At 60.8% G+C, this 57,384-nt stretch carries 48 protein-coding genes (1 of these 48 cut by a window edge); 26 read left to right on the top strand and 22 right to left on the bottom strand.

Annotated features, from left to right (window positions below; translation table 11 throughout):
* Both queF and D109_RS0112685 read right to left on the bottom strand, forming a co-directional pair.
* On the bottom strand, positions 1–671 hold the 5' portion of the coding sequence (gene queF / locus D109_RS0112690; protein ID WP_017477217.1) for an NADPH-dependent 7-cyano-7-deazaguanine reductase QueF. Its footprint begins 160 nt before the window's first position; only the first 671 of its 831 coding nucleotides appear in the window; the start codon lies at positions 669–671; its stop codon lies off the left edge, out of view.
* A gap of 57 nt (positions 672–728) precedes the next feature.
* Positions 729–1,253 (bottom strand): plastocyanin/azurin family copper-binding protein, encoded by a 525-nt coding sequence (locus D109_RS0112685; RefSeq protein WP_017477216.1) that lies wholly within the window; start codon positions 1,251–1,253, stop codon positions 729–731.
* Between the two features lie 155 nt (positions 1,254–1,408).
* Here D109_RS0112685 and D109_RS0112680 point away from each other — a divergent pair, with 155 nt between their 5' ends.
* Positions 1,409–2,089, top strand: a complete 681-nt coding sequence (locus D109_RS0112680) for a heavy metal response regulator transcription factor (RefSeq protein ID WP_017477215.1) — start codon at positions 1,409–1,411, stop codon at positions 2,087–2,089.
* A complete protein-coding gene (locus D109_RS0112675; RefSeq protein WP_017477214.1) occupies positions 2,089–3,441 on the top strand; it encodes a heavy metal sensor histidine kinase in 1,353 nt (450 codons plus the stop codon). The genes D109_RS0112680 and D109_RS0112675 overlap by 1 nt, the downstream gene beginning before the upstream one ends.
* A gap of 118 nt (positions 3,442–3,559) precedes the next feature.
* Here the strand turns inward: D109_RS0112675 and D109_RS0112670 are convergent, their stop codons facing one another.
* The 3 genes from D109_RS0112670 to D109_RS0112660 are packed head-to-tail and all read right to left on the bottom strand — an operon-like array spanning position 3,560 to position 6,804.
* Positions 3,560–4,804, bottom strand: coding sequence for a lipoprotein-releasing ABC transporter permease subunit (locus D109_RS0112670; RefSeq protein WP_010176339.1), 1,245 nt, complete (start codon positions 4,802–4,804; stop codon positions 3,560–3,562).
* A 58-nt stretch (positions 4,805–4,862) separates the two neighbouring features.
* The gene (gene lolD, locus D109_RS0112665; protein ID WP_017477213.1) at positions 4,863–5,546 is read right to left on the bottom strand and encodes a lipoprotein-releasing ABC transporter ATP-binding protein LolD; all 684 of its coding nucleotides are present in this window, start codon (positions 5,544–5,546) and stop codon (positions 4,863–4,865) included.
* A 7-nt stretch (positions 5,547–5,553) separates the two neighbouring features.
* Complete coding sequence (locus D109_RS0112660; protein ID WP_017477212.1) at positions 5,554–6,804, bottom strand: lipoprotein-releasing ABC transporter permease subunit; 1,251 nt, start codon at positions 6,802–6,804, stop codon at positions 5,554–5,556.
* A 94-nt stretch (positions 6,805–6,898) separates the two neighbouring features.
* On the opposite strand from D109_RS0112660, the gene D109_RS0112655 reads away from it, so the two are divergent.
* Entirely contained in the window at positions 6,899–7,483 is a 585-nt protein-coding gene (locus D109_RS0112655) for a PilZ domain-containing protein (RefSeq protein WP_003218944.1), read from the top strand.
* 66 nt (positions 7,484–7,549) lie between these two features.
* Positions 7,550–8,272, top strand: a complete 723-nt coding sequence (locus tag D109_RS0112650; RefSeq protein WP_017477211.1) for a glycerophosphodiester phosphodiesterase family protein — start codon at positions 7,550–7,552, stop codon at positions 8,270–8,272.
* 42 nt (positions 8,273–8,314) lie between these two features.
* Here D109_RS0112650 and sthA read toward each other — a convergent pair whose 3' ends face one another.
* Complete coding sequence (sthA, locus tag D109_RS0112645) at positions 8,315–9,709, bottom strand: Si-specific NAD(P)(+) transhydrogenase (RefSeq protein WP_017477210.1); 1,395 nt, start codon at positions 9,707–9,709, stop codon at positions 8,315–8,317.
* Between the two features lie 235 nt (positions 9,710–9,944).
* Here sthA and D109_RS0112640 point away from each other — a divergent pair, with 235 nt between their 5' ends.
* The gene (locus D109_RS0112640; protein ID WP_017477209.1) at positions 9,945–10,487 is read left to right on the top strand and encodes a chalcone isomerase family protein; all 543 of its coding nucleotides are present in this window, start codon (positions 9,945–9,947) and stop codon (positions 10,485–10,487) included.
* Between the two features lie 286 nt (positions 10,488–10,773).
* A complete protein-coding gene (locus D109_RS0112635; protein WP_017477208.1) occupies positions 10,774–12,072 on the top strand; it encodes an MFS transporter in 1,299 nt (432 codons plus the stop codon).
* Positions 12,073–12,260: 188 nt separating this feature from the next.
* Here D109_RS0112635 and D109_RS0112630 read toward each other — a convergent pair whose 3' ends face one another.
* Positions 12,261–13,724, bottom strand: a complete 1,464-nt coding sequence (locus D109_RS0112630; RefSeq protein WP_026077920.1) for a glyceraldehyde-3-phosphate dehydrogenase — start codon at positions 13,722–13,724, stop codon at positions 12,261–12,263.
* Between the two features lie 339 nt (positions 13,725–14,063).
* On the opposite strand from D109_RS0112630, the gene mfd reads away from it, so the two are divergent.
* From mfd to D109_RS0112615, 3 genes are read left to right on the top strand one after another with little or no spacing between them, the layout of a single operon-like run.
* A complete protein-coding gene (mfd, locus tag D109_RS0112625; RefSeq protein WP_017477206.1) occupies positions 14,064–17,513 on the top strand; it encodes a transcription-repair coupling factor in 3,450 nt (1,149 codons plus the stop codon).
* An 11-nt stretch (positions 17,514–17,524) separates the two neighbouring features.
* On the top strand, positions 17,525–18,094 hold the full coding sequence (locus D109_RS0112620; RefSeq protein ID WP_017477205.1) for a CsiV family protein: 570 nt from the start codon (positions 17,525–17,527) through the stop codon (positions 18,092–18,094).
* Positions 18,095–18,103: 9 nt separating this feature from the next.
* Positions 18,104–20,794, top strand: coding sequence for a DEAD/DEAH box helicase (locus D109_RS0112615; protein WP_017477204.1), 2,691 nt, complete (start codon positions 18,104–18,106; stop codon positions 20,792–20,794).
* 112 nt (positions 20,795–20,906) lie between these two features.
* Here the strand turns inward: D109_RS0112615 and nagZ are convergent, their stop codons facing one another.
* Together nagZ and psrA are read right to left on the bottom strand one after the other, a co-directional pair.
* Positions 20,907–21,917 (bottom strand): beta-N-acetylhexosaminidase, encoded by a 1,011-nt coding sequence (nagZ, locus tag D109_RS0112610; RefSeq protein ID WP_010176353.1) that lies wholly within the window; start codon positions 21,915–21,917, stop codon positions 20,907–20,909.
* A 170-nt stretch (positions 21,918–22,087) separates the two neighbouring features.
* Positions 22,088–22,795, bottom strand: coding sequence for a transcriptional regulator PsrA (gene psrA, locus D109_RS0112605; RefSeq protein WP_017477203.1), 708 nt, complete (start codon positions 22,793–22,795; stop codon positions 22,088–22,090).
* Positions 22,796–23,057: 262 nt separating this feature from the next.
* On the opposite strand from psrA, the gene lexA reads away from it, so the two are divergent.
* The gene (lexA, locus tag D109_RS0112600) at positions 23,058–23,666 is read left to right on the top strand and encodes a transcriptional repressor LexA (protein WP_003172575.1); all 609 of its coding nucleotides are present in this window, start codon (positions 23,058–23,060) and stop codon (positions 23,664–23,666) included.
* 10 nt (positions 23,667–23,676) lie between these two features.
* Positions 23,677–24,150, top strand: a complete 474-nt coding sequence (gene sulA / locus D109_RS0112595) for an SOS-induced cell division inhibitor SulA (protein WP_017477202.1) — start codon at positions 23,677–23,679, stop codon at positions 24,148–24,150.
* Positions 24,151–24,261: 111 nt separating this feature from the next.
* Here the strand turns inward: sulA and D109_RS0112590 are convergent, their stop codons facing one another.
* From D109_RS0112590 to D109_RS0112560, 7 genes are all read right to left on the bottom strand, one after another.
* Positions 24,262–24,495 (bottom strand): hypothetical protein, encoded by a 234-nt coding sequence (locus tag D109_RS0112590; RefSeq protein ID WP_003218969.1) that lies wholly within the window; start codon positions 24,493–24,495, stop codon positions 24,262–24,264.
* Between the two features lie 188 nt (positions 24,496–24,683).
* On the bottom strand, positions 24,684–25,205 hold the full coding sequence (locus D109_RS0112585; RefSeq protein WP_017477201.1) for a DUF6586 family protein: 522 nt from the start codon (positions 25,203–25,205) through the stop codon (positions 24,684–24,686).
* Positions 25,206–25,331: 126 nt separating this feature from the next.
* A complete protein-coding gene (topA, locus tag D109_RS0112580; RefSeq protein WP_017477200.1) occupies positions 25,332–27,953 on the bottom strand; it encodes a type I DNA topoisomerase in 2,622 nt (873 codons plus the stop codon).
* 114 nt (positions 27,954–28,067) lie between these two features.
* On the bottom strand, positions 28,068–28,304 hold the full coding sequence (locus tag D109_RS0112575) for a DUF1653 domain-containing protein (RefSeq protein WP_010176359.1): 237 nt from the start codon (positions 28,302–28,304) through the stop codon (positions 28,068–28,070).
* 96 nt (positions 28,305–28,400) lie between these two features.
* Positions 28,401–29,576 carry an acetyl-CoA C-acyltransferase FadA gene (gene fadA, locus D109_RS0112570; RefSeq protein ID WP_003218978.1) on the bottom strand — a complete coding sequence of 392 codons (1,176 nt, stop codon included), beginning with the start codon at positions 29,574–29,576 and terminating at the stop codon, positions 28,401–28,403.
* A 29-nt stretch (positions 29,577–29,605) separates the two neighbouring features.
* Complete coding sequence (fadB, locus tag D109_RS0112565) at positions 29,606–31,753, bottom strand: fatty acid oxidation complex subunit alpha FadB (protein WP_017477198.1); 2,148 nt, start codon at positions 31,751–31,753, stop codon at positions 29,606–29,608.
* 452 nt (positions 31,754–32,205) lie between these two features.
* A complete protein-coding gene (locus tag D109_RS0112560) occupies positions 32,206–32,643 on the bottom strand; it encodes a hypothetical protein (RefSeq protein ID WP_017477197.1) in 438 nt (145 codons plus the stop codon).
* A gap of 105 nt (positions 32,644–32,748) precedes the next feature.
* Here D109_RS0112560 and D109_RS0112555 point away from each other — a divergent pair, with 105 nt between their 5' ends.
* A complete protein-coding gene (locus tag D109_RS0112555; RefSeq protein ID WP_003218985.1) occupies positions 32,749–33,186 on the top strand; it encodes a universal stress protein in 438 nt (145 codons plus the stop codon).
* 198 nt (positions 33,187–33,384) lie between these two features.
* On the opposite strand, the gene D109_RS0112550 is transcribed toward D109_RS0112555, so the two are convergent.
* Positions 33,385–35,304 (bottom strand): ATP-binding cassette domain-containing protein, encoded by a 1,920-nt coding sequence (locus D109_RS0112550; RefSeq protein WP_017477196.1) that lies wholly within the window; start codon positions 35,302–35,304, stop codon positions 33,385–33,387.
* Between the two features lie 212 nt (positions 35,305–35,516).
* Between D109_RS0112550 and D109_RS0112545 the strand changes: the two genes are divergently transcribed.
* On the top strand, positions 35,517–37,445 hold the full coding sequence (locus D109_RS0112545) for a transglycosylase SLT domain-containing protein (RefSeq protein ID WP_017477195.1): 1,929 nt from the start codon (positions 35,517–35,519) through the stop codon (positions 37,443–37,445).
* Positions 37,446–37,508: 63 nt separating this feature from the next.
* Here the strand turns inward: D109_RS0112545 and D109_RS0112540 are convergent, their stop codons facing one another.
* Positions 37,509–39,278 carry an ABC transporter transmembrane domain-containing protein gene (locus D109_RS0112540; protein WP_017477194.1) on the bottom strand — a complete coding sequence of 590 codons (1,770 nt, stop codon included), beginning with the start codon at positions 39,276–39,278 and terminating at the stop codon, positions 37,509–37,511.
* A 255-nt stretch (positions 39,279–39,533) separates the two neighbouring features.
* Here D109_RS0112540 and D109_RS1000000134600 point away from each other — a divergent pair, with 255 nt between their 5' ends.
* Positions 39,534–39,707, top strand: coding sequence for a PA1571 family protein (locus D109_RS1000000134600; RefSeq protein ID WP_010176367.1), 174 nt, complete (start codon positions 39,534–39,536; stop codon positions 39,705–39,707).
* A 51-nt stretch (positions 39,708–39,758) separates the two neighbouring features.
* Here D109_RS1000000134600 and pdxB read toward each other — a convergent pair whose 3' ends face one another.
* Positions 39,759–40,901, bottom strand: a complete 1,143-nt coding sequence (gene pdxB, locus D109_RS0112530; RefSeq protein WP_017477193.1) for a 4-phosphoerythronate dehydrogenase PdxB — start codon at positions 40,899–40,901, stop codon at positions 39,759–39,761.
* A gap of 189 nt (positions 40,902–41,090) precedes the next feature.
* Between pdxB and D109_RS0112525 the strand changes: the two genes are divergently transcribed.
* Positions 41,091–42,479 (top strand): MATE family efflux transporter, encoded by a 1,389-nt coding sequence (locus D109_RS0112525; protein ID WP_017477192.1) that lies wholly within the window; start codon positions 41,091–41,093, stop codon positions 42,477–42,479.
* Here D109_RS0112525 and tusA read toward each other — a convergent pair.
* Entirely contained in the window at positions 42,476–42,727 is a 252-nt protein-coding gene (tusA, locus tag D109_RS0112520) for a sulfurtransferase TusA (protein WP_017477191.1), read from the bottom strand. The genes D109_RS0112525 and tusA overlap by 4 nt on opposite strands.
* A 106-nt stretch (positions 42,728–42,833) precedes the next feature.
* Entirely contained in the window at positions 42,834–43,907 is a 1,074-nt protein-coding gene (gene rlmM / locus D109_RS0112515; protein WP_017477190.1) for a 23S rRNA (cytidine(2498)-2'-O)-methyltransferase RlmM, read from the bottom strand.
* Between the two features lie 191 nt (positions 43,908–44,098).
* Between rlmM and acnA the strand changes: the two genes are divergently transcribed.
* The 3 genes from acnA (at position 44,099) to D109_RS0112500 (ending at position 49,393) form a co-directional block, all read left to right on the top strand.
* Positions 44,099–46,840 carry an aconitate hydratase AcnA gene (gene acnA, locus D109_RS0112510; protein WP_017477189.1) on the top strand — a complete coding sequence of 914 codons (2,742 nt, stop codon included), beginning with the start codon at positions 44,099–44,101 and terminating at the stop codon, positions 46,838–46,840.
* A 111-nt stretch (positions 46,841–46,951) separates the two neighbouring features.
* The gene (locus tag D109_RS0112505) at positions 46,952–47,743 is read left to right on the top strand and encodes a CPBP family intramembrane glutamic endopeptidase (protein ID WP_017477188.1); all 792 of its coding nucleotides are present in this window, start codon (positions 46,952–46,954) and stop codon (positions 47,741–47,743) included.
* Between the two features lie 84 nt (positions 47,744–47,827).
* Positions 47,828–49,393 (top strand): PAS domain-containing methyl-accepting chemotaxis protein, encoded by a 1,566-nt coding sequence (locus D109_RS0112500; RefSeq protein WP_017477187.1) that lies wholly within the window; start codon positions 47,828–47,830, stop codon positions 49,391–49,393.
* Positions 49,394–49,501: 108 nt separating this feature from the next.
* On the opposite strand, the gene D109_RS0112495 is transcribed toward D109_RS0112500, so the two are convergent.
* Positions 49,502–50,197, bottom strand: coding sequence for an alpha/beta family hydrolase (locus tag D109_RS0112495; protein ID WP_017477186.1), 696 nt, complete (start codon positions 50,195–50,197; stop codon positions 49,502–49,504).
* Between the two features lie 79 nt (positions 50,198–50,276).
* Here D109_RS0112495 and ccoN (D109_RS0112490) point away from each other — a divergent pair, with 79 nt between their 5' ends.
* The 8 genes from ccoN (D109_RS0112490) to ccoP (D109_RS0112455) all read left to right on the top strand — a co-directional run bounded on the left by ccoN (D109_RS0112490) (position 50,277) and on the right by ccoP (D109_RS0112455) (position 57,163).
* Positions 50,277–51,701, top strand: coding sequence for a cytochrome-c oxidase, cbb3-type subunit I (ccoN, locus tag D109_RS0112490; RefSeq protein WP_017477185.1), 1,425 nt, complete (start codon positions 50,277–50,279; stop codon positions 51,699–51,701).
* Between the two features lie 10 nt (positions 51,702–51,711).
* The gene (ccoO, locus tag D109_RS0112485; protein WP_010176375.1) at positions 51,712–52,320 is read left to right on the top strand and encodes a cytochrome-c oxidase, cbb3-type subunit II; all 609 of its coding nucleotides are present in this window, start codon (positions 51,712–51,714) and stop codon (positions 52,318–52,320) included.
* A 3-nt stretch (positions 52,321–52,323) separates the two neighbouring features.
* On the top strand, positions 52,324–52,530 hold the full coding sequence (locus tag D109_RS0112480) for a cbb3-type cytochrome c oxidase subunit 3 (protein WP_003219012.1): 207 nt from the start codon (positions 52,324–52,326) through the stop codon (positions 52,528–52,530).
* Positions 52,527–53,474, top strand: a complete 948-nt coding sequence (gene ccoP, locus D109_RS0112475) for a cytochrome-c oxidase, cbb3-type subunit III (protein WP_017477184.1) — start codon at positions 52,527–52,529, stop codon at positions 53,472–53,474. Before D109_RS0112480 ends, ccoP (D109_RS0112475) begins: the two co-directional genes overlap by 4 nt.
* Before the next feature lie 473 nt (positions 53,475–53,947).
* Positions 53,948–55,390 (top strand): cytochrome-c oxidase, cbb3-type subunit I, encoded by a 1,443-nt coding sequence (gene ccoN, locus D109_RS0112470; RefSeq protein ID WP_017477183.1) that lies wholly within the window; start codon positions 53,948–53,950, stop codon positions 55,388–55,390.
* Positions 55,390–55,998, top strand: coding sequence for a cytochrome-c oxidase, cbb3-type subunit II (gene ccoO / locus D109_RS0112465; protein WP_003193167.1), 609 nt, complete (start codon positions 55,390–55,392; stop codon positions 55,996–55,998). The genes ccoN (D109_RS0112470) and ccoO (D109_RS0112465) overlap by 1 nt, the downstream gene beginning before the upstream one ends.
* Positions 55,999–56,003: 5 nt before the next feature.
* On the top strand, positions 56,004–56,189 hold the full coding sequence (locus D109_RS0112460; protein WP_008437575.1) for a CcoQ/FixQ family Cbb3-type cytochrome c oxidase assembly chaperone: 186 nt from the start codon (positions 56,004–56,006) through the stop codon (positions 56,187–56,189).
* Positions 56,186–57,163 (top strand): cytochrome-c oxidase, cbb3-type subunit III, encoded by a 978-nt coding sequence (gene ccoP / locus D109_RS0112455; RefSeq protein WP_017477182.1) that lies wholly within the window; start codon positions 56,186–56,188, stop codon positions 57,161–57,163. Before D109_RS0112460 ends, ccoP (D109_RS0112455) begins: the two co-directional genes overlap by 4 nt.
* The last annotated feature ends 221 nt before the right edge of the window (positions 57,164–57,384 follow it).

Below are 57,384 nucleotides of genomic sequence, written 5' to 3'. Positions count from 1 at the left end.
TCATGGAAGTCCGAGTGCTGGCGGAAGCTCACCAGGTATTCCAGCAGGCTGGCGTGATCCAGCGCCGCGCCGCGGTACTCCACCGCCACGCTGCCCCAGTCAGGCTGGCTGGTCACCGGGCAGTTGGACTTGAGCAGATGGCTGTGGACGCTCTCCTCCACCACGCGCGAATCGTCGCAACGCAGCAGCTCCGGACGCGGGTGCTCATAGTTGCTGACGGTAATGTCCAGGTCATCAATGCACACACCCGGCAACGCGACCACGCCTTCGGCTTCAACCTCGCCCAGGCTGCGGATGCGCACGCCAACCGGCTTGCCGGCAGCGGCACTCAGGTCGGTGCGCAAGGTGGCCTCAAGGCTCTGCGCATCGACAAACGCGGTCTGGTTCAGCGAGTTGAGGTACAGCTTGAAGGACTTCGACTCAATGATGTTCGGCGAGTCGGCCGGGATGCTGAATTCACCGATGGCCACCACGGGCTTGCCGGAGGGCAACAGCCAGGACAGTTCGAAGCAGTTCCAGAAATCCACGCCTTTATAAGGCAGGGTCTCGGCGCTCAGGCCCAGCTCGGCCCACTTGGCGGCGCGGGGAATCGGGAACAGCAACGACGGGGTGTAGGTGGAGATGTATTCACTGGACTTGCCCAGCGGCGAATGTTCGGCTGCGGGATGCATGGCGGAAACCTGGCTAAATAAACGCGACTATTCTACCCGCCTTTGCATCCCAGTTGCTTACTGGCTGACCGTCAGCTTGCCCACCATGCCCGCCTGATAGTGGCCGGGGATGTTGCAGGCAAACTCCAGGCCGGTGGCTTTTGTGAAGGTCCAGGTCAGTTCGGCAGTCTTGCCCGGTTCTACCAACACACTGTTGGGGTCATCGTGTTTCATGCCGCCCATGTCGCCGTGGCCCATCGCACTGTGATCCATTTTGCCCATGCCGGTAGCCGTCAGCATGCCGCTGGCCTGCGTCTTGAGCATTTCTTGCTGATGCGCGGCGTGCATCGCAGCGTCACCGAGGTTGAACTCGTGGAGCAGTTGGCCTTTATTGATCAATACGAAGCGCACAGTCTCACCGGCTTTTACATCGATGGCCTTGGGCGAAAAGGAAATGTCCTGCAGTACCACTTCCACGGTGCGCGTGGCCTTGGCAGCGGGTGCAGCCTCACCGAAAGCGAAGGTTTCAGCCGGAGATGCCAGTACCGGAAAACTCAGCGCCATCAGGCAGCCCGCCAACAGCCAGGATTTACGCAATAACATGGTCACACTCCAAAGGTTCGGAATCAGTCTGTGGGACACTTTACGAACGCGCCGCTGCCAGCCAGCTGACGGCCAGATTACAACTTTGTCAGCTTGAGCCTGCCGCGGGACCTGCGATGTATAAAGCCTGTGTTCCCGTAAACCATGAGCCGCCCATGAAACTGCTGATCGTCGAAGACCAACCGAAAACCGGCCACTACCTGCGCCAGGGCCTGGCCGAGGCCGGGTTCAATACCGAACTGGTGGCCGACGGCACCACCGGCCAGCACCTGGCGCTGACCGGTGACTACGACCTGTTGATCCTCGATGTGATGCTGCCGGGTCGCGATGGCTGGCAGATCCTCCAGGCCGTCCGCAACGCCGGGCTCGACATCCCGGTACTGTTTCTTACCGCGCGAGACGCGGTGGAAGACCGGGTGCATGGCCTGGAACTGGGCGCCGACGATTACCTGGTCAAGCCCTTCGCCTTCTCCGAACTGCTGGCCCGTGTGCGCAGCCTGTTGCGCCGTGGCAGCAGCCCGCCTCAGGAAACCAACCTGCAACTGGCCGACCTGCGCATGGACCTGATCCGGCGCCGGGTAGAACGCGACGGCCAGCGCATTGACCTCACGGCCAAGGAGTTTTCCCTGCTGGAACTGCTGCTGCGCCGTCAGGGCGAAGTACTGCCCAAGTCGCTGATTGCCTCTCAGGTGTGGGACATGAACTTCGACAGCGACACCAACATCATCGAAGTCGCGATCCGCCGCCTGCGTCTGAAGGTCGACGATAACTTCCCCAACAAGTTGATCCATACCGTGCGCGGCATGGGCTACGTGCTTGAGGAGCGGTTCGCTTGATGAAACGGATTTCCCTGACCAGCCGCCTGGCGCTGCTGTTTGCTGGCTGTACCGCCGTGGTTTCATTGCTGGCAGGCGTGCTGTTCAACCATGCCAGCGAGGCGCACTTTATCGAGCTGGACCAACAACTGCTCGACGGCAAGCTGATCGCGCTGCGCAGCACATTGCAAGGTGCCGACACGCCCGAACGATTTGCCTTACGAGAAACGAAGCTGCGGGAGGAACTCAATCGCCAGCCCGACCTGGCCCTGCGCATCACCGCCGGCGATCAGCGCTGGTTCGACGGCGCTCCCGGCATCACCCTGCCCCAGGCGCCTGGCCTGTACAGCGTGCAGAACGCCGGAACCGATTACCGCGTGTACAACGCGCCGCTGACGCCTGGTAACGCTGACTCTCCACGACTGACGCTGATGCTCGACATCACCCACCACCAACATTTCCTGCAACGCATGCAGCATCTGATCTGGCTGACCGTCGGTCTCTCCGCCCTGGCCACTGCCCTGCTCGGTGCCTGGGCCGCCCGCAGCGGGTTGCGGCCACTGCGGCGTATGAGCGAAGTCGCCAGCGGCGTGTCTGCCCACTCCCTGACCCAGCGCCTGCCCCAGGAACAAATGCCCGTCGAACTGGCGGAACTGGCCCAGTCCTTCAACGCGATGCTGGGTCGACTGGACGATGCCTTCCAGCGGCTCTCGGCATTTTCTGCCGACATCGCCCACGAACTGCGCACGCCACTGTCGAATTTGCTGACACAGACCCAAGTCATCCTCACGCAACCACGGGCGCTGGAGGACTACCGCGAGGCCCTGCACAGCAACCTCGAGGAACTGCAATGGATGGCACAGTTGGTCAACGACATGTTGTACCTGGCCAAGGCCGACCATGGCCTGCTGGCGCCCAAGCGCGAAACCCTGGTGCTGGCGAACGAAGTGGATGCATTGCTGGAGTTTTTCGCGCCGCTGGCGGAGGACGTCCAGGTGCGGTTGGTCCGGGAAGGTGGCGCCAACACTTCAGGTGACCGCAGCATGTTGCGCCGGGCGATTTCCAATCTGCTGGATAACGCGTTGCGGTTCACGCCACCGGGTGGTGACGTCAGCGTGAGGATTATCGAAGGTATACAAGGCGTGACGTTGAGTGTGGAAAACACCGGGGAAGGCATTCCAGAGGCGTTGCTGCCCAGATTGTTTGACCGGTTTTACCGGGCAGATACGGCGCGTCATGAAGGGAGCAGCGAGCATGCGGGCCTGGGGTTGGCGATTACCCAGTCGATTGTGCGAGCCCATGGAGGGCGGATTTTCTGTGAGTCGGGGCCGGGGTGGACGCGGTTTGTGATGGCGTTGCCGCAAAGGCATTGATGCAAGCTCTACCGGCCCTTTCGCGAGCAAGCCCGCTCCCACATTTTGACCGAGTGCATTCAGGAAGAACGCGATCTGAATGTGGGAGCGGGCTTGCTCGCGAAGGCGGTCTTAAGAATTACGAATACCTGAGGGCATGCGCCGGCTCAATCTTCGCCGCGCGATACGCCGGATAGATCGTCGCCAAAAAGCTCAACACAAACCCTGCCGAGCAGATCAGCAACACATCCCCACCCTGCAGCTCAGAAGGCAGGTTGCTGACGAAATACACGTCCGAACTGAAGATATGCTGCCCGGTCACCCGCTCCAGCCAACCCACCAGTTCACTGACGTTCAGCGCGGCGATCACGCCCAGGATGCCGCCGATCAAGGTACCGACGATCCCGATCACCGTGCCCTGCACCATGAAGATCGCCATGATCTGCCGGGGCGTGGCGCCGATAGTGCGCAGGATCGCAATGTCGGCGCCCTTGTCGTTCACCACCATGATCAAGGTCGCGATGATGTTGAACGCTGCCACGGCAACGATCATCAGCAACAGCAGGCCAATCATGGTTTTTTCCATCTTCATCGCGCTGAACAGGCTGCCCTGGGTGTGGGTCCAGTCGTCGGCCTTATAGTCGGCGCCGAGGCTGGCGGCGATATCCGCCGAGACCTTGGGTGCGGCATACAAGTCTTTCACCGCCAGGCGCACGCTTTGCACCTGGTTCGGTTCCCAATGCTGAATCTCGGCGGCGTCGGCCATGTGGATCAAGGCCATGGAGCCATCCAGCTCAGCGCCTACCTTGAACACACCGACCACGTTCAAGCGCTGCATGCGCGGGGTGATGCCACCCGGCGCGCTGCTGATTTCCGGCACGATCAGGGTCAGCTTGTCGCCAACGTTCAGGCGGAAACGCCGGGCCGTAATCTCACCGATCACCACACCGAACTCGCCCGGTTTCAGGTCTTCAAGATGACCCTGGACGATATGCTGGGCCACAATCGACACCTTGCCTTCCTGGGCCGGATCAACACCACTGATCTCGATCGGCTGCATCGCGCCCTTGTAGGAGAGCATCCCGTCCATCTGTGTGAACGGTACGGCAGCGGTGACTTCCGGATTCTTCATCGCCGCATCCGCCACTGGCTGCCAGTCGCTGATGGGCTTCACACCAACGATGGTCGCGTGGGGCACCATGCCGAGGATGCGTGAGCTCATTTCCCGCTGGAAACCGTTCATTACCGACAACACCACGATCATCGCCAGCACGCCCAGGGCGAGGCCGATCATCGAGGTCATCGAGATAAACGAAACAAAACGGTTGCGGCGCTTGGCGCGGGTATAGCGCGTGCCGATGAAAATCGATAACGGTCTGAACATTCGCGGGCACCGTTGAAAAAATAGAAAACCCGGCGCCGGGCGCCGGGCTTGAAACAGGTCAGATGGCGACCAGATGACCTTCCTGCAGGTGCAGCACACGGTCCATCTGGCGGGCCATGCTCATGTCATGGGTCACCACCAGGAACGCGGTGCGCATCTGGGTGCTCAGCTCCAGCATCAAGTCCTTGATGCCCTGGGCGGTGTGGGAGTCGAGGTTGCCGGTGGGCTCGTCGAGCATCACCAGGCCCGGGTTGTTGACCAGGGCACGGGCAATTGCCACACGCTGGCGCTCGCCGCCGGACAATTCAGCCGGTTTGTGCTCCAGGCGATGGCCCAGGCCGACCCGCTCCAGCAACGCCTTGGCACGCTGACGCGCCTCGGGAATCGCGGTCTTGCCGATCAACAGCGGCATGCAGACGTTTTCCAGGGCGGTGAACTCAGGCAGCAAGTGGTGGAACTGGTACACGAAACCCAGAGAACGGTTACGCAACTGGCCACGGGCCTTCTCGCCCAGGGCCGACAGTTCTTCGCCGGCCAGCCAGACGCTGCCCTGGGACGGCGTATCAAGGCCGCCCAACAGGTTCAGCAAGGTACTTTTACCGGAACCGGAACTGCCGACGATCGCCACGCGCTCGCCCGGGTGCAGTTCCAGTTGCAGGTTGGACAGCACCACCACGGATTCCGGGCCTTCCTCGTAGGATTTGCCCAGGTTGCGGCAGCTCAGGATTGCTTTTTCACTCATGCCCGATTCACTCATAACGTAAAGCCTGCGCCGGCTGGGTACGTGCCGCGCGCCAGGCTGGATACAGGGTGGCAAGGAAACTCAGGACCAACGCGGCGGCGCCGACCATCAACACGTCCTGGCTCTGCACCTGGGACGGCAAGTAGTCGATGAAGTAGACGTCGGAGTTCAAGAATTTGTGGCCGATCAACACTTCCAGCCCGGCGATGGCGGCGCTCACGTTCAACGCGGCGAGAATCCCCACCACAGTGCCGATCAAGGTACCGACCACGCCGATCACCGTGCCCTGGACCATGAAGATCGCCATGATCTGCCCCGGCGTGGCGCCAAGGGTGCGCAGGATCGCGATATCGCCCTTCTTGTCATTCACCACCATTACCAGGGTGGAAATGATGTTGAAGGCGGCGACGGCGACGATCAGCAGCAACAACAGGCCGATCATGGCTTTTTCCATGCGGATGGCCTGGTACAGGTTGCCGTGGGTGCGGGTCCAGTCGCGAGCGTAGTACTGGTTTTCACCCAGGTGCTGGGCGATTTCCCACGAGGTACGCGGCGCGTCGAACAGGTCGTTGAACTTGAGGCGCAGGCCCTGCACTTGATCCGGCTTCCAGCGATGCAGGCGGGCCAGGTCGGTCAGGTTGGTGAGGCCCAGGTAGCCGTCGATCTCACCGGCGCCGACATGGAAGATGCCGACCACGGTGAAACGCTTCATACGCGGGAACATGCCGGCCGGGGTCACGGTGACTTCCGGCGCGACGAAGGTCAGCTTGTCGCCGATGCCCACGCCGAGCTTGGCCGCGGCCTTGTCGCCGATAGCGATGCCAAAGCTGCCGGGCGACAAGTCGTCCAGTTTGCCCTGTTGCATGAAGTTATCGATGATCGAGACGTTGCGTTCCTGCGCCGGGTCGATGGCATTGAGCAGGACTTTCTGCACCTTGCCGTCGTTGGTCAACAGGCCCTGCATCTGGGTGAAGGGCGCAACCGCCAGCACTTTGGGGTTCTGCTTGACCTTGGCGGCCAGGCTTTGCCAGTCGCTGATGGGCTCACCCGACTCGATGGTCGCGTGGGGCACCATGCCCAGCACGCGGGTGCGCATCTCATGATCGAAGCCGTTCATCACCGACAGCACCACGATCATCACGACAACGCCAAGGGCGAGCCCGATCATCGAGGTCAAGGAAATGAACGACACAAAATGATTGCGACGTTTTGCACGGGTATAACGCGTGCCAATAAATACGAAGAGAGGTCTGAACATGTCGGGGCTTGTTCGGAGGAAAAGAAGACGTCCTTGTGGCGGGGTCAGGTAAGCAGCTTTACACTCAGACCATCACCGCTGCCTTGGGTTCGCCATGTCGACATTAGATGAAGAAGATCGCCGCGAATACTACCGTATCGAGGACATGATCGCACTGGAAATTACCCCGCTGTCGGGCCCGGAAGCGCTGAGCAAGGAAGTGTTGCTGGATGATTCGCCGCTGTTCAATCTGCTCAGCGAGTTGCACCTGAGTGAATTTGAATCCCAGCACCTGCTGCGCCAGATCGGCGAGCGGGACCGCACCCTGGCCGCCTTCCTCAAAGTGCAGAACAAACGCATGGATTTGCTCAGCCAGATCATGGCGCAAAGCCTGCTGGGCGAGATCGGTACGCCGCAGCCCGTGGTCATTTCCGAAGGCGGCATCGAATTCCTGAACCCCACGGCGATCCAGCCCGACAGCCACCTGGCGGTCAAGCTGGTGCTGATGCCACAAGCTTTAGGCCTGTTGCTGCGGGCCAAGGTCACCCATTGCGACGCCAAGACCGGCGGCTTTGAGATCGGCACGGAATTCGAAGCCATGACCGATGCCCAACGCCAGTTGCTGGCGCGCTATATCCTGCAGAAACAGGCCCAGGAACGGCGCCTGGCGCGGGAAAAAAGCGACGAGTCCGACACCTGAATACGAACATTGAATGGCGCGTCGCGTCATCCATCCAGCCAGCAATCCTGGCGTAAAGGAGCAACTGTGACCCTGATTTATGGCCACCGCGGTGCCAAAGGCGAAGCACCGGAAAACACCCTGACCAGCTTCCAGGAATGCCTCAAGCACGGCGTGCGCCGTTGCGAACTGGATTTGCACCTGTCCATGGACGGCGAGCTGATGGTCATTCACGACCCTACGCTCAAGCGCACCACCGACCGGCGCGGCAAGGTCGTCGAGTATTCAGCCGCCGACCTGGTGAAGATGGACGCGCGCAAAGGCGGCCCGGGCTGGGTCAATCCTTGCCCGATCCCACGCCTGGAAGAGTTGTTCGAAAAATGCGACTTCGATCACTGGCAACTGGAAGTCAAAAGCGCATCGCGCACCCGCGCTGCAACCACCGTGCTGGCGATCCGTGAAATGGCTCAGCGTTTCGGGCTGATGGACAAGGTCACCGTGACCTCAAGCTCGCGTGAAGTGTTGAAAGCCGCCCTGGACCTCACCCCGGACCTGTCCCGCGGACTGGTAGCCGAATACGCCTGGCTCGACCCGTTGAAGGTCGCGGCCAACTATGGCTGTGAGATTCTGGCGTTGAACTGGACGTTGTGCACCCCTGAGCGCCTGGAAAAAGCCCAGCGCCAGGGTTTGCACGTGTCCGTGTGGACGGTCAACGAACCCGCGCTGATGCGCAGGCTCGCCGACTTCGGCGTAGATAGCCTGATTACAGACTTTCCCGGTTTGGCCACTGCCACCCTCGGGAATTACTGAAATCGGTCTCCCCGGCCGGCTCAGGCCACCGGCCGGAGCCGCTCAAAAAAGCCGGTTGAGGCCGTCGTAGGCCGCTACCCGATAGGCTTCAGCCATGGTCGGGTAGTTGAACGTGGTGTTGACGAAATACTTGAGGGTATTTTGCTCACCCGGCTGGCTCATGATCGCCTGGCCGATGTGCACGATCTCCGACGCTTGATAGCCGAAGCAATGCACGCCGAGCACTTCCAGGGTCTCGCGGTGGAACAGGATCTTCAGCATGCCCTGGGGCTCACCGGCGATCTGCGCCCGCGCCATGCTCTTGAAGAAGGCCTTGCCGACTTCATAAGGCACCTTGGCCTTGGTCAGTTCATGCTCGTTCTTGCCGATCGAGCTGATCTCGGGAATCGTGTAGATCCCGGTCGGCACGTCGTTGACGTAGCGCCAGCTGCCGTTGTCGACAATGCTGCCAGCGGCCGAGCGGCCCTGGTCATGGGCGGCACTGGCCAGGCTTGGCCAGCCGATCACGTCACCGGCACCGTAGATGTTCGGTACGCAGGTGCGGTAGTTCTCGTCGACTTCGATCTGGCCACGGCTGTTGACCTTGACCCCGATGTTTTCCATGCCCAGCTTGTCGGTGTTGCCGGTACGGCCGTTGCACCACAGCAAGGCGTCGGCCTTGATCTTCTTGCCGGACTTGAGGTGCAGGATCACACCGTTGTCCAGGCCTTCGACCCGCTCGTACTCTTCGTTGTGGCGCACGGTGATGTTGTTGTTGCTGAAGTGGTAACTCAACGCCTGGGAAATTTCCGAGTCGAGGAAACTCAGCAACTGGTCGCGGTTATCCACCAGCTCGACCAATACACCCAGGCCACTGAAGATCGAGGCGTATTCACAGCCGATCACGCCGGCGCCATAGATGATCAATTTGCGCGGGGTGTGACCCAGGCTGAGGATGGTGTCGCTATCGTAGATACGCGGGTGGTGGAAATCGATATCCGCCGGGCGATACGGACGCGAGCCGGTAGCAATGATGATGTGCTTGGCTACCAGCTTCTCGACCACGCCGTTGGCGCAGACCACTTCGACGGTTTGCTCGTCGGCGAAGCTGCCGGTGCCGAAGAACAGGTCGACGCGGTTACGGGCATAAAAGCCGGTACGCGAGGCCACCTGCTTGGAAATGACTTTTTCAGCGCTCTTGAGCACGTCCGGGAACGAGAACCAGCGCGGCTCACCAATGGCCCGGAACATCGGGTTGGTGTTGAACTGCATGATCTGGCGCACCGAGTGACGCAAGGCCTTGGACGGGATGGTACCCAGGTGGGTGCAGTTACCGCCGACCTGGCGACGGCTATCGACCATCGCCACCTTGCGCCCTGCTTTGGCGGCGTTCATCGCCGCACCTTCTCCAGCTGGGCCGGAACCCAGTACCACCACGTCGTAGTTGTAGACAGCCATGCGTACTCCTCAGAACAGGCCAGGGCGCACGGTTGGACGCCTGGCTAAATCATGCCGCGGCCAGCGGTCATGAAGGATCAATGTGGCTCAAGTGTGTGAGCCGGGGCACAGTCTATAGAACGCTCAACGTCGCGCACATTAACCCTTGGTCGCGTCGTAGGCCAGTTTTGCCTTTACTACAGAGTGTTCTTAATTGAATTAACCTCTAGGCAAGCACATTTCAGGACGGGCCATTATGCGACATGTGATTGTTTGTTTATTGCTGATGTTGTCGGTCCCGGCTCTGGCGAGTGAGGCTGATCGCCTCAAACAAGCCGATTTTCCGGCGCAATCTCATCAACTGGTGCTGAAAAACCAGGCCGTCCTGACCTATCTCTGGGCAGATGTGTACGCAGCCGCACTGTTCGCCCAAGCTGACCTGAGCGCCAAACAGGCGCTGGACCGGCAAAAAGACCTGCGCCTGGAGCTGTATTACTTTCGCGATATCGATCGCAACGATGTCATCAAAGCCGCCACCGCCACCCTTGAACGCCAGCAAACACCCGCCGCCCTCGCCCGCCTGAAACCTGAACTGGATCAATTGCACAAAAGCTTTCGCGACATCCGCAGCGGCGACCGTTATGCGCTGGACTTCCAGCCTCAGCGCGGCCTGAACCTGGAAATCAACGGCACGGTGGTGTTCAGCAGTCGCAATGACGAATTGGCCAAGGCTTACCTGGGAATCTGGCTGGCACCAAAAGGCTTGTCCGACAGCCTGCGTAATACCCTCCTCAACTGATCGCAAAAACCCTGTGGGAGCGGGCTTGCTCGCGAATGCGGTGTATCAGTGACTCATAAGCTGACTGACACACCGTTTTCGCGAGCAAGCCCGCTGCCACATTGGATTTTCATCACCCGGCGGCCTGCGGCAATTTGCCAGCTTGCCATCGGTTTTTTGTTGCCTGTGGTGGCTTATACACATATCGTTACAAAACTGTTCAGCGCCAGCCTCGTGCCAAAGCTTTAACAGCAAGGACGGTTGCGACCAGGGATTACTAATAAGATAGCCAAAATGAGTGCATGACATGTCCACTACAACGGGCAAGGGCAAGGCGATCTTTCGCGTTGTCAGCGGTAACTTCCTCGAGATGTTCGACTTCATGGTCTATGGCTTCTACGCCACGGCCATTGCCAAGACATTTTTCCCCACCGACAGCGCTTTCGCGTCCCTGATGCTGTCCCTGGCGACCTTTGGTGCCGGGTTCCTGATGCGTCCGCTGGGCGCGATTTTCCTCGGTGCCTATATCGACCGTCACGGCCGTAAAAAGGGCCTGGTGATCACCCTGGCACTGATGGCCGCCGGCACCATCCTGATTGCCTGCGTGCCCGGGTACGCCACCCTGGGCGTCGCGGCGCCACTGATCGTGCTGTTCGGTCGCCTGCTGCAAGGCTTCTCCGCCGGTGTCGAACTGGGCGGCGTGTCGGTGTACCTGGCGGAAATCGCCACCCCGGGCCGCAAAGGCTTCTTCGTCAGCTGGCAGTCCGCCAGCCAGCAAGCCGCCGTGGTATTCGCCGGCCTGCTGGGTGTAGGCCTGAACCACTGGCTCAGCCCGGAAGAAATGGGTGACTGGGGCTGGCGCGTGCCGTTCCTGATCGGCTGCCTCATCGTGCCGGTGATCTTCGTGATTCGTCGCTCCCTGGAAGAAACCCCGGAATTCCAGGCGCGTAAACACCGCCCTACCCTGCAGGAAATCGTCCGCTCGATCGGCCAGAACTTCGGCATCGTGATCGCCGGCATGGCGCTGGTGGTGATGACCACCGTGTCGTTCTACCTGATCACCGCCTACACCCCGACCTTCGGCAAGGCCGAATTGCACCTGTCGGACTTCGACGCGTTGCTGGTAACCGTGTGCGTCGGCATCTCCAACTTCATCTGGCTGCCGGTGATGGGGGCTGTATCCGACAAGATCGGACGCAAACCCCTGCTGCTGGGGGCGACGATTCTGGCGATCCTCACCGCGTATCCGGCGCTGTCCTGGCTGGTGGCCAATCCGAGCTTCAGCCATCTGTTGATCGTGCTGCTCTGGTTGTCGTTCCTGTATGGCTCGTACAACGGTGCGATGGTTGTAGCGCTGACTGAAATCATGCCGGTAGAAGTGCGCACCACCGGTTTCTCCCTGGCCTACAGCCTGGCGACGGCGACCTTTGGTGGCTTTACTCCGGCGGCCTGTACCTACCTGATCCACGTGCTGGACAACAAGGCGGCACCGGGCATCTGGCTCAGCGGCGCGGCGGTGCTGGGCTTGATCGCCACGCTGATCCTGTTCAAGGGCAACCGGCATGAACTGCGGACCGCGCAGGCTTCGATAGTCGGCGGCGCTTGATAGGTCGCTTTCGCGAGCAAGCCCGCTCCCACATTCACCCGCGTATGCCCTGAAGAAATGCGGTCGAATGTGGGAGCGGCGGTGCGACGATTCGACTTGCTCGCGAAGAGGCCCTGCCAGCCACTACAAAACCCACAGACATAAAAAAGCCCCGAACCAGTCGGGGCTTTTTCATTTACCGCTGATGCTTAGCGCGGGAATGCTGGCGGGTTAACCCCGGCCATGTCTTCCATCACACGAACCACCTGGCAGCTGTAACCGAATTCGTTGTCGTACCAAACGTACAGAACAACGCGGTTGTCTTGGCTAATGGTCGCTTCAGCGTCCACCACACCGGCGTGGCGCGAGCCAACGAAGTCGGTGGACACCACTTCCTGCGAGTTGACGAAGTCGATTTGCTTATGCAGATCGGAGTGCAGCGCCATGTAGCGCAGGTACTCGTTCATCTCTTCACGGGTGGCGGCTTTCTCAAGGTTCAGGTTGAGAATGGCCATCGACACGTTCGGCGTCGGAACGCGGATCGCGTTACCGGTCAGCTTGCCGGCCAGCTCAGGCAGGGCCTTGGCAGCAGCGGTGGCAGCACCGGTCTCGGTGATTACCATGTTCAGCGCGGCACTACGGCCACGGCGATCGCCCTTATGGAAGTTGTCGATCAGGTTCTGGTCGTTGGTGTACGAGTGAACCGTTTCAACGTGACCGTTAACGATGCCGAACTTGTCATTCACAGCCTTCAGCACCGGCACGATGGCGTTGGTTGTGCAGGAAGCGGCGGACACGATCTTGTCGTCAGCGGTGATTTCACCGTGGTTGATGCCGTGCACGATGTTCTTCAGCTTGCCCTTGCCAGGCGCCGTCAGGACAACGCGGTCGATACCCGGGCACGCCAGGTGCTGGCCCAGGCCCTCGGCATCACGCCACACACCGGTGTTGTCCACCAGCAGTGCGTCCTTGATGCCGTACTGGGTGTAATCCACCTCAGACGGGTTCTTCGCGTAGATCACCTGGATCAGGTTACCGTTGGCGGTGATGGTGTTGTTTTCTTCGTCGATGACGATGGTGCCGTTGAACGGACCGTGTACCGAGTCACGACGCAGCAGGCTCGCACGCTTGGTCAGGTCGTTTTCTGCACCTTTACGCACCACGATGGCACGCAGGCGCAGGCCGTCGCCGCCACCGGTTTTTTCGATCAGGATGCGCGCCAGCAGACGGCCGATACGACCGAAGCCGTACAGCACAACGTCGGTGCCTTTGCGGGCAGCAGCGTTTTGCTGGCCAACCACGTCGGCCATTTCTTCACGCACGAACTGCTCGGCGGTACGGCCAGCGCCTTCCTTGCGGAATTTATAGGCCAGCTTGCCCAGGTCTACCGAGGCCGCGCCGAGCTTGAGCTCGCTCATGGCTTTAAGCAGGGGGAATGTTTCGTGGACGGAGAGTTCGCTGTCGTCGGCGGAACGATGGCGAGCAAAGCGATGAGCCTTGAGAATCGCGATGACTGATTGGTTGATCAGGCTGCGGCCATAGATCGAGCTCACCACGTTGTTATTGCGGTAGAGCTGACCGATAAGCGGAATCATCGCTTCAGCGAGTGCTTCACGGTCGATCCATTCACCAAGACACTGGTCGGGCTTCTGAGTCACGGGAACCTTCCACATGTAGGGGCAGAAAAAAGGGGCTACATTATGCCGCCCGACCGCCCTCGGAGCAATGCGCGACCCGCAACAAAACCCCTTGCAAAAAAATATCGCCGCGCTGGAGCCCAGTAAATACGTGGCTTCCAGCGCACCCTCTTCTGGGCCATTGTGACAAAGTGTCCGTAACCCTCCGAAACATACGCCGATTTCGGCACTACATAATGAGTCAAAAGACGCCTTTGTTTGTCTTAGCCACTACATTTCCTACAAACCGTAATAGGCTCAGTCAGCAACTGACAGGCGGCACTCCGGGCCGTTACAATTACCGACTTTGTCGCAACGCTTGGAGCTCAACCTTCCGTGCCCGTTCTGCGTCTACCGCTTCTCCCTGCCGCGGCAGGTAAACAGCACTGGGGCAACCTGCCCGGTGCCGCCCTGAGCCTGGCCATTGCCGAGGCTGCCAGCGCTGCCAAGCGCTTTACCCTGCTGCTCACCGCCGACAGCCAAAGTGCCGAGCGGCTGGAACAGGAGCTGAGTTTCTTCGCCCCCGATTTGCCGGTACTGCATTTCCCGGACTGGGAAACCCTGCCCTACGACCTGTTCTCGCCGCACCAGGACATCATTTCCCAGCGCATCGCCAGCCTGTACCGCTTGCCGGAACTGGCTCACGGCGTGCTGGTGGTGCCGATCACCACGGCCCTGCATCGCCTGGCGCCGACCAAGTTCCTGCTGGGCAGCAGTCTGGTGCTGGATATCGGCCAGAAGCTCGACGTGGAACAGATGCGCACCCGGCTTGAAGCCAGTGGTTATCGCTGCGTCGACACGGTGTATGAGCACGGTGAGTTCGCGGTGCGTGGCGCGCTGATCGACCTGTTCCCGATGGGCAGCAAACTGCCGTACCGGATCGACCTGTTCGACGACGAAATCGAAACCCTGCGTACCTTCGATCCGGAAAACCAGCGTTCCATCGACAAGGTCGACTCGGTCAAGCTGCTGCCAGCCCGGGAATTCCCTCTGCAAAAAGACGCGGTCACTCGCTTCAAGGCACGTTTCCGCGAGCGCTTCGACGTGGACTTCCGTCGCTGCCCGATCTTCCAGGACTTGAGCAGCGGGATTACCCCCGCCGGTATCGAGTACTACCTGCCGCTGTTCTTCGACGAAACCTCCACCCTCTTCGATTACCTGCCCCAGGACACCCAAGTGTTCTCGCTGCCGGGCATCGAACAGGCGGCGGAGAACTTCTGGAATGACGTACGCAACCGTTATGAAGAACGCCGCGTCGACCCGTCCCGTCCTTTATTGCCACCGGCCGAACTGTTCCTGCCGGTGGAAGACTGCTTCGCCCGCCTGAAAAACTGGCCGCGGGTAGTCGCCAGCCAACAGGATGTGGACGCTGGTGCCGGCCGCGAGCGCTTCCCGGCGCAAGCACTGCCGAACCTGGCGATTGAAGCCAAGGCCAACCAGCCGCTGGAAGCGCTGTCGAATTTCCTCGGTGACTTTCCCGGCCGCGTGCTGTTTACCGCCGAGTCCGCCGGGCGCCGCGAGGTGTTGCTGGAGTTGCTGGAACGCCTGAAGCTACGGCCGAAAACCGTCGACAGCTGGCCGGACTTTGTCGCGAGCAAGGATCGCCTGGCGATCACCATCGCGCCACTGGACGAAGGCCTGCTGCTGGACGACCCTGCCCTGGCACTGATTGCCGAAAGCCCGCTGTTCGGTCAACGGGTGATGCAGCGCCGCCGCCGCGAAAAGCGCGCCGACGCCAACAACGACGCGGTGATCAAGAACCTCACCGAACTGCGCGAAGGCGCGCCGGTGGTGCATATCGACCACGGTGTGGGCCGTTACCTGGGCCTGCAAACCCTGGAGATTGATAACCAGGTCGCCGAATTCCTCACCATGGAATACGCCGAGGGCGCCAAGCTCTACGTGCCCGTGGCCAACCTGCACCTGATCGCCCGCTACACCGGCAGCGACGACGCCCTCGCGCCGTTGCACCGCCTCGGCTCCGAGACCTGGCAGAAAGCCAAGCGCAAGGCCGCCGAACAGGTACGCGATGTGGCCGCCGAGTTGCTCGACATCTATGCCCGCCGTGCCGCCCGCGAAGGTTATGCCTTCGCCGACCCGAAAGCCGACTACGCCACCTTCAGCGCGGGCTTCGCCTTCGAAGAAACCCCGGACCAGCAAACCACCATCGACGCCGTGCGCGCCGACATGCTGGCGCCCAAGCCAATGGACCGTCTGGTGTGCGGCGACGTGGGCTTCGGCAAGACCGAAGTGGCGATGCGCGCGGCGTTTATTGCGGTGCACGGCGGCCGGCAAGTGGCGATCCTCGTGCCGACCACCCTGCTCGCCCAGCAGCACTACAACAGCTTCCGCGACCGCTTTGCCGACTGGCCGGTGACCGTGGAAGTGATGAGCCGCTTCAAGTCCGCCAAGGAAGTGAACGCAGCCATCGCCGACCTGGCGGAAGGCAAGATCGACATTGTCATCGGCACTCACAAGCTGCTGTCGGATGACGTGAAGATCAAAAACCTTGGGCTGGTGATCATCGACGAAGAGCACCGCTTCGGTGTCCGTCAGAAGGAACAGCTCAAGGCCCTGCGCAGTGAAGTCGATATCCTGACCCTCACCGCCACGCCGATCCCGCGCACGCTGAACATGGCAGTGTCGGGCATGCGTGACCTGTCGATCATCGCCACGCCGCCGGCGCGCCGGTTGTCGGTGCGCACCTTCGTCATGGAGCAGAACAAAAGCACGGTCAAGGAGGCCCTGCTGCGTGAGCTGCTGCGTGGCGGCCAGGTGTACTACCTGCACAACGATGTGAAAACCATCGAGAAATGCGCCGCCGACCTCGCCGAGCTGGTACCGGAAGCACGGATCGCCATCGGCCACGGGCAGATGCGCGAACGCGAACTCGAACAGGTGATGAGCGACTTCTACCATAAACGCTTCAACGTGCTGATCGCCTCGACCATCATCGAGACCGGCATTGACGTGCCGAGCGCCAACACCATCATCATCGAGCGCGCCGACAAGTTCGGTCTGGCGCAGTTGCACCAGTTGCGCGGCCGGGTCGGGCGCAGTCACCACCAGGCGTATGCCTATTTGCTGACGCCGCCGCGCCAACAGATCACCTCCGACGCCGAGAAACGCCTGGAAGCGATCGCCAACACCCAGGACCTCGGCGCCGGCTTTGTGCTGGCCACCAACGACCTGGAAATCCGTGGTGCCGGCGAACTGCTGGGGGACGGCCAGAGCGGGCAAATCCAGGCCGTGGGTTTCACCCTTTATATGGAAATGCTCGAGCGGGCGGTAAAAGCCATTCGCAAGGGCGAACAACCGAACCTCGACCAACCGCTGGGTGGCGGCCCGGAAATCAACCTGCGCTTGCCGGCATTGATTCCCGAAGACTACCTGCCGGATGTGCACGCACGCCTGATCCTGTACAAGCGCATCGCCTCGGCCACCGACGAAGACGGCCTCAAGGATCTGCAAGTGGAGATGATCGACCGCTTCGGCCTGTTGCCGGAACCGACCAAGAACCTGGTACGCCTGACCCTGCTCAAATTGCAGGCCGAGCAACTGGGTATCAAGAAGGTCGACGCCGGGCCGCAGGGCGGGCGTATCGAGTTCGAAGCCCAGACGCCGGTGGACCCACTGGTGCTGATCAAGCTGATTCAGGGCCAGCCCAATCGCTACAAGTTCGAAGGGGCTACGCTGTTCAAATTCATGGTGCCTATGGAACGCGCCGAAGAACGCTTTAATACACTGGAGGCGCTGTTTGAGCGCCTCATCCCGAAATCTGCTTGAAGGACGCCCCAATGCGCCTGTTCCGCATTTTGAGCTTGTTGTTGGTGGTCGTTGCTCCTTCGGCGTTTGCCGACAGCCCGTACCTGGTGGAGATGATCCTGGTGCGGCAGAACGCCGAGCCGGCGATCAATAGCCGTGCGGCGCCGGAAAACTGGGACGCCGGCGCGCCGCGCCTGGGGCCCGACAAAATGAGCCCGCCGCGACTGGGCAATATTGTCGAGAAGCTGCAAGCCAGCAGCGACTACACCGTGCTGCTGCACAAGTCCTGGGAGCAGAATCTCGGTGAACAACCGGTGAAGCTGGCCATCAGCGACGGCCAGGAACAGTTCGGCCAGTTCCCTATCGAAGGTACCCTCAACCTGCAACTTGGGCGCTTCACCGATATCGACGCGGACTTCTGGGTCAACCAGTTCGACGCCAACGGCAGCGTGATTGCCAGCGAACACCTCAGCCAGCAAGACGTGCGCACCAAGAACAACCAGCTCAACTACCTGGACGGCGGCCACCTCGCCCTGCTGATCAAGATCACTTCGCCGACCGCCAAGCCGCCCAGCGCACCACCGCCCGATGTCCAGGACTGATCCAGCACCATGCCCCTGACGTCGTCGTTGACCAAACCCCTGGCCCCTTCGTGGGCCAATCGCTTTAAAGAGCAAAGCCTTGAGCGCGGCCGGCGCTACGCCCTGGAAAACCGTGTGCGCATCGTCGAGTCCGGCGACAGCACCATCATTGCCAGTTGCGAAGGCTCGGGCGGCAACGTCTACCGCCAGACCATTTCGCTGCGCGAATCCGCCAAGGGCACGTTGATCCTGGTGGACAGCCGCTGCACCTGCCCCGTACACACCAACTGCAAACACATCGCGGCGGTGCTGCTCAAGGTCCAGGAAACCCTGGCCTACCCGGCGGCGGCCCAGGATGCCGAGTTGCTGGAGAAGCTCCAGGCGGTGCTGGATAACCGCGTGGTATTACCGCAAGTGGTGATGGAAGACGTACAACCGGTGCCGCGCCTATGGCTGGCGAGTATCGAGTTCAGCGCCTTCGAGCCGCGCAACGGCAAGATGCAGCGTTATATCCAGCACCGTGCGGCGCTGTCCTTCAACTATCTGGGCAACTACGTCAGCGGTCAGAAGAACGCCGACATCATCGTGCGCCAGGAACACCAGAGCCTGCGGATCAAGCGCCACCCCGAGGTGGAGCAGCAGTTTCGCGAACAACTGCGCCTGCTGGGCTTCAAGATCGCCACGCGCCAGAGCAAGGCCCTGCCGGAAAGCGCCGGCGAGCTGTTCGAGATGGTCAATGACAGCGCCTGGCTGAACTTCACCCTGAATGCTTCGCCGAACCTGCGCGCCCAGGGCTGGGAACTACAGATCGATGAAGATTTCGGCTTCGACCTGAGCACCGTCGACGATTGGTACGCCAGCGTCGACGAAATGCCGGAGCGCGACTGGTTTGATCTGGAACTGGGGATCATCGTCAACGGCGAACGCCTGAGCCTGCTGCCGATCCTGTTGAACCTGATGCGCTCCCACACCGAGATTCTCAACCCGGAAAAACTCGCGCGGCGCCGCGATGACGAACTGATCCTGGTGAACATTCCCGGCCTGCCCAACGGCCACGGCCCGCTGCAAGTGGCGCTGCCTTATGGCCGGCTGAAGCCGGTGCTGGCAACACTTGGCGAGTTCTACCTGCAAGAGCCCGGCACCACCGCGCTGCGCCTGGCCAAGGCCGACGCCATTCGCCTGAACCCGCTGGAAGACCTGCCACTGCAATGGGAAGGCGGTGAGAAAATCCGCAACTTCGCCCAGCGATTGCGAGACATCAAGGACTTCAGTTGCGAAGCGCCTGAAGGCTTGAACGCGACATTGCGTCCTTACCAGTTGGAAGGCCTGAGTTGGATGCAGTCGCTGCGTCAGCTCGACGTCGGCGGGATTCTGGCGGACGACATGGGCCTGGGTAAAACCCTGCAGACCCTGGCGCATATTCTCAGCGAGAAAATCGCCGGGCGCCTCGACCGGCCGTGCATGGTGGTGATGCCCACCAGCCTGATCCCGAACTGGCTCGACGAAGCGGCGCACTTCACGCCGCAGCTCAACGTATTGGCGTTGTACGGCGCCGGGCGTAAGAAACATTTCCCTCAGTTGCAGGACTACGACCTGCTGCTGACCACCTACGCCCTGCTGCCCAAGGACATTGAGCCACTGGCTGCCCTGCCCTTGCACGTGCTGATCCTCGACGAAGCGCAGTACATCAAGAACCCCAACAGCAAGGCCGCCCAGGCTGCCCGCGAGCTGAACGCCCGCCAGCGCCTGTGCCTCAGCGGTACACCGCTGGAAAACCACTTGGGCGAGCTGTGGTCGCTGTTCCACTTCCTGCTGCCAGGCTGGTTGGGAGATGTGAAGAGCTTCAACCGCGATTACCGTGTGCCAATCGAAAAGCGCGGCAGCGATGTGCGATTGCAGCACCTTAATGGCCGGATCAAGCCGTTCCTGCTGCGCCGCACCAAGGAACAGGTGGCGACGGAATTACCGCCCAAGACCGAGATCATTCATTGGGTCGACCTCAACGAAGCCCAGCGCGACGTATACGAGACCATGCGCCTGGCGATGGACAAGAAAGTCCGCGACGAGATTACCCGAAAAGGTGTGGCGCGCAGCCAGATCATCATCCTGGAAGCGCTGCTCAAGCTGCGCCAGGTGTGCTGTGATTTGCGCCTGGTCAATGATGCAACCCTGCCGGCAAAGGGCAGCAGTTCGGGCAAGCTAGACAGCTTGATGGAGATGCTCGACGAGCTGTTTGCCGAAGGCCGCAGGATTCTGCTGTTTTCCCAGTTCACCTCGATGCTGAGTCTGATTGAGTCTGAGCTGAAGAAGCGTGGCGTTGCCTATGCGCTGCTGACCGGGCAAACCCGGGACCGACGCACGCCGGTGAAGGATTTCCAGAGCGGCAAGCTGCAGATCTTTCTGATCAGCCTGAAGGCCGGTGGCGTCGGGCTTAACCTGACGGAAGCGGATACAGTGATTCACTACGATCCGTGGTGGAACCCTGCCACGGAGAACCAGGCGACCGACCGTGCGTATCGCATTGGCCAGGAAAAGCCGGTGTTCGTCTACAAGATGATTGCCCGGGGTACCGTGGAAGAGAAAATCCAGCATTTGCAGAAGGAAAAGTCTGATCTGGCGGCAGGCGTTCTGGATGGGCGGACGACGGGGGATTGGAAGCTGGGGAATGAGGATATCGAGGCGCTGTTTGCGCCGTTGCCTCATAAGCAGGAAAAGCGCTGACTGTTAGATTGCCTTCGCGAGCAAGCCCGCTCCCACACTTGACCGCATATACCCTGGAGGAATGCGGTCGGATGTGGGAGCGGGCTTGCTCGCGAAGGGCGCACCGCAGTTGTCAGTCGATTAACTGAGCATCTCGCAGCGCACTCAATGCAGCCAGCCAACGCGGATCCTGCTTGTATTCGGTCGAAGCCACCGCCTGGCCACGCATCCTCGCAATACGCGCCGACGGAGTGACCTTCATGCGCTGGGCAGCACTCAGGGCCAGCTCGGCGGCCGCGCGATCGTTGCACACCAGGCCCATGTCGCAGCCTGCAGTCAGCGCCGCCTCAATACGGCTCGCAGCATCACCGACCACGTGAGCGCCAGCCATCGACAGGTCATCACTGAAGATAACCCCATCGAACTGCAACTCACCGCGCAGGATGTCCTGCAGCCAGCGCCGGGAGAAGCCGGCCGGTTGCGCGTCGACCTGTGGATAAATCACGTGGGCTGGCATGACAGCCGCCAACTGCTTGCTCAGGCGTGCGAACGGCACCAGGTCATTGGCGCGAATCTGTTCCAGGCTGCGCTCATCATTGGGAATCGCGACGTGGGAATCGGCTTCGGCCCAGCCGTGGCCGGGGAAGTGTTTGCCGGTAGCGGCCATGCCAGCGCTGTTCATCCCGCGAATAAAGGCACCGGCAAGCACGGCGGCGCGCTCGGGGTCGCCTTCGAATGCGCGCGTGCCCACGACTGCGCTGCGTTGGTAATCGAGGTCCAGCACCGGCGCGAAGCTCAGGTCCAGGCCGACCGCCAGCACTTCTGTCGCCATGATCCAACCGCACTGCTCGGCCAGTTGCTCGGCATTCGGGTTGTCGGCCAAGGCGCGCATCGCCGGCAGGCGGACGAACCCTTGGCGCAAGCGCTGCACCCGGCCGCCTTCCTGATCGACCGCCAGCAGCAGGTCCGGGCGCACGGCGCGAATCGCGGCGCTCAACTCACGCACCTGGCGCGGATGCTCGATATTGCGCGCAAAAATGATCAGGCCGCCCACCTCGGGCTGGCGCAACAAGTGGCGGTCTTCAGCCGTCAGCCAGGTACCGGCGACGTCCACCATCAAAGAGCCTTGCAGGGCTTGGGTCATAAAGCTTCCTTAAATAACGCACGCAGCCCGGAGCCCTCGCGAGATCGCATCGCCAGGGTTGAATCTGGAGACGGACGCTCAGCGAGAGCAACGGGCTGTGGGTAAATAGCTGAAATCGGCATGGGCGGCTAGCTTAGCGGATGCAAGCGGCCGCGCACACCCGGAGCGGGTTAAACCTTGGCCGGGATGGGTACCGACTTGCTGCGGGGACGCAACTGGGCGGCGGCCATGGCCTGGTCGGTGACGCCGGTTTCGGCACGCATGCCGGCGGCGAGAAACGGCACCATCAGGCGCATCACCTGCTCAATGGAGGTGTTGACGCCAAAGTCGGTCTCGGCAATCGCACGCAGGGCCTTGATCCCGGACATGCTGAACGCGGCAGCACCGAGCATGAAGTGCACGCGCCAGAACAGTTCGATCGGCGGAATACGCGGTGCCGCTTCGTTGACCAGCAACATATAGCGGCGGAACACCTTGCCGTACATGTCTTCAAGATAGCGACGCAGGTGACCCTGGCTCTGGCTGAACGCCAGGCCCAACAGGCGCATGAAGATCGACAGGTCGTTGCCGCTGCGAGGCTGGACCACCAGGGCTTGCTCGACGAGGATTTCCAGCAGGTCTTCCAGGCTTGGCTTGTTTTCAGGCTTGGCCTGGCGACGTTCCAGCTCACGGTCGAGACTGATACAGAAAGGCCCCAGGAAACGTGAGAACACGGCCTGGATCAACGCCTTCTTGGAGCCGAAGTGGTAGTTCACCGCTGCCAGGTTGACCCCGGCCTTGCTGGTAATCAGCCGCAATGAGGTTTCAGCAAATCCTTTTTCCGCGAACAACTGCTCGGCAGCATCGAGAATGCGTTCAACGGTTTCCGACTGGGCCATGGCTACTCCGCCTGACAAACACTTGTTTGAAACATACGTTTCAAGCTATGTCTTGTCAAGCCTGCAGGTCGGTTTGCGGCTGGTCGGTCAGCTATTTCATGGCCATTTAATCACATTCGACAAGGTCTGTAGGCAGCGCTGTTTTCAGCCTGTAGGACGCATGACAAACGACCGTCCAGCGGAGTGACTGAAAACGGTGATTGCCAAGCGCAGTCCACTGTATATAATCCCAGTCACTGTATAAAAAGACAGAGCGATCAACATGCTAAAACTGACGCCACGCCAAGCTGAGATTCTGGCTTTTATCAAGCGCTGCCTCGATGACAACGGCTACCCGCCGACCCGAGCGGAAATTGCGCTGGAACTGGGATTCAAGTCGCCCAACGCCGCTGAAGAACACCTCAAGGCCCTCGCCCGCAAAGGTGCGATCGAGATGACCCCAGGTGCCTCACGGGGCATTCGCATCCCTGGCTTCGAAGCCAAGGCCGACGAGTCGACACTGCCGATTATCGGGCGGGTCGCAGCCGGTGCGCCGATCCTGGCGCAACAGCACGTCGAGGAATCCTGCAACATCAACCCAACGTTCTTCCATCCCCGTGCCGACTACCTGCTGCGAGTCCATGGCATGAGCATGAAGGACGTGGGTATTTTCGACGGCGACCTGCTGGCCGTCCACACCACACGTGAAGCCCGCAATGGCCAGATCGTCGTCGCCCGTATTGGCGATGAAGTGACGGTCAAACGCTTCAAGCGCGAAGGCAGCAAGGTCTGGCTACTGGCCGAGAACCCTGAGTTTGCGCCGATTGAAGTGAACCTGAAGGATCAGGACCTGGTGATTGAAGGCTTAAGCGTCGGCGTTATTCGCCGCTAACGGAGGCATCATGCAGTTCCTACAGACCCCACAACACACTCAGCTGTCGCTGTTTGAGGCCTTTATGGCCCAGCCCCTTGCGCCTATCCTCAAGGAAACGGTCGAAGCGCCCTGGAGCGCCGAACCCGAGGCGTTCAGTGAACTGTCGTTGCGCGGTGCTGCCGGGAGCTGCCTGAGCCTGCTGGCACCGATCCTTCGCGAATTGAGCGAAGAACAGGATGCGCGCTGGCTGACGCTGATCGCCCCACCCTCCAGCCTGACCCAGGCCTGGCTGCGGGATGCCGGCCTGAACCGCGAGCGCATCCTGTTGCTGCAACCCCGCGGCACCCAAAGTGCCCAACAGTTGACCTGCGAAGCCTTGCGCCTGGGCCGTAGCCATACGGTAGTCAGTTGGCTGAACCCGCTGACAACAGCGGCCAGGCAACAGCTGATCAGCGCCGCACGTACGGGCGATGCACAGAGCTTGAACATTCGGTTGGGGTAAAACGATGAGCGGATAACTGACTCTGTCAGGGTCCGCCATGACGCGAGGCTTCTTCAGGTTTGAGAAGCCGATCTGCACGACTAAAGCTTACAAAAAAGCTGACAAACGGACTCAGTGAAGAATCCGTGGGCCGTCTTCCTTCTCAGGTTCGCCTTCAGCCAAGCGCCCTGCCATCTGCACACCTACGCTCAACATGGCTTTTGCCACTTCCACGTGTTGGCCCTGCAGGAACGCCTTTGCGTCTTCGGAAAAATCCAAAATTACCAGAGAACCCTCGTCCTCAGCCCGGCGCAGCTCGATTCGGCCGTCGGGCAGTTCAACAATTTCCAGAAAGGACGTTGGCATAAAAGTCTGTTCTCCACGAAAGGCCGGCATTATATCAGTGTTGTGACGAGCGGGCTTGCCCGCATTGGGCTGAGCCGCGGCCCTCCGACAACTGACACTGCCAGGCCTGGAAAGCCTTGGGGCTGCTTCGCAGCCCAGCGGGAGCAAGCTCCCTCGCCACAAGAGCGCCAGGCGTCAGCGAGAAGCCTTCAGCACTCGTTCAGCCCATCCCGAAAACGAATGGCCAACTTCTTCAGCTCCTGTCGCCAGCTTTCCAGCTCTTCACGGCTTAATGGCGCAGGCCCCTCTTCTTCCAGGCTCACAGCCAGGATCAGCGGCTGGGTCACATCACCCTTGGGCTTGTGGGGTACACGAGGCGGCTGGAACATCTCGGCGTGAGCTACCAGCAAGCGCGCCAACCAGCTGTCCGGGCTCTGCGCCATTTCCACCAGCTCGGCCAACTCCGGAATGGCCATGGAGTCCAGTACATCACGGTTGATGATCATCTCTGCACGCGGCGAACCGGCCTGAGGCAAGCGGTAGAACCCGGCAATTTCATGGCACAAGCCAAGCAAGGCGCCATACAGGTGGAACAGCGCCGCTTCACGCCCGGCCTGTACCAGCGCGATAGCGTTCATCTCCTTTCCTTCCTCGGCGCGGCCAAGGGCTTCCAGGGACAAACCCGCGAAGTAAATTTTCTGGTTGGTACGGGTATAGAGTTCGTTGGCCATGAAGGCAGTCTCCACAACGAATAAGGCGTGATGCTGGCTGAACAGTGTCACGGATCAGCCAAGTCCACTGCAAGCGCAAAAAAAGGCCGCCTATAAAGGCGGCCTTTGTTCATGCGGCTGATCGTATCAAGCGCCCTGGCGCTTGTCCTCGACCTTCCACTTGCCACCGTCGTAGAACGCTTTCCAGCCGGTAGGCTTGCCTTCCACTTCGGTCTGCACGTACTGCTCCTTGGTCTTGCGGCTGTAGCGGATCACGGACGGGCGACCGTCCGGGTCCTTCTTCGGCGCTTCACAGAGGAAGTGGTACTTCGGATCGATCTCGTCCTTGTGGGGCACGATCTCGATCACCAGCGGAGCACGGGTCTCGCGGTTTTTCGGGAACTGGCTGGCAGCCAGGAACAGCCCCGAAGCGCCATCACGCAGGATGTAGGTGTCGTTGACCTTCTCGCACTTGAGTTCAGGCATCTTCACCGGGTCCATCTTCGGCGGCGCCGCGTCACCGCTTTTCAGCAGTTTGCGGGTGTTCTTGCACGTTGGGTTGGTGCAACCGAAGAACTTGCCGAAACGGCCGGTCTTGAGCTGCATCTCGCTGCCGCACTTGTCGCATTCCAGGCTCGGACCTTCGTAGCCCTTAATGCGGTAAGTGCCTTCTTCGATCTCATAGCCGTTGCAATCCGGGTTGTTACCGCAGATGTGCAGCTTGTGCTTCTCGTCCAGCAGATAGGCGTCCATCGCCGTGCTGCAGATCGGGCAACGGTGCTTGCCACGCAGTACCAGCGACTCGGATTCACCCTCGTCATCGGCAGCGATTTCATCGCCCGGCACCAGGTTGACGGTAGCCTTGCAGCGCTCTTTCGGCGGCAGGCTGTAACCCGAGCAACCCAGGAACACGCCGGTGGACGCGGTACGGATCTGCATCGGGCGGCCGCAGGTGAGGCACGGAATGTCCGTCATCACCGGCTGGTTGGCCCGCATGCCGTTCTCGGCGCTTTCAGCCACTTCAAGTTTCTTCTTGAAGTCGCCGTAGAACTCGTCGAGCACGTTTTTCCAGTCGCGTTCGCCCTGGGCCACGTCATCGAGGTTCTCTTCCATGCCGGCGGTGAAGCCGTAGTCCATCAGGTTGGAGAAGCTCTCGGACAGGCGCTCGGTGACGATGTCGCCCATCTTTTCCGAGTAGAAACGACGGTTGTGCAGCGCAACGTAGCCACGGTCCTGGATGGTGGAAATGATCGCCGCGTAGGTCGAAGGACGACCGATACCGCGCTTTTCCATCTCCTTGACCAGGCTGGCTTCCGAATAACGCGCCGGCGGCTTGGTGAAGTGCTGGGACGGGTCGAGCTTGATCAGCTTCAACACATCGCCCTGGGCCATGTCCGGCAGCACGTCGTCGTCGCCCGGCTTGGCGATTTGCGGCATCACGCGGGTGTAACCGTCGAACTTGAGGATACGGCCCTTGGCGCGCAGCTCGAAGTCACCAGCACCCACGCTGACAGTCGTCGACAGGTATTGCGCCGGCAGCATCTGGCAGGCCAGGAACTGGCGCCAGATCAGCTCGTAGAGGCGCTCAGCGTCGCGCTCCATGCCGCTCAGCTTGCTTGGCTCAGTGTTGGCGTCGGAGGGACGAATCGCTTCGTGAGCCTCTTGTGCGCCTTCCTTGCTGCTATAGACGTTCGGCTTCTCCGGCAGGTACTTCTTGCCGAACTCGCTTTCAATATAAGTGCGCGCCATCGCCACCGCGTCTTGCGACAGGTTGGTGGAGTCGGTACGCATATACGTGATGTAGCCCGCTTCATACAGACGCTGGGCCATCATCATGGTCTTCTTCACCCCGAAGCCCAGGCGGTTGCTCGCAGCCTGTTGCAGGGTGGAGGTGATGAATGGCGCCGACGGCTTGCTGCTGGTGGGCTTGTCTTCACGCTTGACGATGCTGTAGCTGGAAGCCTTGAGCTTCTCCAGCGCGGCCATGGCCTGGGCTTCGTTGAGCGGCTTGAAGGCTTCGCCTTTCTCGCGGGCCACTTCAAAGCGCACGTTGTTGCCCTTGGCAGTGCCCAGGTCAGCGTGCACTTCCCAATATTCTTCAGGGTTGAACGCACGAATCTCGCGCTCACGCTCCACCACCAGCTTTACCGCAACCGATTGCACACGGCCGGCGGACAGGCCACGGGCGATCTTCGCCCACAGCAGCGGCGAGACCATGTAACCCACGACGCGGTCGAGGAAGCGACGGGCCTGCTGGGCATTGACGCGGTCAATGTCCAATTCGCCCGGCTTGGAGAAGGCTTCCTGGATTGCCTTCTTGGTAATTTCGTTGAACACCACGCGCTTGTAGCGGCTGTCGTCACCACCGATGGCTTCCCGCAGGTGCCAGGCAATAGCCTCCCCTTCGCGGTCCAAGTCGGTTGCGAGATAGATGGTGTCAGCATCTTTGGCGAGCCGGCGCAGCTCTTCGATGACCTTTTCCTTGCCTGGGAGGATCTCGTACTTGGCTTTCCAGCCATGATCGGGATCGACACCCATGCGCGAGACCAACTGCTTGCGCGCTTTCTCTTTAGGCGTGAGCACCGGACCTTCGCCCGCAGCCGCCTTGCCGCGCTTGGCGGCAGGCTCCTTGCTGGCGCTAGCCGAACCGCTGGTGGGCAGGTCTCGGATATGGCCGATACTCGACTTCACCACGTACTCGTTACCCAAGTACTTGTTGATGGTCTTGGCCTTAGCCGGGGATTCCACAATGACCAGCGATTTGCCCATGGATCGGAAAATTCCTGAATTCGAGAAGTGAAAGGCGGTTGGCGCCTGACGCGGCAACGCTATATATAGTGGCAACAAGGTGAGGTCAAGCGCAGCATTCTGCGCGGCCTGCCTTTATTGCGCGGAAAAAAGGCTGGGTTCGACCTGGATCAAAGCAAAGCGCGGGACCTGTTCGCCGTCAACTTCGACGGTCTCCAGGAACATGCTCAAGGGACGCACCCAAAAGCCGTAATCGCCATACAGTGCTTGGTAAAACACCACTTCCTCTTCGGTCTCGGAATGCCGCGCCACATTAAAAACGCGGTACTGCGGACCTTTATAATGCTGGTAGAGCCCTGGTTCGACTTTCATGCTCTGACCCTCTTACAAAATTTGTTAAAAAAAATATAAAAAATTCCAAAAAACAAAAACCGGGGCACTGGGCCCCGGCTTCCGTCAGCGAAACGTTTAGATACGTTCGAAGACGGTGGAGATGCCTTGGCCGAGGCCAATGCACATGGTCGCAACCCCAAGGTTGCCGCCATTTTGCTTCATCACGTTCAGCAACGTGCCGGAGATACGAGCACCGGAACACCCAAACGGGTGACCCAGGGCAATCGCGCCGCCGTGCAGGTTAACCTTCTCGTTCATCTTGTCGAGTACTTTCAAATCTTTCAGCACTGGCAGGGCCTGTGCGGCGAAAGCTTCGTTGAGCTCAAAGAAGTCGATGTCGGAGATGGTCAGGCCTGCGCGCTTCAATGCTTTTTGTGTGGCCGGTACTGGACCATAGCCCATGATTGCCGGGTCCACACCTGCGACTGCCATCGAACGGATCACGGCCATCGGCTGGATGCCCAGGTCCTGGGCACGCTGGGCCGACATCACGATCATGCACGAAGCACCGTCGGTGATCTGCGACGAAGTACCGGCTGTCACGGTGCCGCCCTTTGGATTGAAGGCTGGCTTCAAGGCCGCCAGGCTTTCCAGGGTGGTGTCCGGACGAATGGTTTCGTCGTAGTCGAACAGTTTCAGGAAACCGTTCTCGTCGTAGCCGTTCATCGGGATGATTTCATCCTTGAACTTGCCTTCCACGGTGGCCTTGTGGGCCAACTGGTGGGAACGCAGGCCGAACGCATCCTGGGCTTCGCGGGTAATGCCGTGCATTTTGCCGAGCATTTCCGCAGTCAGCCCCATCATGCCCGAGGCTTTCGCCGCGTACAGCGACATGTGCGGGTTCGGATCGACACCGTGCATCATGCTGACGTGGCCCATGTGCTCCACGCCGCCGACCACGAACACATCACCGTTACCGGTCATGATCGCTTGGGCAGCGGTGTGCAGCGCGCTCATGGACGAGCCACACAGGCGGCTGACGGTCTGGCCGGCAGCGGTGTGCGGGATCTGCGTCATCAGGGAAGCCATGCGGGCGATGTTCCAGCCCTGCTCCAGGGTCTGGTTGACGCAGCCCCAGATCACGTCTTCGACTTCGTTCGGGTCGACCTTGACGTTGCGTTCCAACAATTTGCTGATTAGGTGCGCCGACATGTCTTCAGCGCGGGTGTTGCGGTGCATGCCGCCCTTGGAGCGGCCCATCGGCGTACGACCGAAGTCGACAATCACGACGTCTCTTGGATTCAAGCTCATAAATATTCTCGCTCTAGTCGTCTGGGCACTTAACCGAAGAAGCTCTGGCCGTTCTTGGCCATCTCGCGCAGCTTCGCAGTCGGGTGGTACAGCGGGCCCAGATCAGCGTATTGATCAGCCAGGGCAACGAACTCGGCCACACCGATGGAATCGATGTAACGCAGCGCACCACCACGGAATGGAGGGAAACCAATACCGTAGACCAGGCCCATGTCGGCCTCGGCTGCGGTTTCAACGATGCCATCTTCCAGGCAGCGCACGGTTTCCAGGCACAGGGCGATCATCATCCAGTTGACGATGTCCTCGTCGGACACTTCACGCTGTTCGTAGATGACCGGCGCGAGTACTTCGTGAACCGATGGGTCGGCCACTTTCTTCTGCTTGCCCTTCTTGTCGGTCTCGTAAGCGTAGAAACCCTTGCCATTCTTCTGGCCCAGGCGCTTGGCTTCGTAGAGCGCGTCGATCGCCGAGCGGCGGTCGTCTTTCATGCGGTCCGGGAAGCCTTCAGCCATTACGTCGCGACCGTGGTGGCCGGTGTCGATGCCGACCACGTCCATCAGGTACGCCGGGCCCATCGGCCAGCCGAATTTTTCCATGACCTTGTCGATGCGCACGAAGTCCACACCGGCGCTGACCAGCTTGGCGAAACCGCCGAAGTACGGGAACAGTACGCGGTTGACCAGGAAGCCCGGGCAGTCATTGACGACGATCGGGTTCTTGCCCATTTTCTTGGCGTAGGCAACGGTGGTGGCAACGGCCAGTTCGCTGGACTTCTCGCCACGGATTACTTCCACCAGTGGCATCATGTGCACCGGGTTGAAGAAGTGCATGCCGACGAAGTTTTCCGGACGCTTGAGGGCCTTGGCCAGCAAGGTGATGGAAATGGTCGAGGTGTTGGAAGCCAGGATAGTGTCTTCTTTAACCTGGGCTTCAACTTCAGCCAGTACCGCCTGCTTGACCTTCGGGTTCTCGACAACCGCTTCGACCACCAGGTCGACGTGGCCGAAGTCGCCGTAGGACAGCGTAGGACGAATGCCGTTAAGCACTTCGGCCATTTTCGCTGCCGTCATGCGGCCTTTATCCACGCGGCCAACCAGCAGTTTCGCGGCTTCTGCCAGACCCTGCTCGATACCGTGTTCGTTGATGTCTTTCATCAGGATCGGCGTGCCTTTGGACGCCGACTGATAAGCGATACCGCCGCCCATGATACCGGCGCCGAGTACGGCAGCCTGTTTCACATCGCGGGCGATTTCGTCGTAGGCCTTGGCCTTTTTCTTCAATTCCTGGTCGTTCAGGAACAGACCGATCAAGCTCTGCGCCGCAGAAGTCTTGGCCAGTTTGACGAAGCCGGCAGCTTCGATTTCCAGGGCCTTGTCGCGACCGAAGTTCGCGGCCTTCTGGATAGTCTTGATCGCTTCAACCGGCGCCGGGTAGTTCGGGCCGGCCTGGCCAGCCACGAAACCTTTGGCGGTTTCGAACGACATCATTTGTTCGATGGCGTTGAGCTTGAGTTTTTCGAGCTTTGGCTGACGCTTGGCCTTGTAGTCAAATTCGCCGCTGATGGCGCCTTTGATCAGGTTCAGTGCGGCTTCTGCCAGCTTGTCGGGAGCCACCACGGCATCCACGGCGCCGACTTTCAGCGCGTCTTCAGCACGGTTTTCCTTGCCGGCGGCAATCCACTCGATGGCGTTGTCGGCACCGATGATGCGCGGCAGGCGCACGGTACCGCCGAAGCCTGGGTAGATACCCAGCTTGACTTCCGGCAGGCCGATTTTCGCGGTGGTCGACATCACGCGGAAGTCGGCGGCCAGGCACATTTCCAGACCGCCGCCCAGGGCGATGCCATTGATCGCGGCAACGGTCGGCACGTTGAGGTCTTCGAAATCGCTGAAAATCTTGTTGGCTTCGAGGTTGCCAGCCACAAGCTCGGCATCGGGCAGCTTGAAGTTGTCGACGAATTCGGTGATGTCAGCGCCGACGATGAACACGTCCTTGCCGCTGGAGACGATCACGCCCTTGACCGATGCATCTGCTTTGATGGTGTCTACGGCCTGACGCAATTCATTCAGGGTTAGACGGTTGAACTTGTTGACGGACTCACCCTTGAGGTCGAATTTCAATTCGACGATGCCACTTTCAAGAGCCTTAACCGTGATGGCTTTACCTTCGTAAATCATCAACTGATCTCCACGATATGGAAGCTGAACAGTACACGTCGGACGCAGGATTCAGCGTAGACACTGACGTTACCGTCGATGCTAACGCCAATTTGCCAGGCACACCCGCCAACGCGATAGTCGGGATTCTGTACGAATGGTCTGAAAGACAAACGCTCAATTCATACGCCCGTTTGATTTGGGTACGTCACCTTCAGCCAAATCCGAAGAATTGTCAATCGCTCGAAAGGGCCGCAAAAACGCGACTTTTCAGTCATTTCAGAACCCGGGGCAGCCGGCATCGCCCCGCCAATGTTTAATCATTCGCGAAATCAATAATGTGAATTTTGCTTTAAAGGGCTGTACAGAACCGAATATGCGGCTAGGCTAGCGGCACGTAAAACGAATTACCGGCCTGCCTGGCCAACTCCAGCCCGATGATACTTTCGGGCTTTTTAATGCCTGCAGAAATCTCAGGCCAGCGCCTTGAGCACCGCATTAATGTCGTGCAACACGCTCAACTCGCCCTTCTCGCCCCAGTACAGGGTGATCATTTGCTTGTCGGCTTCGACTTTGTAGACGTTCTCAGGCAGCGTCGCAAAATGCGGCAACAACTTTTCATCAACGCAGATTTCCTGCCACTGATTGACCCACACCCCCGGTTCCAACTGCCAATAACTCCAGGTCACAAGCTTGGTGCCGCGTCGTGGCCGGTGATACTGCGCGCACGGGCTCGGCGGCTCGTGCTTGAGCCAGTGCGGCCACTCCTGAGGTGTCAGTTGCATGGCCAAACCGATGCGCCGCGCCTCCATGCGCAAAGCCATGCGCCCGCTCGAATGGCGCGAAGGACGCAGCCACGCCAGCGGACTCAAAACCAGCGCAAGGATTGACACCACTATCCAGACCGTCATATGTGTACTCCCGAATTTCTTGATGAGCGGATTTGACCTGACGCAACCCCATCCGCTTGAAACAAGCCATACTGAACTTATCGCTTTCCTTTGGAGAAACTCCTCATGCCCTACGAACATATTCTGGTCGCCGTGGACCTGACCGAAGAATGCGACCCCGTGATCAAGCGGGCCGTAGGCCTTGCAGGCGATTCGGTGAAGCTGTCCCTGGTGCATATCGTCGAACCGATGGCCATGGCCTTTGGTGGCGACGTGCCAATGGACCTTTCCCAGCTGCAACAGCAGCAGTTCGACCAGGCCAAGGAGCGTCTTGATCGACTGATCAACAAGTACCCTGCCCTGAAAAAAGACCAGAGCCACCTGACCTACGGCCAGCCGCGCCAGGAAATCCACCACCTGGCCAAGGAACAAGGTTGCGACCTGATCGTGGTCGGCAGCCACGGCCGTCACGGCCTGGCATTGCTGCTGGGCTCCACCGCCAATGACGTGCTGCACGGCGCACCTTGCGATGTGCTGGCCGTGAAACTGGTAAAGAGCTCGTAAGACCAACAGCAATCCAATGTGGGAGCGGGCTTGTGTGGGAGCGGGCTTGCTCGCGAAAGCAGTGGATCAGTCGACAAATATAGGGACTGACACACCGCATTCGCGAGCAAGCCCGCTCCCACATTTGAACCGCGTTTCGCACAAAAAAACCGGCGCCCATACTAATGAGCGCCGGGTTTTTTATTGCGCTTGAATCACTCAGGCATCCAGCTCGGCCCAGCGCTCAACCAGGGCTTCCAGCTCGCTGTTCAACTGCTCGAGGGATGCAATCACCTTGGCGGTTTCGGCAGCAGGGCGCAGATAGAAACCCGCGTCCGCCATTTCAGCTTCAACGGCAGCGATCTGCTGTTCCTTGGCATCGATATCGCCCGGCAGTGCTTCCAGCTCGCGTTGCAGCTTGTAGCTGAGCTTCTTCTTGGCCGCAGGCGCTTCTTGCGCAGGGGCAGGAGCAGCAGCCACCGGGGCAACCACGGCCGAGGTCAGGTCAGCCTTGCCGGATTTGCTTTCGGTCACCCCCAGCAGGCGCGGCGAACCGCCCTGACGCAGCCAGTCCTGATAACCACCGACGTATTCACGCACCTTGCCTTCACCTTCGAAGACCAGGGTGCTGGTGACCACGTTGTCGAGGAATGCCCGATCGTGACTGACCATCAGCACGGTGCCGTTGAAGGTCAGCAAGACCTCTTCCAGCAGCTCCAGGGTTTCAACGTCGAGGTCGTTGGTCGGTTCGTCGAGCACCAGCAGGTTGGCTGGCTTGCTGAACAACTTGGCCAGCAGCAGGCGCGCACGCTCACCACCAGACAAGGCTTTAACCGGCGTACGTGCACGCTGCGGGCTGAACAGGAAGTCGCCCAGGTAGCTCAACACGTGGCGGCTCTGGCCGTCGATGTCGATAAAGTCGCGACCTTCGGCGACGTTGTCGATCACGGTTTTTTCCAGGTCCAACTGGTGACGCAACTGGTCGAAGTAGGCCACGTCGATGCGCGTGCCCTCTTCCACTTTACCGCTGGTCGGCTGCAGGCCATTGAGCATCAGCTTGAGCAAGGTGGTCTTGCCGGTACCGTTGGCGCCGAGCAGGCCGATACGGTCGCCGCGCTGCAGGACCATGGAGAAGTCCTTGATCAGGAACGGGCCGTCCGGGTGATGGAAGCTGACGTTGTCCAGCACCATCACTTGCTTGCCGGACTTGTCGGCCGTTTCCAGCATGATGTTGGCCTTGCCGGTGCGCTCGCGGCGTTCACTGCGTTCAACACGCAGGGCTTTCAAGGCACGCACACGGCCTTCGTTACGGGTACGACGGGCCTTGATGCCCTGGCGAATCCACACTTCTTCCTGGGCCAGGCGCTTGTCGAACAAGGCGTTGGCGGTTTCTTCGGCAGCCAGGGTGGCTTCCTTGTGCACCAGGAAGCTGGCGTAGTCGCCGTTCCAATCGATCAGGCCACCGCGGTCCAGTTCGAGGATGCGTGTGGCGAGGTTTTGCAGGAAGGAACGGTCGTGCGTGATGAACAGCACGGCGCCCTGGAAATCCTTGAGGGCTTCTTCAAGCCAGGCGATTGCGCCGATGTCCAGGTGGTTGGTCGGTTCGTCGAGCAGCAGCAGGTCCGGTTCGGAAACCAGGGCCTGGGCCAGCAGGACGCGGCGACGCCAGCCGCCGGACAATTCGGCGAGGGTCTTGTCGGCCGGCAGTTGCAGGCGGCTCAGGGTGCTGTCGACCAATTGCTGCAGGCGCCAGCCGTCACGGGCTTCGAGGTCTTGCTGGACGTGCATCAGCTTGTCCAGGTCTTCTTCGGTGACGCAGTTCTGCGCCAGGTGATGGTATTCGGCGAGCAATGCGCCCACACCATCCAGGCCTTCGGCAACCACGTCGAACACTGTCCGTCCGTCGGCCACCGGCAATTCTTGCGGCAATTCGCCAATCTTGAGGCCGGGGGCGCGCCATACAGAGCCTTCGTCGGGCTTCTGGTCGCCTTTTACCAGCTTCATCATGCTGGACTTGCCGGTGCCGTTGCGGCCGATGATGCACACCCGCTCACCACGGGCGATCTGCCAGGACACCTTGTCCAACAACGGCATAGCGCCGAAAGCAAGGGACACATCGCTGAATTTGAGCAGGGTCATACGCTTCTCCAAAAACTGGGCGCGCATTCTACCTGACTTAGGGCGCGAGGCGGCCGGCATTTTCGCCGTTGACATGTTCTGTCGGACATTTCAGATGAACTTGAACGAAGCGACCGGCAAAGCTTTCACCGGCTGCGGGCAAAAGGCTAAGCTAGGGGCAATCAGTGTCGGCGACGTCGGCACTAGTCCAGATTCCTCTGCACGGACGTCTCATGCGCAGTCGCCTTTTCAGCTTTTTATCTTGTCTGCTTCTTTCTGCCACCGCCGTTCAATCCGCCCAGGCCGTGGACCTCACCACCCAACGTCAATATTACGATGAAGCCAAGCGAGCCCTCGCCAAAGGCGACAGCGGCCCGTACTTCCAGTACAGCCAGGCCCTGGCCGACTACCCGTTGACGCCATACCTGGCCTACGACGAACTGACCGCGCGCCTGAAAACCGCGAGCAACGAGGAAATCGAACAATTCCTCGCCAAGAACGGCGACCTGCCCCAGGCCAACTGGATGAAGCTGCGCTGGTTGCGCTGGCTGGCCGACCGTGGCGACTGGCAAACCTTTGAAAAGTACTACGATCCAAAACTCAATTTCGTCGAACTGGACTGTCTGCACGGCCAGTTCCAGCTGACCCATAACCAAAAAGCCGAAGGTTATAAAACCACCGAGAAGCTGTGGCTGACCGGTAAATCCCAGCCTGCTGCCTGTGATGCCACCTTTGGCCAGTGGGCCGCCGACGGCCAACTGACCGAACAGAAAATCTGGGACCGCGCCAAACTCGCCGCCGAAGCCCGCAACTACCCGCTGGCCAACAGCCTGGTGAAAACCTTGCCGACCCTCGGCGCCCAAGGCCGCCTGATGGTGGACGTGGCGCAGAAGCCCGACATGCTCAGCGACCCGTCGCGCTTCCTGCCGGCCAACGAGGCCATGTCCGACGCCGTCGGCCTGGGCCTTCGCCGCCTGGCCCGCCAGGATCCGGACAAGGCCATGGCCCTGCTCGACGGTTATGCCAGCAGCATGCACTTCTCTCGTGACGAAAAAGTGTCGATCGCCCGGGAAATCGGCTTGACCCTGGCGCGCCGCTACGACCCGCGCGCCCTCGACGTGATGACCAAATACGATCCGGAACTGCGGGACAACACCGTTTCCGAATGGCGCCTGCGCCTGCTGCTGCGCCTTGCCCGCTGGGAAGACGCCTACCAGTTGACCCGCAAGCTGCCCCAGGACCTGGCCACCACCAACCGCTGGCGCTACTGGCAGGCCCGCAGCCTGGAACTGGCAGAGCCGAAAAACCCGCAAGCCCTGGTGATGTACAAGGGCCTGGCCAAGGAACGTGACTTCTACGGCTTCCTGGCGGCGGATCGCTCCCAGTCGCCGTACCAACTGACCAACAAGCCGCTGGTGATGAGCCAGGCGCTGATGAACAAGGTGCGCAACACCCCGGGCGTACGCCGGGCCCTGGAGTTCTATGCCCGCGGCCAGATCGTTGATGGCCGTCGCGAGTGGTACCACGTGAGCCGGCACTTCAACCGCGACGAAATGGTCGCCCAGGCCAAGCTGGCCTATGACATGAAGTGGTACTTCCCGGCGATCCGCACCATCAGCCAGGCGCAATACTGGGATGACCTGGATATCCGCTTCCCGATGGCCCACCGCGACACCCTGGTGCGTGAAGCCAAGGTCCGCGGCGTGCATTCAAGCTGGGTGTTTGCGATCACCCGCCAAGAAAGCGCCTTCATGGACGATGCGCGCTCCGGCGTCGGCGCCACCGGCCTGATGCAGCTGATGCCGGGCACCGCCAAAGAGACCGCACGCAAGTTCAGCATCCCGCTGGCCTCGCAACAGCAAGTGCTCGACCCGGACAAGAACATCCAGCTCGGCGCGGCGTACCTGAGCCAGGTCCATGCCCAGTTCAACGGCAACCGCGTGCTCGCCACCGCTGCCTACAACGCTGGCCCGGGCCGTGTACGCCAATGGCTGCGTGGCGCCGATCACCTGAGTTTCGATGTGTGGGTGGAAAGCATCCCGTTCGACGAAACCCGTCAGTATGTGCAGAACGTGCTGTCTTATTCGGTGATCTACGGGCAGAAGCTCAATGCGCCACAGCCGCTGGTGGATTGGCATGAGCGGTATTTTGATGATCAGTAAGTAACGCTGTCCCATAAAAAATGCCCGCATTGAGAGATGCGGGCATTTTTTTTGGGCGGTGAATCAGTGGGTGGTCGACTCACCGTCACTGAACTGCAACGCCGCCAGCCGTGCGTACAGTGGATTACTCGCAATCAGTTGCTGATGCGTCCCCACCGCCACCAGCTTACCTTGGTCCATCACGGCAATCCGGTCGGCGTTCTTCACGGTGGCCAACCGGTGGGCGATCACCAGGGTGGTGCGCCCTTCCATCAACTGTGGCAGCGCTTGCTGAATCAAGTGTTCACTTTGGGCGTCCAGCGCGCTAGTGGCTTCGTCCAGCAGCAGGATCGGTGCATCCACCAACAAGGCCCGGGCGATGGCCAGGCGTTGGCGCTGGCCGCCGGAAAGGCCCATGCCGCCGTCGCCCAGGTGGGTCTGGTAGCCGTCGGGCATTTGCAGGATGAAATCGTGGGCGTGGGCAATGCGCGCCGCTTCTTCGACCTGAGCAAAGGTGGCCAATGGATTGCCGTAGCGGATGTTCTCTTCGACAGTGCCAAAGAACAGCGCCGGGCTCTGGGACACCAGGGCGAAACAGCGACGCAGGTCCAGCGGGTCGAGACCGGTCAGCGGGTGGCCTTCAAGCAGGATGCGGCCTTGCTGCGGATCGTAGAAACGCAGCAGCAGATCGAAGATCGTCGATTTGCCCGCGCCCGACGGGCCGACCAGGGCCAGGGTTTCACCGGCATTGATGCTCAGGCTCAAGCCGTCGATAGCAAAACGATCCGGGCGCGACGGATAGGAGAAGCGCAAATCCTGGATTTCCAGGCGGCCGCTGACCCGCTCCGGCAGCTTGATGACGTTTGCCTCGGGCGCCTGGATCTCGTTGCTCGATTGCAGCAACTCGCCAATCCGCTCTGCCGCACCGGCCGCTCGTTGCAACTCACCCAGCACTTCACTCAAGGTGCCGACGGCACTGCCGACGATCAGGCTGTAGAAGACGAACGCGGCCAGTTCACCACCGGAAATCCGTCCACTAATCACGTCCATGCCGCCGACCCAGAGCATCACGCCCACTGCACCCAGCACCAGCATGATCACCAGGGTAATCAGCCACGAACGCTGCAGGATGCGTTTGCGCGCGGTGGTGAACGCCTCCTCCACTGTCACCGCAAAGCGCCGCTCGTCCTGCACCTGGTGGTTGTAGGCCTGCACCGTCTTGATCTGGCCAAGGGTCTCGGACACGTAGCTGCCCACGTCGGCGATGCGGTCCTGGCTCAGGCGCGACAGGCTGCGCACCCGGCGGCCAAAGATCAAAATCGGCGCCAGCACCAGCGGCAGCGCGATCACGACGATGCTGGTGAGCTTGGGGTTGGTGACAAACAACAGCACGATCCCGCCGATCACCATCAGGGCGTTGCGCAGGAACAGCGACAGCGAAGAGCCGATCACCGATTGCAGCAAGGTGGTGTCGGTGGTCAACCGGGACTGGATTTCCGAACTGCGGTTGTTTTCGTAGAAACCCGGATGCAAGTAGATCAAGTGGTTGAACACCTGCCGCCGGATGTCGGCCACCACCCGCTCGCCGATCCACGACACCAGGTAAAACCGCGTAAAGGTGCCCACCGCCAGGCCCAGCACCAGAATCATGAACAGGCCGATGGACTGGTTGAGCAGGTGCGGCGACTGGGTCATGAAGCCCTGGTCCACCAGCAGGCGAATGCCCTGCCCCATGGACAAGGTGATGCCAGCGGTGACGATCAGGGCCAACAAGGCCCCCAGGGCCTGCCAGCGGTAGGGAGCGACGAAGCGGCTGGCCAGGCGAATCGCGCGGCGTTGACGGGCTGAGAGCATGGCGAGTTTCACCTGAGGCTGGGAGACGGGAACCTACGTAGCTACATGGGGGGAACTTGAGCGAATCACAATGAGTCAGGTTAATTATGCTTACCGAACCTAGCCCCTAGAGGCTATCGGTCTAAGGCCTGGCTGGAAATTTGTATCGGTTTCTGCTGGACTGGGCATTCGATCTGCTGACCGCGCAAGGAGTTGTAACAACGCGGTCACGCAGTGATTTTAAAGTAGGTACACAACCTGATGAGGAGACGGGCCATGTCCTTGCAAAACAGCAGCAACGCCAAAATTGAAGTGATCCGCCAGCCGCAGCAGTTGCCTTGCTCGTACATCGACGCTCAAGGCCGCGAAGTGCAAATCACCGAAGAGATGATCCAGAGCGCCTGCGCCGAACTGGAACAGAAATTGGTCAAGCCTGCCAAGCGAGGCTGAATCGCCCACGCTCTTTTAAACCCGGCCTTGATGGCCGGGTTTTTTATGCCTTCAGATGGCCTGCGCGCCCAATGCCGCCACGATGTTAGACAAGGCCGCAGAGTCGCCGCTGATTCGCACCTTCAAACCCTCAATCTCGCGCCGCGGCGGGTAGAGCTTGCGCAGTTGGTCAAACGCCTTGCGCTGCTCGTCCACGGTGCCTACCAGGCTGCGGCGGAAATCCGCGTCGTCACGGCGCGGGTCGTACACGCCACGGCACAGGGCCGCCAGCGCCCAGGCCGGGTCGGTATTGGCGTTGAGGGTAACCTCGGCCAACCAGGGTTCCGGCAGCAAGTCGTTGAGTTGAATGATCGCCTCCTGGCCAAGATACCGGCATAACGCCTGGTAGATCTGCGCCGTACCGCGCTGCCTGCCGTCCAGGCTGTAGCCGGCGATATGCGGGGTGGCCAACACACACAAGTCGGCCAGGTCGACGTCCACCTGGGGCTCGCCTTCCCACACATCCAGCACGGCCTGCAGGTCTTCGCGTTCCAACAGCACCTCCTTGAGGGCGGCGTTGTCCACCACCGGACCACGGCTGGCGTTGATCAGCCAGGCGCCGGGCTTCAGTTGGTTGAGGCGCTCGCGGTCGAACAAGTGCCAGGTGGAACCGTTGCCGGATTTGTTCAGCGGCGTGTGCAGGCTGATCACATCACACTGCTCGACAATCTGCTCCAGGCTGACGTAATCACCGTCCTCGGCGATCTGCCGGGGCGGATCGCACACCAGCACCTTCCAGCCCAACGCCTTGAGCACCTTGACCAGGCGCCCGCCGACTTCACCGGCACCCACCACGCCATAGGTGCGTTGGGCCAGGTCGGCGCCTTCGATTTCGGCCAGGGTCAGCAGGCTGCCCAGCACATAGTCGACCACGCCACGGGCGTTGCAGCCGGGGGCGCTGGACCACTGGATGCCGGCGCGCTGGAAGTAATCAAGGTCGAGGTGGTCGGTGCCGATAGTGCAGGTGCCGACAAACCGCACGGGTGTGCCTTCGAGCAAAGCCCGGTTGACGTTGGTCACCGAACGCACCAGCAGCACATCGGCCTGTTCGATCGTCGCGCGGTCGATGGACCGGCCTGGAACCCGGCGAATCTCGCCAAATCCTTCGAAGAATGCATCGAGCAGCGGGATATTTTCGTCGGCAACAATCAGCATGGCAGGCTCCTTTCGCGGATCAGCAGTGTACAGCGGTTTTCCTTGTGGTGAGGGAGCAAGCTCCCTCGCCACAAAAAGCAATATTTGCGCTGGGCTGTGTTTACAAATCCACAACACAGGTTTTTTCCTGACCAACACGTCAAGGCGTAGAATGCGCCGTCCTGCGCTCCCCCTATCGGACATCCGTACGTGAACACTGCCACAACCACCACCGCCCTCTCCCGCCCCGCCCGCGTCAGCCTTGAAGTGCGCAATCTGCTGGCCCTGGCCCTGCCGATCATGATCGGGCAACTGGCGACCACCGCCATGGGCTTTGTCGATGCCGTGATGGCCGGGCGTGTGAGTTCCCGGGACCTGGCGGCAGTCGCCCTGGGCAACTCCATCTGGATCCCGGTGTACCTGCTGATGACCGGCACCCTGCTGGCCACCACACCGAAAGTCGCCCAACGCTTTGGTGCCGGCACCCACGGTGAAATCGGCCCGCTGGTGCGCCAGTCGATGTGGCTGGCACTGGTGGTGGGGATTACCGCGCTGCTGTTGCTGATCAGTGCCGAACCGATCCTGCATGTGATGAAGGTCGATCCCGAGCTGATCAAGCCGTGCATGGGCTACCTGCACGGCATCGCCTCGGGCATGCCGGCCATTGCGCTGTATTACGTGTTGCGCTGCTTCAGCGACGGCCTGGGCCGAACGCGGCCGAGCATGGTCATGGGCCTGTGCGGGCTGGCGCTGAATATTCCGCTGAACTATGTGTTCATCTACGGCCACTTCGGCGTGCCGGCCATGGGCGGCATCGGTTGTGGCTGGGCCACCGCGATCGTGATGTGGGTGATGATGCTCGGCCTGGCCGCCTGGACCCGCTGGGCGCCGGTGTATCAGAGCAGCGAGCTGTTCAAGCGTTTTGACTGGCCGCAATGGTCGGTGATCAAGCGCGTGCTGAGCATTGGTTTGCCCATCGGGATTGCGGTGTTTGCCGAGTCGAGCATCTTCGCGGTGATCGCGCTGCTGATCGGCAGCCTCGGCGCCACCGTGGTAGCCGGGCACCAGATTGCGCTGAACTTCAGCTCGCTGGTGTTCATGATCCCCTACTCCCTGAGCATGGCCGTCACCGTGCGCGTCGGCCAGGCCCTGGGCCGCGGCGAACCCCGTGAAGCGCGCTTCGCGGCAGGTGTCGGGATGGGCACGGCGCTGGTGTATGCCTGCCTGTCCTGCAGCCTGATGCTGTTGTTTCGCGAACAGATCGCCACCCTCTACACCCAGGACCCGCTGGTGATCCAGGTGGCGGCGATGCTGATTGTGTTTGCGGCGCTGTTTCAGTTCTCGGACGCGATCCAGGTCACGGCCGCCGGCGCGTTGCGCGGTTACCAGGACACACGGGTGACCATGGTGCTGACGCTGTTTGCGTATTGGGGCGTGGGCTTGCCGGTGGGCTACGCGCTGGGGCTGACCGAGTGGCTGGGCCAGGCGCGCGGCCCGAGCGGCTTGTGGCAGGGGCTGATCGTGGGCCTGAGCTGTGCGGCGGCGATGCTGGTAATCCGCCTGGTGCGCAGTGCACGCAAGCGGATTCGCAGGGCCTAAGCGGACTTCTTGCGGATCCAGTACAGGTAAGTGCCCGCCTGTTCCTGCTGGCCCACCAGCTCATGGTCGAGAAACACGCAGAACTTGGGAATATCGCGACGGGTCGACGGATCGGTCGCGATCACCTTGAGCAAGCCGCCGGGCGCCAGGTCACGGATGTGCTGGTGCAGCATCATCACCGGTTCGGGGCAGTTTAGGCCGGTGGCGTCAAGGACGGCATCGACGGGCAAATCAGGGGTCAGGCTCATGGTCTACTCCTAAACAGGCCGGCATTTTAGCGGTAATGCGGGGCGCCAGGTAGTCAGCGGCGCCCTCGAGGTTTTCGCGAGCGAGCTCGCTCCTACAGGGGACGGGTTACCGGGCCTTTGGCTTCTTCACATCCAACCGGCGTAAATGGCAGGTCACTTCTTCACGGTCGTGGTACAGCTGCTTGCAGCCAATCTCCACCCGAACGCCCCGTTCCTTGAAGCCTTCCGCGATGCGTTCAAGCAGGCGCTTCACTTCGGCATAACGCTGCTTCATCGGCAACTTCAGGTTGACCACCGCCTCGCGGCAATGCCCCTCGCCAATCCAGGTTTCCAGCAGGGCCGCGTTACGCGCCGGTTTCTCGACGATGTCGCAGACCATCCAGTCCACCGGCTGCTTGGGGGTGTAGATGAAGCCGTCGGCCATCAAGTGCTGTACCAGGCCGGTGTCCATCAGGCTTTCGGCCATCGGGCCATTGTCGATGGCGGTCACCAGCATGCCACGGTTGACCAATTGCCAGGTCCAGCCCCCAGGCGCTGCGCCGAGGTCGACGCCGGTCATGTCGCTGTGCAGACGCTCGTCCCACTGATCACGAGGGATAAAGTGGTGCCAGGCCTCCTCCAGCTTCAAGGTCGAACGGCTTGGCGCGTCTCGCGGGAATTTCAGGCGAGGGATGCCCATCGGCCACATGGCCGAGTTGTTCGACTCGGCCAGTCCCATGAACACTTCGCGGCCACTCTTGAAGGTCAACAGCAGGCGCGGCTTGCTGGCGTCTTCCACCAGCTTGCCGGCGGCCATCAATGCTTTGCGCAGGTGCACTTCGAATTTCTTGCAGAAGTTCGACAGCTCCTTGCCATCGTTGGTGTCGACCATTTCCAGCCACAGGCTGCCGCACACCGGGAAATCCCGCAGGTGCGCCAGGATCACGCTGATGCGGTCGGTTTCCGGCAAATCGATGAACACCCCGCGCGCCCACTGCCTTGGGAAGATCAGCTCGGCAAAGCGTTGGCCGCGCATCAGGCGCTGGGCGCCGTCTTCTTCGGTGCAGACAAATTCGGCGCAGGCGCTGCCGGTCTTGGCTTTGGCATAGCCCGAAACGTTCAGGCGAGCGGCGTGTTCCGCGATCTCGGAACAGACTTCGCCTTCAAAACCCGGGCGGCAGTGCATAAAAAGGGTGTTCATCAACTCTCCTGGATCACGGGCGTGCTATAGCGCAATGCCTGTCATGAAAACGCGCGCATGATAGCCGAGTTCGGAACCTTGGACTTATTGATAGAGTCCAGTAATTAGCCAGCTACTTAAAACAGGGCTAATTTATAAGCTCTGTTCGTCCCGTCAGGTCCGTAGCCGTGCGGACCATAAGGAGTCATGTAATGTCATCCCTTGATAGTCTGAGAACCCTTAAAACCTTACAGATCGACGACAAGACCTATCACTACTTCAGCCTGCCCGAAGCCGCCAAGAGCCTGGGTGATCTGGACAAGCTGCCGATGTCCCTCAAGGTGCTGCTGGAAAACCTGCTGCGCTGGGAAGACGAAAAGACCGTCACCGGCGCCGACCTCAAGGCCATTGCCGCCTGGCTCAAGGAGCGCCGCTCCGACCGCGAGATCCAATACCGACCCGCCCGGGTGCTGATGCAGGACTTTACCGGCGTGCCCGCCGTAGTCGACCTGGCTGCCATGCGCGCCGCCGTGGCCAAGGCCGGCGGCGACCCGCAGCGCATCAACCCGCTGTCCCCGGTGGACCTGGTGATCGACCACTCGGTGATGGTCGACAAGTTCGCCACCACCGGCGCCTTCCAGGAAAACGTCGACATCGAAATGCAGCGCAACGGCGAACGCTACGCCTTCCTGCGCTGGGGCCAGAGTGCCTTCGACAACTTCAGCGTAGTGCCACCGGGCACCGGCATCTGCCACCAGGTCAACCTGGAATACCTCGGCCGCACCGTCTGGACCAAGGATGAAGACGGCCGCACCTACGCCTTCCCCGACACCCTGGTAGGCACCGACTCCCACACCACCATGATCAACGGCCTCGGCGTACTGGGCTGGGGCGTGGGCGGAATCGAAGCAGAGGCCGCGATGCTCGGGCAGCCGGTGTCGATGCTGATCCCGGAAGTGATCGGCTTCAAGCTCACCGGCAAACTGAAGGAAGGCATCACCGCCACCGACTTGGTGCTGACCGTCACCCAGATGCTGCGTAAAAAAGGTGTGGTCGGGAAATTCGTCGAATTCTATGGCGACGGCCTGGCCGACCTGCCACTCGCCGACCGTGCCACCATCGCCAACATGGCCCCGGAATACGGCGCCACTTGCGGCTTCTTCCCGGTGGACGACGTGACTCTGGACTACCTGCGCCTGTCGGGCCGTCCTGCGGAAACCGTCAAGCTGGTGGAGGCATATACCAAAGCCCAGGGCCTGTGGCGCAATGCAGGCCAGGAACCGATCTTCACCGACAGCCTGGCCCTGGACATGGGCAGCGTCGAAGCCAGCCTCGCGGGGCCAAAACGCCCTCAAGACCGTGTTTCCCTGCCAAACGTCGGCCAAGCCTTCAGCGACTTCCTCGACCTGCAATTCAAACCGACCAACAAGGAAGAAGGCCGCCTGGAAAGTGAAGGCGGTGGCGGTGTTGCGGTGGGCAACGCCGACCTGATCGGTGAAGCCGACTACGACTTCGAAGGCCAGACCTATCGCCTGAAAAACGGCGCGGTGGTGATCGCCGCGATTACCTCCTGCACCAACACCTCCAACCCCAGCGTGATGATGGCGGCGGGCTTGGTGGCGAAAAAGGCCGTGGAGAAAGGACTGAAGAGCAAGCCATGGGTGAAAACGTCCCTGGCACCCGGCTCCAAGGTGGTCACCGACTACTACAAAGCGGCGGGGCTGACCCAATACCTCGACAAGCTGGGCTTCGACCTGGTGGGTTATGGCTGCACCACCTGCATCGGCAACTCCGGCCCGCTGCCCGAGCCGATCGAAAAAGCCATCCAGAAAGCCGACCTGGCGGTAGCGTCGGTGCTTTCGGGCAACCGTAACTTTGAAGGCCGGGTGCACCCACTGGTGAAAACCAACTGGCTGGCGTCCCCGCCCCTGGTGGTGGCCTATGCCTTGGCCGGCACCGTGCGCATGGACATCAGCAGCGAACCGCTGGGCACCGGCTCTGACGGCAAACCGGTGTACCTGCGGGACATCTGGCCCAGCAGCAAGGAAATCGCCGACGCCGTCGCGCAAGTCAGTACCCAGATGTTCCACAAGGAATATGCCGAAGTGTTTGCCGGCGACGAACAGTGGCAAGCCATTGAAGTGCCGCAGGCCGCCACCTACGTGTGGCAAAAGGACTCCACCTACATCCAGCACCCACCGTTCTTTGACGACATTGGCGGCCCGCTGCCGGTGATCGAGGACGTCAAGGGCGCCAACGTGCTGGCATTGCTGGGGGACTCGGTGACCACCGACCACATCTCCCCCGCCGGTAACATCAAGACCGACAGCCCGGCCGGCAAATACCTGCGCGAGCAAGGCGTCGAACCGCGGGACTTCAACTCCTACGGCTCACGTCGCGGCAACCATGAAGTGATGATGCGCGGCACCTTCGCCAACATCCGCATCCGCAACGAAATGCTCGGCGGTGAGGAAGGCGGCAACACGATCTACATCCCTACCGGCGAGAAAATGCCGATCTACGATGCCGCCATGAAGTACCAGGCCTCGGGCACGCCGCTGGTGGTGATCGCCGGCCAGGAATACGGTACCGGCTCAAGCCGCGACTGGGCGGCCAAGGGCACCAACCTGCTGGGGGTCAAGGCGGTGATCGCCGAGAGTTTCGAGCGGATTCACCGCTCCAACCTGGTAGGCATGGGCGTGCTGCCCCTGCAGTTCAAGCTGGACCAGAACCGCAAGGCCCTCAAGCTGACCGGCAAGGAGAAGATCGACATCCTCGGGCTGACCCACGCCGAGATCGAGCCGCGCATGAACCTGACGCTGGTGATCACCCGTGAAGATGGCAGCAGCGAGAAGGTCGAAGTGCTGTGCCGCATCGACACCCTGAATGAGGTCGAGTACTTCAAGGCGGGCGGGATCCTGCACTACGTGTTGCGGCAGTTGATTGCCTCGTAACTGACACGCGCTACACAAAACACCGCCTCCCGAGGCGGTGTTTTCATTTTTACCGTGGACGACGGTCGTTATACTGCCGCCCTCAGATTTTGACGGTCACAAGGATTTCCCATGCTTGCATTGCCATGGCTGTACCTGGCGCTTCTTTCCATTGGCTATGTATTCGCCTTGAGCTACGGGCAATTGGGTTTGATGGCGGCGTTGTCCGTCGCCATGTTGCTGTTGGCAGGATTTGCCGTGCGCCAGCAGCGAAACCCTTGGGTGCGCTATCTCGGCCACGGCCTGTTTATCGTGCTGGCGCTGGGGTTGGCCATGCATTGGCTGCCGGGCTTCTACAACGGTCGCGGGATCGCACCGCAGCGCTTTACCGCCGACGCCGTACCTTTTTCGATGTACCTGAACCAGGACAAACCGCTGATCGGCTTCTGGCTGCTGCTGGCCTGCCCGTGGATTGTGGCGCGCCGGTCATTGCGCCTGTCGATCTATGCCACGGCACTGGCATTGACCCTGACGGCGATTGCCGCACTGGGCGGTGCTGCGTTGCTGGGGGTTATCAGTTGGGCGCCGAAGTGGCCGGAGCAGGCGTGGCTGTGGGTGCTGAACAACCTGCTGCTGGTGACGCTGGTGGAGGAAGCGCTGTTTCGCGGGTATATCCAGGGTGGGTTGAGCCGGCGGTTCAAGCAGTTGCCCTATGGTGAAAACCTCGCGCTGTTACTGGCAGCGCTTTTGTTCGGCCTGGTCCACCTGGGCGCAGGCTGGCAGTGGACCCTGCTGGCAACCATCGCCGGCCTGGGATACGGCCTGGCGTATCGCTTTGGTGGGTTGGGCGCGGCGATCGTCACGCACTTCGGCTTGAACCTGCTGCATTTCGGGTTGTTTACCTATCCGATGCTGGCGGGCTGAGGCTGAGCCGATTGTTGCAAAAATAAGTTAAATAAAACCCCGTAGCGGCCGACAACCCATCAAAGCCTTGCGGATTGAACAATCATGCGTAATAACCAACCCGTTACCCAGCGCGAACGTACCTTCCCCGCTCAGCAACGGTTGATCTCCACCACGGATGCCAAAGGCGTGATCACCTACTGCAACGACGCCTTTGTCGAGATCAGTGGGTTTTCCCATGACGAACTGTTGCGTGCCCCGCACAACCTGGTTCGTCATCCGGATGTTCCGGCGGCAGTGTTCGCACACATGTGGTCGACGCTCAAACAAGGCTTGCCATGGATGGGCATCGTCAAGAACCGCTGCAAGAGCGGTGATCACTATTGGGTCAACGCCTATGTGACACCGGTCTTCGACGGCAATCAGGTGATCGGCTACGAGTCGGTGCGGGTCAAGCCCACCGCCGAGCAGATCCGCCGTGCCGAAGCGCTTTACCAGCGTATCAACCAGGGCAAGCCGGCCATCCCGCGCCGTGACAAGTGGCTGCCGGTGTTGCAGGACTGGATGCCGTTTATCCTGGTCAGCCAGTTGAGCTTTCTGATTGGCGCCTGGCTCAATTCCCACTGGGGCTTTGCCCTGGCCGCCGCGCTGTCGGTACCACTGGGCCTGTTGGGCCTGAGCTGGCAACAGCGCGGGCTCAAGCGTTTGCTGCGCCTGGCCGAACAGACCACGTCCGACCCGCTGATTGCGCAGATGTACACCGACAGCCGCGGCGCCCAGGCACGCCTGGAGATGTCGATCCTCAGCCAGGAAGCGCGCCTGAAGACGTGTCTTACCCGTTTGCAGGACACGGCTGAGCACCTTAACTCCCAGGCGGCGCAGTCCAATACCCTGGCGCATAACAGCTCCAGCGGTCTTGAACGCCAACGTGTGGAAACCGAACAGGTGGCTACCGCAGTCAACCAGATGGCCGCGACGACCCAGGAAGTCGCCAGCCACGTGCAACGCACCGCCGATGCCACCCAGGAAGCCAATCGCCTGACCGGCCGTGGCCGTGATATCGCCGGCGAAACCCGCGAGGCGATTCAGCGCCTGTCGGTAGCGGTCGGGGAAACCGGCGTGACCGTGACCCAGCTGGCCAAGGACAGCGATGAAATCGGCGGCGTGGTGGACGTGATCAAGGGCATCGCCGACCAGACCAACCTGCTGGCACTGAACGCGGCCATCGAAGCGGCCCGTGCCGGCGAGATGGGCCGGGGCTTTGCGGTAGTGGCCGACGAAGTGCGGCAATTGGCCCAGCGTACCAGCGAGTCCACCGGGCAGATTCACGCGCTGATCGCCAAGCTGCAACAGACCGCCAATGCCGCCGTTCAGATCATGGACGCCGGGCATCGCCAGGCGGAGGAAGGTGTGGCACGGGTGATGGAGGCGGACCAGGCGCTGGTCGGGATCAGCGAGGCGGTGGCGCACATCACTGATATGACGGCGCAGATTGCGGCGGCGACCGAAGAGCAGAGCTCGGTGGCGGAAGAAATCAGCCGTAATATCAGCACCATTGCGTTGCTGGCGGACCAGACGTCGGAACAGGCGCTGAACTCGGCGCAGTTGAGTGAAGAGCTGACGCATACCGCCAATACCCAGTACTCGCTGGTGGAACGGTTTAACCGGTAATCGACTCACCTGTGGCGAGGGAGCTTGCTCCCGCTGGAGTGCGCAGCGCTCCCTGGATTTTGGGGCCGCTACGCAGCCCAGCGGGAGCAAGCTCCCTCGCCACAGGTTTCACTCAAGACCAGCGAGAAACCCCGAGACTGCCACCGCCGCAGCCTCCAGATGCTGCTCATGGCTAAACCCCGAAGCCTTCAACGGCTTCAAATCATGATCCCCCGCCACCCGCCACATCACCTCGATACTCGGCGACAACACATACCCTTCCACCGCCGCCCGATTGCCCAGCGCATCCCGCTCGCCCTGCACAATCAACGTCGGCGTCTTCAGCCCGGCCAGATGCTCGGTCCGGGGTTTCTCCGGTTTTCCCACCGCATAAAACGGATAACCCAGGCACACCAGCGCATCCGCGCCCAATTCATCCGCCAGCAAACTGGCCATCCGCCCGCCCATGGACTTGCCGCCCACCGCCAGTTTCCCAGCGACATGACGTCGCACCTCGGCATACACCTCACGCCAGCACTCCAGCAGTTTCGGGGCTGGATTGGGTGGGCGTTTACCGCCGTCCACACGACGCTGGGCCATGTACGGAAACTCGAAGCGCAACACGTTCACGCCATGCCCGGCAAGGCGTGCAGCCATGTCGTTCATGAAGCCCGAGTCCATCGGCGCGCCCGCACCGTGGGCCAGGATCAGCGCCGCGGGCGTACGCGCGATAGACCCTGTCGCGGCATCCCACAACCAGCCGCGTTCCCGCACACACTGCGCCCATTGATCCCCGTCAATACTGGCCTTGTGCTCTTTGCCCATGCTTGCCTCGCTTTTTAGTCTGCCTATAACTCCAGCCCAAGTGCCGCATTTGCTTGGGTTGAACCGTGGATGGGGAACCATGAACACTACTTTAAGTACCGCCTATAACTACAAGGTGGTCCGCCAATTCGCCATTATGACGGTGGTGTGGGGCATCGTCGGCATGGGGCTCGGGGTTTTTCTCGCAGCCCAGTTGGTATGGCCCGAACTCAACTTCAATTTGCCCTGGACCAGTTTCGGCCGTTTGCGCCCACTGCACACCAACGCGGTGATCTTTGCCTTTGGCGGTTGCGCGCTGTTTGCCAGCTCCTTCTACTCGGTGCAACGCACCTGCCAGACCCAGCTGTTCGCGCCCAAACTCGCGCAGTTCTGCTTCTGGGGCTGGCAGTTGGTGATTGTGCTGGCCGCGATCAGCTTGCCGCTGGGCTACACCACCTCCAAGGAATACGCCGAGCTGGAATGGCCGATCGCCATTCTCATCGCCGTGGTCTGGGTGGCCTACGGCGTCGTGTTCTTCGGCACGGTGATGAAGCGCAACACCAAGCATATCTACGTCGGTAACTGGTTCTTCGGTGCGTTCATCATCACCGTGGCTATCCTGCACATCGTCAACCACGCGTCCCTGCCGGTGAGCTGGACCAAGTCCTACTCGGCCTACGGCGGTGCGACGGATGCCATGGTGCAGTGGTGGTACGGGCATAACGCGGTAGGCTTTTTCCTCACCGCAGGCTTCCTCGGGATGATGTACTACTTCGTGCCGAAACAGGCCGAACGTCCGGTGTATTCCTATCGCCTGTCCATCGTGCACTTCTGGGCACTGATCACCCTGTACATCTGGGCCGGCCCCCACCACTTGCACTACACCGCGTTGCCGGACTGGGCACAGTCCCTGGGCATGGTGATGTCGCTGGTGCTGCTGGCACCGAGCTGGGGCGGGATGATCAACGGCATGATGACCTTGTCGGGCGCCTGGCATAAGTTGCGCAGCGACCCGATCCTGCGCTTCCTGGTGGTGTCTCTCGCGTTCTACGGCATGTCGACCTTCGAAGGGCCGATGATGGCCATCAAGACGGTCAACGCCCTCTCCCACTACACCGACTGGACCATCGGCCACGTACACGCCGGCGCCCTCGGTTGGGTCGCGATGATTTCCATCGGCGCGCTGTACCACATGATCCCGAAAGTCTTCGGTCGCGAGCAGATGTACAGCGTCGGCCTGATCAACGCGCACTTCTGGCTGGCCACCATCGGCACCGTGCTCTACATCGCTTCGATGTGGGTCAACGGCATTGCCCAGGGCCTGATGTGGCGTGCGGTCAACGAAGACGGCACCTTGACCTACTCCTTCGTCGAAACCCTGGTGGCCAGCCACCCAGGCTTCATCGTGCGGCTGGTGGGTGGGGCGATCTTCCTCAGCGGCATGTTCCTGATGGCTTACAACACGTGGCGCACCGTGCGTTCGGCACAACCCGCCGAAGTCGCCGCTGCGGCGCAGATGGCCTGAGGAGTCGATGATGAAACACGAAACCATTGAAAAGAACGTCGGCCTGCTGATGCTGCTGATGGTGCTCGCCGTGAGTATCGGCGGACTGACCCAGATTGTGCCGCTGTTCTTCCAAGACGTGACCAACAAGCCGGTGGAAGGCATGAAGCCCTACACCGCGCTGCAACTGGAAGGCCGCGACATCTACATCCGCGAAGGTTGCGTACAGTGCCACTCGCAGATGATCCGCCCGTTCCGCGCCGAAACCGAGCGCTACGGCCACTACTCGGTGGCCGGTGAAAGCGTGTGGGATCACCCCTTCCTGTGGGGCTCCAAGCGCACCGGGCCGGACCTGGCCCGCGTCGGCGCTCGCTACTCGGACGACTGGCACCGCGCGCACTTGTACAACCCGCGCAACGTGGTGCCGGAATCGAAGATGCCAGCGTACCCATGGCTGGTCACCGCTCCGGTCGACAGCAGCCACACCGAGACCAAGCTCAAAGTGATGCGCACCCTCGGCGTGCCGTACACCGACGACGACATCGCCGGCGCCGTGGCCACCCTCAAGGGCAAGACCGAGATGGACGCACTGGTTTCCTACCTGCAAGTGCTCGGCACTGCCATCAAGAGCAAGAGGTGAGCCATGGGATTTGAATTCGATGCTGGAACCATCCGCGGCCTCGGCACGCTGGTCGTGGCCATCGCCTTCATCGGCCTGTCGCTGTGGGTGTTCAACTCCCGGCGCAACGCGGAGTTCGCCGAGGCCTGCCTGCTGCCGTTTGCCGATGAACCGCTACCGCCAACCCCCGACGCTCAAGAAGAGCCTGCAACAAGGAGCAACCGGCCATGACTACCTTCTGGAGTACATGGATCTGTGTACTGACCCTCGGCAGCCTGATCGGCCTGACCTGGCTGTTGATCGGCACCCGCAAGGGCGAGACCAAGGGCAGCGTGGACCAGACCATGGGCCACGCCTTCGACGGGATCGAGGAGTACGACAACCCGCTGCCGCAATGGTGGTTCATGCTGTTCGCCGGCACCCTGGTGTTTGCGGTCGGCTACCTGATTCTCTACCCGGGCCTGGGCAACTGGAAAGGCGTGCTGCCGGGCTATGAAGACGGCTGGACCTCGGCCAAGGAATGGGACAAGGAAATGGCCAAGGCCGACACCAAGTTCGGGCCGATCTTCGCCAAATTCGCGGCCATGCCCGTGGAAGAAGTCGCCAAGGACCCGCAAGCGCTGAAAATGGGCGGTCGCCTGTTTGCCTCCAACTGCGCGGTGTGCCACGGCTCGGATGCCAAGGGCGCCTATGGCTTCCCGAACCTGGCGGACAACATCTGGCGCTGGGGCGGTTCGGCGGACGCCATCAAGATGACCATCATGAATGGTCGTCATGCCGCGATGCCGGCTTGGGGTGAAGTGCTGGGCGAAGACGGTGTGAAAAACGTCGCGGCCTATGTGCGCCATGAACTGGCGGGCCTGCCGTTGCCGGCGGACAGCACCGCTGACGTCGCGGCGGGCCAAGTGACGTTCAGCACCACCTGTGTCGCCTGCCACGGTCCGCAAGGCCATGGTGTGGAAGCCATGGGCGCACCGAACCTCACGCAACCCAGTGGCTTTATCTACGGCACCAGCCTGGCACAGCTGCAGCAGACCATTCGCCACGGTCGCCAAGGCCAGATGCCCGCGCAGGAAGCGCTGCAAGGCAATGACAAGGTGCATTTGCTTGCGGCCTACGTCTACAGCCTGTCCCATAACGCCGATGGCGCAACGCCTGACAGCCAACCCAAGTAATCCTGCACTCCCCAAAAGCCGCGCCTGATTCAGGTGCGGCTTTTTTGCGACCCATTGTCGCACCCTTCCGATCAGCGACTTTCCCCTCCTGCCATTCGGGTCTACGCTTGTTTGCACAGTGGACCGGCATTGGCCGGTCGATGGCCGACTTGCACTCGATGGGTTGAAACATTTCTGCTCGATGACAGGCGCAAAGGCTGGTACTTACCGGCTGTCGTGCCACTGACCACTCGTCACCCGAGCGGCTTGTTTACACACACTCAGTTACAAGTACCTTCGACCCGCTTAAAATCCTGTCCAAGTCGTCAGCTTTTAACCCTGAATTTTGTCCTTACGCCAAACATGGAAAGGGCGCAGAATCTGGTTTGGAACGCATTGACGCAGGTCACCTTGCGTTGCAATGGAATCTTGCTTTCTCCATACTTGCGACCGATTTTTACCCTATAAAAAAACCTAAACCGTGGAACCTTAGAATGAGCACAGCAATCAGTCCGACTGCTTATAACTATAAGGTAGTCCGCCAGTTCGCCATCATGACGGTGGTCTGGGGGATCCTTGGCATGGGGCTCGGTGTCTTCATCGCCTCGCAACTGGTTTGGCCAGAGTTGAACTTTGGCCTGCCATGGACGACGTTTGGACGCCTGCGCCCGTTGCACACCAACCTGGTGATTTTTGCCTTCGGTGGATGTGCACTGTTTGCCACTTCTTACTACGTCGTGCAGCGAACCTGCCAAACGCGACTGATTTCCGATGCATTGGCTGCCTTTACCTTCTGGGGCTGGCAAGCGGTCATCGTTGGCGCGATCATCACCCTGCCGCTGGGCTACACCACCACCAAGGAATACGCTGAGCTGGAATGGCCGATCGCCATTTTGCTGGCGATTGTCTGGGTGACCTACGCGGTGGTGTTCTTCGGCACCATCGTCAAGCGCAAGACCAAGCACATCTACGTCGGCAACTGGTTCTACGGGGCGTTTATCCTGGTGACGGCGATGCTGCACATCGTCAACCACGCCTCCTTGCCGGTGAGCTTCTTCAAGTCCTACTCGGCCTACGCCGGGGCGACGGACGCGATGATCCAGTGGTGGTACGGCCACAACGCCGTAGGCTTCTTCCTCACCACCGGCTTCCTGGGGATGATGTACTACTTCGTGCCGAAACAGGCCGAGCGTCCGATCTACTCCTATCGCCTGTCCATCGTGCACTTCTGGGCGCTGATCACCCTGTACATCTGGGCCGGTCCGCACCACCTGCACTACACCGCGTTGCCGGACTGGGCCCAGTCCCTGGGCATGGCCATGTCGATTATCCTGCTGGCCCCCAGCTGGGGCGGCATGATCAACGGCATGATGACCCTGTCGGGCGCCTGGCATAAATTGCGCACCGACCCGATCCTGCGGTTCCTGGTGGTCTCCCTGGCGTTCTACGGCATGTCGACCTTCGAAGGCCCGATGATGGCCATCAAGACCGTCAACTCGCTGTCCCACTACACCGACTGGACCATCGGCCACGTACACGCCGGCGCCCTCGGTTGGGTAGCGATGATCTCCATCGGTGCGCTGTACCACATGACCCCGAAACTGTTCGGCCGGGCGCAGATGCACAGCGTCAGCCTGATCAACACGCACTTCTGGCTGGCCACCATCGGTACCGTGCTCTACATCGCCTCGATGTGGGTCAACGGCATCACCCAAGGCCTGATGTGGCGTGCGATCAACGACGACGGCACCCTTACTTACTCCTTCGTCGAAGGGCTGCAAGCCAGCCATCCGGGTTACATCGTGCGCGCCCTGGGCGGTGCGATCTTTGCCAGCGGCATGCTGTTCATGGCCTACAACGTGTGGCGCACCGTGCGTGCCTCCGACCCAGTAGAAGCCGAAGCCGCTACCAAGATCGCCGTTGTGGGAGCTCACTGATGAAGCATGAAGTAGTCGAGAAGAATATCGGCCTGCTGGCCTTTTTCATGGTCATCGCCGTGAGTATCGGCGGCCTGACCCAGATCGTTCCGCTGTTTTTCCAGGACGTGACCAACAAGCCGGTGGAAGGCATGAAGCCGCGCACCGCCCTTGAACTGGAAGGCCGCGACGTCTACATCGCCAACGGTTGTGTCGGCTGCCACTCGCAGATGATCCGCCCGTTCCGCGCCGAAACCGAACGCTACGGCCACTACTCGGTGGCCGGTGAAAGCGTGTGGGACCACCCGTTCCTGTGGGGTTCCAAGCGTACCGGCCCGGACCTGGCCCGTGTCGGCGGTCGCTACTCCGATGACTGGCAGCGTGCGCACTTGTACAACCCGCGCAACGTGGTGCCCGAGTCGAAGATGCCGGCGTACCCGTTCCTGGTCGAAAACAAACTCGACGGCAAGGACACCGCCAAGAAGATGGAAGTCTTGCGCACCCTCGGCGTGCCCTACACCGACGAAGACATCGCCGGCGCGGCAGCTGCCGTGAAGGGCAAGACCGAAATGGACGCACTGGTGGCCTACTTGCAAGGCCTTGGCACCATCATCAAAAGCAAACGGTGATCACTATGGATATCGGGATGATTCGAGGCCTGGGCACCGTTGTCGTGATGGTGGCCTTTATCGGCCTGGCGTTGTGGGTGTTCAGCCCCAAGCGCAAGTCGGAGTTTGAAGACGCGACGTTGCTGCCCTTCGCGGATGATCCCGAAGCCATCAAGCACGTCGTAGAAGCGTCTAGGAGTAACAAAGAATGACTACGTTCTGGAGTCTGTACGTCACAGTCCTCAGTCTGGGTACCATTTTCGCCCTGACCTGGCTGCTGCTGTCGACCCGCAAGGGCCAGCGCGCCGAGCAAACCGATGAAACCGTCGGCCACTCGTTCGACGGCATCGAGGAGTACGACAACCCGCTGCCGAAATGGTGGTTCATGCTGTTTGTCGGCACCATCATCTTCGCCCTCGGTTACCTGGCGCTGTACCCTGGCCTGGGCAACTGGAAAGGCCTGCTGCCGGGCTACAACTACCTCGACAACGACAAGCAAACCCCCTTCGCCAACGGCCAGACCGGCTGGACCGGCGTGCACGAATGGGAAAAGGAAATGGCCAAGTCGGACGCCAAGTTCGGGCCGATCTTCGCCAAGTTCGCCGCCATGCCGATTGAAGAAGTGGCCAAGGACCCGCAAGCCTTGAAGATGGGTGGCCGCCTGTTCGCCTCCAACTGCTCGGTGTGCCACGGTTCCGACGCCAAGGGGGCCTACGGCTTTCCCAACCTGACCGACGCCGACTGGCGCTGGGGCGGCGACCCGGCCACCATCAAGGAAACCATCATGAAAGGCCGCCACGCGGTGATGCCGGCCTGGGCCGAAGTCATTGGCGAGCAAGGCGTGGCCGATGTGGCCGGCTTTGTGGTGACCAATCTCGATGGCCGCAAACTGCCGGAAGGCGCGAAGGCAGACGTGGCCAACGGCGAGAAACTCTTCGCCGCCAACTGCGTGGCGTGCCACGGTCCCGCCGGTAAAGGTACCCCCGCCATGGGCGCACCTGACCTGACCCACCCGGGCGCGTTCATCTACGGCTCGAGCTTCGCGCAACTGCAGCAGACCATCCGTTATGGCCGTCAGGGCCAGATGCCTGCGCAGGAGCAATTGCAGGGCAATGACAAGGTGCATTTGCTGGCGGCGTATGTTTACAGCCTGTCCCATGGGGACAAGCCGGCGGACGCCGAGTAAGGCAAAACGGCCATAAAAACGGCTCTGTCAGCGGAAGCTGACAGAGCCGTTTTTGAAACCACCAAAGATCCAATGTGGGGGCGGGCTTGCTCGCGAATGCGGTGTATCAGTAACCAATAAGTTGACTGACACTGCGCATTCGCGAGCAAGCCCGCTCCCACATCAGACCTGCCTTGTTTTGAAGATCCGGGGCTCTTGGCTGACTGCATTGAGGACCTGCC

The organism is Pseudomonas sp. PAMC 26793 (assembly GCF_000313235.1).
GTDB classification, from domain to species: Bacteria; Pseudomonadota; Gammaproteobacteria; order Pseudomonadales; family Pseudomonadaceae; genus Aquipseudomonas; species Aquipseudomonas yamanorum.
The sequence above is the reverse complement of the archived record's forward strand: the minus strand, read 5'-3'. Positions and strand labels throughout refer to the sequence as shown.

Coding starts and splice junctions, on each gene's coding strand:
- D109_RS0112685 (WP_017477216.1), bottom strand. CDS start 1,253: ATGTTATTGCGTAAATCCTGGCTGTTGGCGGGCTGCCTGATGGCGCTG.
- D109_RS0112680 (WP_017477215.1), top strand. CDS start 1,409: ATGAAACTGCTGATCGTCGAAGACCAACCGAAAACCGGCCACTACCTG.
- D109_RS0112675 (WP_017477214.1), top strand. CDS start 2,089: ATGAAACGGATTTCCCTGACCAGCCGCCTGGCGCTGCTGTTTGCTGGC.
- D109_RS0112670 (WP_010176339.1), bottom strand. CDS start 4,804: ATGTTCAGACCGTTATCGATTTTCATCGGCACGCGCTATACCCGCGCC.
- lolD (WP_017477213.1), bottom strand. CDS start 5,546: ATGAGTGAAAAAGCAATCCTGAGCTGCCGCAACCTGGGCAAATCCTAC.
- D109_RS0112660 (WP_017477212.1), bottom strand. CDS start 6,804: ATGTTCAGACCTCTCTTCGTATTTATTGGCACGCGTTATACCCGTGCA.
- D109_RS0112655 (WP_003218944.1), top strand. CDS start 6,899: ATGTCGACATTAGATGAAGAAGATCGCCGCGAATACTACCGTATCGAG.
- sthA (WP_017477210.1), bottom strand. CDS start 9,709: ATGGCTGTCTACAACTACGACGTGGTGGTACTGGGTTCCGGCCCAGCT.
- D109_RS0112640 (WP_017477209.1), top strand. CDS start 9,945: ATGCGACATGTGATTGTTTGTTTATTGCTGATGTTGTCGGTCCCGGCT.
- D109_RS0112635 (WP_017477208.1), top strand. CDS start 10,774: ATGTCCACTACAACGGGCAAGGGCAAGGCGATCTTTCGCGTTGTCAGC.
- D109_RS0112630 (WP_026077920.1), bottom strand. CDS start 13,724: ATGTGGAAGGTTCCCGTGACTCAGAAGCCCGACCAGTGTCTTGGTGAA.
- D109_RS0112620 (WP_017477205.1), top strand. CDS start 17,525: ATGCGCCTGTTCCGCATTTTGAGCTTGTTGTTGGTGGTCGTTGCTCCT.
- D109_RS0112615 (WP_017477204.1), top strand. CDS start 18,104: ATGCCCCTGACGTCGTCGTTGACCAAACCCCTGGCCCCTTCGTGGGCC.
- nagZ (WP_010176353.1), bottom strand. CDS start 21,917: ATGACCCAAGCCCTGCAAGGCTCTTTGATGGTGGACGTCGCCGGTACC.
- psrA (WP_017477203.1), bottom strand. CDS start 22,795: ATGGCCCAGTCGGAAACCGTTGAACGCATTCTCGATGCTGCCGAGCAG.
- lexA (WP_003172575.1), top strand. CDS start 23,058: ATGCTAAAACTGACGCCACGCCAAGCTGAGATTCTGGCTTTTATCAAG.
- sulA (WP_017477202.1), top strand. CDS start 23,677: ATGCAGTTCCTACAGACCCCACAACACACTCAGCTGTCGCTGTTTGAG.
- D109_RS0112590 (WP_003218969.1), bottom strand. CDS start 24,495: ATGCCAACGTCCTTTCTGGAAATTGTTGAACTGCCCGACGGCCGAATC.
- D109_RS0112585 (WP_017477201.1), bottom strand. CDS start 25,205: ATGGCCAACGAACTCTATACCCGTACCAACCAGAAAATTTACTTCGCG.
- topA (WP_017477200.1), bottom strand. CDS start 27,953: ATGGGCAAATCGCTGGTCATTGTGGAATCCCCGGCTAAGGCCAAGACC.
- D109_RS0112575 (WP_010176359.1), bottom strand. CDS start 28,304: ATGAAAGTCGAACCAGGGCTCTACCAGCATTATAAAGGTCCGCAGTAC.
- fadA (WP_003218978.1), bottom strand. CDS start 29,576: ATGAGCTTGAATCCAAGAGACGTCGTGATTGTCGACTTCGGTCGTACG.
- fadB (WP_017477198.1), bottom strand. CDS start 31,753: ATGATTTACGAAGGTAAAGCCATCACGGTTAAGGCTCTTGAAAGTGGC.
- D109_RS0112560 (WP_017477197.1), bottom strand. CDS start 32,643: ATGACGGTCTGGATAGTGGTGTCAATCCTTGCGCTGGTTTTGAGTCCG.
- D109_RS0112555 (WP_003218985.1), top strand. CDS start 32,749: ATGCCCTACGAACATATTCTGGTCGCCGTGGACCTGACCGAAGAATGC.
- D109_RS0112550 (WP_017477196.1), bottom strand. CDS start 35,304: ATGACCCTGCTCAAATTCAGCGATGTGTCCCTTGCTTTCGGCGCTATG.
- D109_RS0112545 (WP_017477195.1), top strand. CDS start 35,517: ATGCGCAGTCGCCTTTTCAGCTTTTTATCTTGTCTGCTTCTTTCTGCC.
- D109_RS0112540 (WP_017477194.1), bottom strand. CDS start 39,278: ATGCTCTCAGCCCGTCAACGCCGCGCGATTCGCCTGGCCAGCCGCTTC.
- D109_RS1000000134600 (WP_010176367.1), top strand. CDS start 39,534: ATGTCCTTGCAAAACAGCAGCAACGCCAAAATTGAAGTGATCCGCCAG.
- pdxB (WP_017477193.1), bottom strand. CDS start 40,901: ATGCTGATTGTTGCCGACGAAAATATCCCGCTGCTCGATGCATTCTTC.
- tusA (WP_017477191.1), bottom strand. CDS start 42,727: ATGAGCCTGACCCCTGATTTGCCCGTCGATGCCGTCCTTGACGCCACC.
- rlmM (WP_017477190.1), bottom strand. CDS start 43,907: ATGAACACCCTTTTTATGCACTGCCGCCCGGGTTTTGAAGGCGAAGTC.
- acnA (WP_017477189.1), top strand. CDS start 44,099: ATGTCATCCCTTGATAGTCTGAGAACCCTTAAAACCTTACAGATCGAC.
- D109_RS0112505 (WP_017477188.1), top strand. CDS start 46,952: ATGCTTGCATTGCCATGGCTGTACCTGGCGCTTCTTTCCATTGGCTAT.
- D109_RS0112500 (WP_017477187.1), top strand. CDS start 47,828: ATGCGTAATAACCAACCCGTTACCCAGCGCGAACGTACCTTCCCCGCT.
- D109_RS0112495 (WP_017477186.1), bottom strand. CDS start 50,197: ATGGGCAAAGAGCACAAGGCCAGTATTGACGGGGATCAATGGGCGCAG.
- ccoN (WP_017477185.1), top strand. CDS start 50,277: ATGAACACTACTTTAAGTACCGCCTATAACTACAAGGTGGTCCGCCAA.
- ccoO (WP_010176375.1), top strand. CDS start 51,712: ATGAAACACGAAACCATTGAAAAGAACGTCGGCCTGCTGATGCTGCTG.
- D109_RS0112480 (WP_003219012.1), top strand. CDS start 52,324: ATGGGATTTGAATTCGATGCTGGAACCATCCGCGGCCTCGGCACGCTG.
- ccoP (WP_017477184.1), top strand. CDS start 52,527: ATGACTACCTTCTGGAGTACATGGATCTGTGTACTGACCCTCGGCAGC.
- ccoN (WP_017477183.1), top strand. CDS start 53,948: ATGAGCACAGCAATCAGTCCGACTGCTTATAACTATAAGGTAGTCCGC.
- ccoO (WP_003193167.1), top strand. CDS start 55,390: ATGAAGCATGAAGTAGTCGAGAAGAATATCGGCCTGCTGGCCTTTTTC.
- D109_RS0112460 (WP_008437575.1), top strand. CDS start 56,004: ATGGATATCGGGATGATTCGAGGCCTGGGCACCGTTGTCGTGATGGTG.
- ccoP (WP_017477182.1), top strand. CDS start 56,186: ATGACTACGTTCTGGAGTCTGTACGTCACAGTCCTCAGTCTGGGTACC.